The organism is Desulfovibrio mangrovi (assembly GCF_026230175.1).
Lineage (GTDB): Bacteria > Desulfobacterota > Desulfovibrionia > Desulfovibrionales > Desulfovibrionaceae > Halodesulfovibrio > Halodesulfovibrio mangrovi.
Window position 1 is genome coordinate 3104541 of the sequence record NZ_CP104208.1, and the last position, 57029, is coordinate 3161569.

At 59.2% G+C, this 57029-nt stretch carries 48 protein-coding genes and 2 riboswitches (2 of these 50 cut by a window edge); of the genes, 6 read left to right on the top strand and 42 right to left on the bottom strand.

The features are described 5' to 3' along the window. From N1030_RS13915 to N1030_RS13995, 17 genes are all read right to left on the bottom strand, one after another. Positions 1-780, bottom strand: partial view of a nuclear transport factor 2 family protein gene (locus tag N1030_RS13915; protein WP_265826079.1) — the 5' portion only. It extends 81 nt beyond the left edge of the window; the window shows 780 of its 861 coding nt (coding positions 1-780); the start codon lies at positions 778-780; its stop codon lies beyond the left edge, outside the window. Between the two features lie 16 nt (positions 781-796). Next, positions 797-1198: a pyridoxamine 5'-phosphate oxidase family protein gene (locus tag N1030_RS13920; RefSeq protein WP_265826080.1), complete on the bottom strand. Its 402-nt coding sequence runs from the start codon at positions 1196-1198 to the stop codon at positions 797-799. Between the two features lie 48 nt (positions 1199-1246). Continuing rightward, entirely contained in the window at positions 1247-1672 is a 426-nt protein-coding gene (locus N1030_RS13925; protein ID WP_265826081.1) for a MarR family winged helix-turn-helix transcriptional regulator, read from the bottom strand. 244 nt (positions 1673-1916) lie between these two features. Further along, positions 1917-3296, bottom strand: a complete 1380-nt coding sequence (locus N1030_RS13930; RefSeq protein WP_265826082.1) for an alanine/glycine:cation symporter family protein — start codon at positions 3294-3296, stop codon at positions 1917-1919. 118 nt (positions 3297-3414) lie between these two features. After that, positions 3415-3500, bottom strand: a riboswitch (glycine riboswitch). Between the two features lie 3 nt (positions 3501-3503). Next, positions 3504-3593: riboswitch (glycine riboswitch) on the bottom strand. 330 nt (positions 3594-3923) lie between these two features. Continuing rightward, positions 3924-5339, bottom strand: a complete 1416-nt coding sequence (gene wbaP / locus N1030_RS13935) for an undecaprenyl-phosphate galactose phosphotransferase WbaP (RefSeq protein ID WP_265826083.1) — start codon at positions 5337-5339, stop codon at positions 3924-3926. Positions 5340-5437: 98 nt separating this feature from the next. Then, positions 5438-6694, bottom strand: a complete 1257-nt coding sequence (locus tag N1030_RS13940) for an O-antigen ligase family protein (RefSeq protein WP_265826084.1) — start codon at positions 6692-6694, stop codon at positions 5438-5440. A gap of 70 nt (positions 6695-6764) precedes the next feature. Then, positions 6765-7862: a glycosyltransferase gene (locus tag N1030_RS13945; protein WP_265826085.1), complete on the bottom strand. Its 1098-nt coding sequence runs from the start codon at positions 7860-7862 to the stop codon at positions 6765-6767. Between the two features lie 406 nt (positions 7863-8268). Then, a complete protein-coding gene (locus N1030_RS13950) occupies positions 8269-8859 on the bottom strand; it encodes a DNA-3-methyladenine glycosylase I (RefSeq protein WP_265826086.1) in 591 nt (196 codons plus the stop codon). A gap of 154 nt (positions 8860-9013) precedes the next feature. Next, a complete protein-coding gene (locus N1030_RS13955; RefSeq protein WP_265826087.1) occupies positions 9014-11113 on the bottom strand; it encodes a methyl-accepting chemotaxis protein in 2100 nt (699 codons plus the stop codon). A gap of 194 nt (positions 11114-11307) precedes the next feature. Next, positions 11308-12135: a nitroreductase family protein gene (locus N1030_RS13960; RefSeq protein ID WP_265826088.1), complete on the bottom strand. Its 828-nt coding sequence runs from the start codon at positions 12133-12135 to the stop codon at positions 11308-11310. 287 nt (positions 12136-12422) lie between these two features. Continuing rightward, complete coding sequence (locus N1030_RS13965; protein ID WP_265826089.1) at positions 12423-12788, bottom strand: hypothetical protein; 366 nt, start codon at positions 12786-12788, stop codon at positions 12423-12425. A 242-nt stretch (positions 12789-13030) separates the two neighbouring features. Next, complete coding sequence (locus N1030_RS13970; protein WP_265826090.1) at positions 13031-14359, bottom strand: cyclic 2,3-diphosphoglycerate synthase; 1329 nt, start codon at positions 14357-14359, stop codon at positions 13031-13033. Positions 14360-14394: 35 nt separating this feature from the next. Then, positions 14395-18486, bottom strand: coding sequence for an AAA family ATPase (locus tag N1030_RS13975; RefSeq protein ID WP_265826091.1), 4092 nt, complete (start codon positions 18484-18486; stop codon positions 14395-14397). Further along, on the bottom strand, positions 18483-19829 hold the full coding sequence (locus tag N1030_RS13980; RefSeq protein WP_265826092.1) for a metallophosphoesterase family protein: 1347 nt from the start codon (positions 19827-19829) through the stop codon (positions 18483-18485). Before N1030_RS13980 ends, N1030_RS13975 begins: the two co-directional genes overlap by 4 nt. Before the next feature lie 208 nt (positions 19830-20037). Continuing rightward, entirely contained in the window at positions 20038-20574 is a 537-nt protein-coding gene (locus tag N1030_RS13985) for a DUF3568 family protein (RefSeq protein ID WP_265826093.1), read from the bottom strand. 168 nt (positions 20575-20742) lie between these two features. Then, positions 20743-21792 (bottom strand): RluA family pseudouridine synthase, encoded by a 1050-nt coding sequence (locus N1030_RS13990; protein WP_265826094.1) that lies wholly within the window; start codon positions 21790-21792, stop codon positions 20743-20745. An 84-nt stretch (positions 21793-21876) separates the two neighbouring features. After that, positions 21877-23547, bottom strand: coding sequence for an FG-GAP-like repeat-containing protein (locus N1030_RS13995; protein WP_265826095.1), 1671 nt, complete (start codon positions 23545-23547; stop codon positions 21877-21879). Between the two features lie 262 nt (positions 23548-23809). Between N1030_RS13995 and N1030_RS14000 the strand changes: the two genes are divergently transcribed. Continuing rightward, positions 23810-25042, top strand: a complete 1233-nt coding sequence (locus N1030_RS14000) for an RsmB/NOP family class I SAM-dependent RNA methyltransferase (protein WP_265829071.1) — start codon at positions 23810-23812, stop codon at positions 25040-25042. Between the two features lie 88 nt (positions 25043-25130). Here the strand turns inward: N1030_RS14000 and N1030_RS14005 are convergent, their stop codons facing one another. The 5 genes from N1030_RS14005 to topA all read right to left on the bottom strand — a co-directional run bounded on the left by N1030_RS14005 (position 25131) and on the right by topA (position 31693). Beyond that, positions 25131-26882 (bottom strand): tetratricopeptide repeat protein, encoded by a 1752-nt coding sequence (locus N1030_RS14005; protein ID WP_265826096.1) that lies wholly within the window; start codon positions 26880-26882, stop codon positions 25131-25133. Further along, the gene (locus N1030_RS14010) at positions 26879-27169 is read right to left on the bottom strand and encodes a hypothetical protein (RefSeq protein ID WP_265826097.1); all 291 of its coding nucleotides are present in this window, start codon (positions 27167-27169) and stop codon (positions 26879-26881) included. Before N1030_RS14010 ends, N1030_RS14005 begins: the two co-directional genes overlap by 4 nt. Positions 27170-27396: 227 nt before the next feature. Next, positions 27397-27696, bottom strand: a complete 300-nt coding sequence (locus tag N1030_RS14015; RefSeq protein ID WP_265826098.1) for a metal-sensitive transcriptional regulator — start codon at positions 27694-27696, stop codon at positions 27397-27399. 199 nt (positions 27697-27895) lie between these two features. Beyond that, positions 27896-29188, bottom strand: a complete 1293-nt coding sequence (locus N1030_RS14020) for a type 2 periplasmic-binding domain-containing protein (protein WP_265826100.1) — start codon at positions 29186-29188, stop codon at positions 27896-27898. A 237-nt stretch (positions 29189-29425) separates the two neighbouring features. Beyond that, on the bottom strand, positions 29426-31693 hold the full coding sequence (gene topA / locus N1030_RS14025; RefSeq protein WP_265826101.1) for a type I DNA topoisomerase: 2268 nt from the start codon (positions 31691-31693) through the stop codon (positions 29426-29428). Positions 31694-31957: 264 nt separating this feature from the next. Between topA and N1030_RS14030 the strand changes: the two genes are divergently transcribed. Next, positions 31958-32740, top strand: coding sequence for a M48 family metallopeptidase (locus tag N1030_RS14030; RefSeq protein ID WP_265826102.1), 783 nt, complete (start codon positions 31958-31960; stop codon positions 32738-32740). Positions 32741-33425: 685 nt separating this feature from the next. Here N1030_RS14030 and N1030_RS14035 read toward each other — a convergent pair. Both N1030_RS14035 and N1030_RS14040 read right to left on the bottom strand, forming a co-directional pair. Beyond that, a complete protein-coding gene (locus N1030_RS14035; RefSeq protein ID WP_265826103.1) occupies positions 33426-33650 on the bottom strand; it encodes a hypothetical protein in 225 nt (74 codons plus the stop codon). A gap of 99 nt (positions 33651-33749) precedes the next feature. Next, positions 33750-34013: an RNA recognition motif domain-containing protein gene (locus N1030_RS14040; RefSeq protein WP_265826104.1), complete on the bottom strand. Its 264-nt coding sequence runs from the start codon at positions 34011-34013 to the stop codon at positions 33750-33752. Positions 34014-34836: 823 nt separating this feature from the next. Here N1030_RS14040 and N1030_RS14045 point away from each other — a divergent pair. Together N1030_RS14045 and N1030_RS14050 are read left to right on the top strand one after the other, a co-directional pair. Continuing rightward, a complete protein-coding gene (locus N1030_RS14045) occupies positions 34837-35526 on the top strand; it encodes a substrate-binding periplasmic protein (RefSeq protein WP_265826106.1) in 690 nt (229 codons plus the stop codon). 323 nt (positions 35527-35849) lie between these two features. Next, a complete protein-coding gene (locus N1030_RS14050) occupies positions 35850-36530 on the top strand; it encodes a substrate-binding periplasmic protein (protein ID WP_265826107.1) in 681 nt (226 codons plus the stop codon). A gap of 86 nt (positions 36531-36616) precedes the next feature. On the opposite strand, the gene N1030_RS14055 is transcribed toward N1030_RS14050, so the two are convergent. The 3 genes from N1030_RS14055 to lgt form a co-directional block, all read right to left on the bottom strand. Beyond that, a complete protein-coding gene (locus N1030_RS14055; RefSeq protein WP_265829072.1) occupies positions 36617-39643 on the bottom strand; it encodes a proline dehydrogenase family protein in 3027 nt (1008 codons plus the stop codon). A 530-nt stretch (positions 39644-40173) separates the two neighbouring features. Then, positions 40174-40392: a translation initiation factor IF-1 gene (infA, locus tag N1030_RS14060; protein ID WP_174406646.1), complete on the bottom strand. Its 219-nt coding sequence runs from the start codon at positions 40390-40392 to the stop codon at positions 40174-40176. A 183-nt stretch (positions 40393-40575) separates the two neighbouring features. Next, positions 40576-41364: a prolipoprotein diacylglyceryl transferase gene (gene lgt, locus N1030_RS14065; protein ID WP_265826108.1), complete on the bottom strand. Its 789-nt coding sequence runs from the start codon at positions 41362-41364 to the stop codon at positions 40576-40578. 191 nt (positions 41365-41555) lie between these two features. Between lgt and N1030_RS14070 the strand changes: the two genes are divergently transcribed. Then, the gene (locus N1030_RS14070; protein ID WP_265826109.1) at positions 41556-41969 is read left to right on the top strand and encodes a universal stress protein; all 414 of its coding nucleotides are present in this window, start codon (positions 41556-41558) and stop codon (positions 41967-41969) included. A 45-nt stretch (positions 41970-42014) separates the two neighbouring features. Here the strand turns inward: N1030_RS14070 and bioD are convergent, their stop codons facing one another. Genes bioD through bioB form a run of 9 tightly spaced genes read right to left on the bottom strand, consistent with a single transcriptional unit; the run spans position 42015 to position 49826 of the window. Continuing rightward, positions 42015-42728 carry a dethiobiotin synthase gene (gene bioD, locus N1030_RS14075; protein WP_265826110.1) on the bottom strand — a complete coding sequence of 238 codons (714 nt, stop codon included), beginning with the start codon at positions 42726-42728 and terminating at the stop codon, positions 42015-42017. Continuing rightward, entirely contained in the window at positions 42725-43963 is a 1239-nt protein-coding gene (locus N1030_RS14080) for an aminotransferase class I/II-fold pyridoxal phosphate-dependent enzyme (protein WP_265826112.1), read from the bottom strand. Before N1030_RS14080 ends, bioD begins: the two co-directional genes overlap by 4 nt. After that, positions 43960-44502: a hypothetical protein gene (locus N1030_RS14085; protein WP_265826113.1), complete on the bottom strand. Its 543-nt coding sequence runs from the start codon at positions 44500-44502 to the stop codon at positions 43960-43962. Before N1030_RS14085 ends, N1030_RS14080 begins: the two co-directional genes overlap by 4 nt. Continuing rightward, entirely contained in the window at positions 44499-45800 is a 1302-nt protein-coding gene (locus N1030_RS14090) for a beta-ketoacyl-[acyl-carrier-protein] synthase family protein (RefSeq protein ID WP_265826114.1), read from the bottom strand. The genes N1030_RS14085 and N1030_RS14090 overlap by 4 nt, the downstream gene beginning before the upstream one ends. 1 nt (position 45801) lies before the next feature. After that, entirely contained in the window at positions 45802-46230 is a 429-nt protein-coding gene (locus N1030_RS14095; RefSeq protein ID WP_265826115.1) for an acyl carrier protein, read from the bottom strand. A gap of 18 nt (positions 46231-46248) precedes the next feature. Continuing rightward, on the bottom strand, positions 46249-47046 hold the full coding sequence (locus N1030_RS14100) for an SDR family NAD(P)-dependent oxidoreductase (RefSeq protein WP_265826116.1): 798 nt from the start codon (positions 47044-47046) through the stop codon (positions 46249-46251). Further along, a complete protein-coding gene (locus N1030_RS14105) occupies positions 47039-47413 on the bottom strand; it encodes an ApeI family dehydratase (protein WP_265826117.1) in 375 nt (124 codons plus the stop codon). Before N1030_RS14105 ends, N1030_RS14100 begins: the two co-directional genes overlap by 8 nt. Next, a complete protein-coding gene (gene bioA, locus N1030_RS14110; protein ID WP_265826118.1) occupies positions 47410-48783 on the bottom strand; it encodes an adenosylmethionine--8-amino-7-oxononanoate transaminase in 1374 nt (457 codons plus the stop codon). Before bioA ends, N1030_RS14105 begins: the two co-directional genes overlap by 4 nt. Beyond that, complete coding sequence (gene bioB / locus N1030_RS14115; protein ID WP_265826119.1) at positions 48780-49826, bottom strand: biotin synthase BioB; 1047 nt, start codon at positions 49824-49826, stop codon at positions 48780-48782. Before bioB ends, bioA begins: the two co-directional genes overlap by 4 nt. Positions 49827-49938: 112 nt before the next feature. Between bioB and N1030_RS14120 the strand changes: the two genes are divergently transcribed. Next, entirely contained in the window at positions 49939-50991 is a 1053-nt protein-coding gene (locus N1030_RS14120; protein ID WP_265826121.1) for a biotin--[acetyl-CoA-carboxylase] ligase, read from the top strand. A 170-nt stretch (positions 50992-51161) separates the two neighbouring features. Here N1030_RS14120 and nhaA read toward each other — a convergent pair whose 3' ends face one another. The 6 genes from nhaA to rfbF all read right to left on the bottom strand — a co-directional run. Next, positions 51162-52505 carry a Na+/H+ antiporter NhaA gene (gene nhaA, locus N1030_RS14125; RefSeq protein WP_265826122.1) on the bottom strand — a complete coding sequence of 448 codons (1344 nt, stop codon included), beginning with the start codon at positions 52503-52505 and terminating at the stop codon, positions 51162-51164. 338 nt (positions 52506-52843) lie between these two features. Beyond that, positions 52844-53476, bottom strand: a complete 633-nt coding sequence (locus N1030_RS14130; protein WP_265826123.1) for an acetyltransferase — start codon at positions 53474-53476, stop codon at positions 52844-52846. Positions 53477-53494: 18 nt separating this feature from the next. After that, positions 53495-54358 (bottom strand): SDR family oxidoreductase, encoded by an 864-nt coding sequence (locus tag N1030_RS14135; protein WP_265826125.1) that lies wholly within the window; start codon positions 54356-54358, stop codon positions 53495-53497. A 30-nt stretch (positions 54359-54388) separates the two neighbouring features. Next, the gene (locus N1030_RS14140; protein WP_265826127.1) at positions 54389-54871 is read right to left on the bottom strand and encodes a dTDP-4-dehydrorhamnose 3,5-epimerase family protein; all 483 of its coding nucleotides are present in this window, start codon (positions 54869-54871) and stop codon (positions 54389-54391) included. Then, complete coding sequence (gene rfbG, locus N1030_RS14145) at positions 54859-55962, bottom strand: CDP-glucose 4,6-dehydratase (protein WP_265826128.1); 1104 nt, start codon at positions 55960-55962, stop codon at positions 54859-54861. The genes N1030_RS14140 and rfbG overlap by 13 nt, the downstream gene beginning before the upstream one ends. A 346-nt stretch (positions 55963-56308) precedes the next feature. Next, positions 56309-57029: the 3' portion of a glucose-1-phosphate cytidylyltransferase gene (gene rfbF, locus N1030_RS14150; RefSeq protein WP_265826130.1), read on the bottom strand. 47 nt of this gene lie beyond the right edge of the window; the window shows 721 of its 768 coding nt (coding positions 48-768); the start codon falls outside the window, past its right edge; its stop codon occupies positions 56309-56311.

A 57029-nucleotide genomic window follows, 5' to 3' on the forward strand; every position in this document is an offset into this window, starting at 1 on the left:
GTTTTCGACCCTGAACAGGTCGTAGAAGGCTGAGTGGTTGCCGAGGAATTGCCCTTCGGACACGCTCAGCACGAAATTACCTTCACCCAGCACCATGTGATTGGCGGTGTACATCATGGGGGTGCCGGCATCGGCCATGGACTTCAGGGCAACCATCAGTGCGTCAAGACCGTCGGCCACGGCAGGGTTGTGCTGCGCGTAGTTGTCCGGCTGGATGTATTCAGTGATCTTGTCGGGGTTTCCGCCCATGAGCACGTCGTTTACAAAGCCCTTGACCAGCGACTTGTTGGCCTCTGTCTTTTCCCTTTGCGTGACAACTGCGGGGCCGCTCGTCTGCGTTCTGCCGGACGCGGTCTTGAGGGCTACTTCCTGCAGGTTGTCCCAGTGTTCCACTATTCTGCCCTGTTCGAACCGGAAAATGTCGAAGCCGATCTTCGGTCCGAAGAAGTCATATTCCGTATGCGCCACAACGTAGTCGCCGTCCCTGAAAATGCGCACCGTGCCTACCCGTGCGGAGCCTTCAGGCAGGGCCTTGAGCAGTGCGCCAAAACCGGCAATGCCGTCTGCAACCCCAAGATTGTGCTGAATGTACTTTTCGGGATTGATGGTCGAAGCGGGCTCAGCGGCACCAGTTTCAATAGACTTCAGCAGTTCGGCAACATGCTGGTTGGGGTCGGCGGTCTTCTGACCCGCTATGGCAGGGGAGGCCATGGCAAGCATGGGAACGATAAGGGCCGCAAGTGCGGTATGGAGGGCGGTGTGCAGAAAGCGTTTGGTCATGAGTGTGCTCCTTGAATTAAAAGCTGAATGTCTTTGGCGGATTGCCGCTGAAGTCGAACATGATGGCCGTGCCGTGGTCCACGCTGAACACGATAAATTCAGGGTTATCCGCAGACCCGTATATGGAGCGGACAAGTCCGTTTTCCTCAATAATCCTGCGCTTGATCGCCATGTCGTCATCAAGGTTGGCTTCACCCTTGACCCGCAGTGTTGCCATGTTTTTGGCCGTGCAGGTGAATTCAAGACGCGGGTCACGCTGCAGTTGCGCATACACAGCCTTGTGTCTCGAGCTGCAGAGCCAGAGCCTGCCTTCCTGTTCAAACTGGAACTGGAAGGGACGTACCCGGGCCTGCCCCTGCTCGGTTGTCGCCAGATAGATGGTTGAATTTTCATTCAGAAATTCGATCAGCTCCTGCATGGTATCTCCTTGTTTTAAGTTCGATGTCGAACTATTTGTGTAAAAAAATTAGCTCAGGTTTCTGGCGAGGCGTTCAAGCCCGGCCACCAAAACCTCACGCTCTGCGACTTCCATATCTCCCCACACGGCAGACAGCAGCTTGTCGGAAACAGCCAGAAAATCAGAACGGAAAGCTTCGCCCTTGGCGGTCAGCGAAATCAGGGAAACACGAGAGTCGGCAAGCGACGGGGTGCGCTTCACATACCCTTCCTCTTCCAACTTCTTGATCAGCGTTGTGACGGTATTCTTCTTCCTGCCGATGGACTCGGCCAGAACGCCCATGGGAAGCGAGCCCTGCTCGTAGAGCCGGACAAGAATGGCGCCGTGCGAGGGCACAAGCCCGGGATGCCCTCGCTCCTCTAGCGCGGCAGCAATAAGGCCATTGGCTTTTTCCAGCACCTTGCCCAGAAGAGACACAACATGATCAGTCTTCATGGAGAGAGAGATAGTTCGACGAAGAACTATTGTCAAGCGTATGTTTGAATATTGCGTGCTGTGGAAAAATGTAAGTGTCTAACTTGCTGTTAGTAATGGAGTTGTTTGATTGTAGGGAAGCCGCGAAGGCAAGGCTGCGATTTGTATGCGCTTCTCAGTTTTCCGCAGCACCAGTATAAGAAATGAAGGCGGCCGGATCATACGATCCGGCCGCCTTGATGTTCGTTATTTGGGTGCTTCTGGTTTATTCCGTTGCCAGTGCCGGCTCGCCGATCTGGGCACGGGCCGCGAAATAGGCCTTGGTTTCGGCTATGACCACGCCGGAAAGCCCCAGCAGGCCGACAAGGTTGGGGATTGCCATCAGGCCGTTCACGATATCGGCCAGCAGCCAGATGGTTTCCAGCTTGATGAAGGCACCGCCCGCTACCAGCAGGATGTAAACAGTCTTGAACGGCAGAATGCCCTTCACGCCCACGAGGTACTCCGTGCAACGCTCGCCGTAGTAGTTCCAGCCGAGGATGGTGGTAAAGGCGAAGAAGATCAGGCCGATGGTTACGGCATACTGTCCCAGCTGGGTGCCAAGGCCGATGTTGAAGGCTTCGTTGGTCATGGCTGCCCCGGCAAGGTCGGGGTTGTTCCATACGCCGGTCATGACCAGCACAAGCCCCGTCATGGTGCAGATGACGATGGTGTCGAAGAAGGTGCCGGTCATGGCGATGAGGCCCTGACGCACGCAGGAATCAGTGCGCGCGGCCGCTGCGGCAATTGGAGCGCTGCCGAGGCCGGATTCGTTGGAGAACACGCCGCGGGCGACGCCGTTGCGCATGGCCAGCATCATGGTAATGCCAAGCGTGCCGCCGAACGCCGCTTCAGGGGAAAAGGCCGCCTGAATGATCAGGGTGACGGTTTCCGGAATGCGGCTCGCATTCAGTGCCAGCACAAGCAGTGACGCCAGCACATAGAAGACGGCCGCAAACGGGATCACAAGCTTGGCGGTCTCGGAAATGCGCTTGATGCCGCCAAGGGTCACGGCAGCTACCAGCAGGGTCAGGACGGAGGCCGTCGCAAGCTTGGGAATGCCGAAGGAGCCGGCAGTGGCATCCACAATGGCGTTCACCTGCGGGAAGGTGCCGATGCCCAGAAAGGCCACGCCAATGCCGAACACGGCAAACATGCGGGCGAGGAAGCGGTTGTTCAGGCCGCGTTCAAGGTAGTACATGGGCCCGCCGGACATTTGTCCGTTGGCGTCCACTGTGCGGTATTTTACTGCCAGCAGGGCTTCTGCATACTTGGTGGCCATGCCGAAGAAGGCTGCCACCCACATCCAGAAGAGTGCGCCGGGGCCGCCTGCCTTGATGGCGGTGGCAACGCCCACAATGTTCCCTGTGCCGATGGTGGCGGAAAGGGCGGTGCATAATGCGGCAAATGGTGAAACGTCGCCCTGCGCATCCTTGCCGTCATTCCTGTCTGGGCGGAAGACGTATTTCAGCGCAAGGGGCAGTCTCACCACCTGCAGCAGGCCAAGGCGCAGGGTAAGGTATACGCCGGTGCCTACAAGCAATGTCAGCAGCGGCGGTCCCCATACAAAAGAGTCAATGCGGTCGAGTAATTGCAGCAAGTCCATTTCTGATGTTCCTCATAATGAATGGTTAAACAATCAAAAACGGATGATGCGAACAATGGAGGCAGGAAAATTACGAGAGTCGTACCCGGGTAATAGAGGTGCGGCTAAGGAATTTTCACTCTGTCCTTTTGCCTGAGAGGTTCGCCCATGCCTGGCGGCAGGGTTTGCTCCTTCGGCGCTTCCACGGGGGAAGTCTCTCCAGAGGTTCGTCAAACAGCAGTCCTTTTGCCTGAAAGATTTACTTCTTCGGCGGCATCCACACGCATGCGCGGGAATGCTCTCTCCTGCTGTCGTCATCCGAGTTCCAAAAGCGGAAGAGCGGTATACTCCCGTACATGGCGCTTTGCAAGTCCCCTTGTTGCGATACTGTTGGTCTGCATAGAATGTTGCGTCTTTCCTGACCGTTTCGACAAATGTTTTCGATATGTTGACCATGCGGGCAGTTTCTTTGGAGAGCCAGCACGAAAAAAGCGGCCAGAAGTGTATCTCTGACCGCTTGGTGGTATTGATTGGGATGAGAAAGAAATCGGGCCGTAGCGCTCTTGTAGGTAACGGAAGGTGCCGTGCGACAATGATTCGGTTCAGATCATGACAGGTGAGAAGGCAGGAAGAGCTGCCAATGTCTGCCTAGAACGCCCCATGTCCGGTCAGCACCACCGGTATCGTCTTGGCGAGAATGTAGATGTCGAACCAGATGGACCAGTTGCGGACATAGTAGGAGTCCAGATCGATCCGTCTGTCGTATGAGGTGAGGTTGCGGCCGGATATCTGCCACAGGCCGGTGATGCCCGGACGAATGCGGGAATACAGTGTGTAGGAGTCCTTGTAGCGGTCCTTTTCTTCCTCGACTATGGGGCGGGGGCCAACGAGGCTCAGGTCACCTCTCAAAACGTTCCAGAGTTGCGGCAGTTCATCAAGGCTGGTCTTGCGCAGGAATTTGCCTGCCTTGGTCACACGGGGGTCGTTGCGCAGCTTCTGATTCTCTTCCCACTCCTTCCGGCAGTCTTCGTCCTCTTCCAGCAGGCGGGCCAGAACTTCGGCACCGTTGGTGACCATGGTGCGGAATTTCCAAACCTTGATGGGTTTGCCGTCCATGCCAATGCGGGTGTGCCCGAAGAACACGGGGCCCTTGCTGTCAGTCTTGATCCAGACGGCCATGATCAGGAAAAACGGGGAGAGGGCAAGCAGGCCGCCCAACGCGGCACAAAAGTCGAGCGCGCGTTTGGCCAGCAGACGATTGTTGTCCAGCAGGTTCTGGCGCATTTCCAGGCCGACCATGCCGCCGATATCCCGTGCCGTTGCCCAGCGCTTGCTCAGGGCATCCGCATTGGGCAGCATGATGATGCGGGCGAACAGGCGGTCCAGATGGGCGACAAGGTTGTTGTGGCCGCATTGGTCAGGATCTTCGGGAACTATGGCATAGCTGCCGGGATAGGACGCGGCAATGCGTTCCACATCCGCAAGCGTACCGAGCACGGGCACGCCTTCAAATTCAGTAAGCTCCGTTGTGGATTCCGTGACGACTCCAACAATTTTAAGACCGATGCGCGGGCGCAGGCGGGCGTTCTGGATCATGATGCTGGATGCCGAACCGGTGCCGAAGAGGATGGCCGGAATTCCCCACCGTCCGCGGCAAACGAGGCGGCCGCGCATCCATGCGCGCGTTGCGGGAATAATCGCCATGGAGAGAAGCCAGGAGAAGAAGAAGACCATACGGGAATAGGCTTCAGCTTCGCGGGAGAAGAACGTGAGGGTGCCCAGAACCAGAAAACAGGCGGTTACCGTAAGGCAGAAACGTTTCAGTTCTTCATGCGGCGGCATCAGGGTGCCGGGATACAGGTCGGCCATGGCGAATACCGCGGGGAAAAGTGCAACGACCGGGAGCAGTGCCGCGTATGTGATCAGAGAGAAGTCTCCACCCAAAATGAACCTGAACAGGGTCACGATGGTTATGACGGCAAAGAGTGTTATAAGGTCGGTAAGGGCCATGCGCAGGCCCATGAGTCTGCGGGTGCGTGTTGCGTCTTCAATTATTCCGTTCATTGCGTGCTCGTGTATTCGTCTGTCGGTTTTGCCGACCGCATGTAGTGGTCTGATGGTTTACGTGGTGTGTTGGTTGTAGCAGGCGGTTGTCAGAGCGCCTAATCCGGATTCCGGGGGGCGGATTGCATCAGGCAGGCCCCAATTGTCGCTCCGAGCATGGCCATGCCCATGGAGAGCCACCATGTGCGGTAGAAATTGTGTCCGAACAGGGCGGAGCCGAGGTAGCAGGAATAGCCGCCCCAGAGAAAGGCGGTCATGCGCCACTGAATTGCGTTCGCGCTTTGAAGCATGCCGCGGATGATACGCATTGCACACCAGCCCCAAAGTCCGAGGAGAAAGCTGCAGGCGATAGTGAAGCCTACAATGCCGCCATCAGCGAGGAACTGTATGAAGACGCCGTGCGGATGCGGAATGCGCTCCGAGTTTCTGACCAGTGTCAGGCCCAGTTCTTGGTAGGCCGGTTTGAAGGTGCTGGCGCCCGCTCCCCAGATGGGGTGATGTTTGAATATCTCCCATGCATGCCCCCAGAGTTCCCAGCGGGCGTCCCGCATGGCGGTTTCGAGCGAAATGCGGCTGGGGCCGAAGAGTATGGCGATGCCGAAAAGCGCCATGGCAACAGGCAGGATATACCACCGCTTGCACTGGTGTACGGCCAGAATCAGCGCGGCGCCTGCGACAATGCCCAGCATGCCGCTGCGGGTTTGTGAACCGATGAGCAGAAATGCAGCCGGTACAAGCAGGCATGCAAGGAGACTTAGTCGTCGGGTCTTTGACCAGCGTTCAGGCAGGGCGAAATAGGCAAGACAGGCGGGCAGCATGGCAATGGCGATATAGTTGCCCACCCTGTAAGAGCCCAAAGATCCTGTGAGTCTGCCAGCCATGATCGGGTCCCCGTTGATGGGGTCAAAGCCGGTGATGTACTGCCAGATGCCGACAATACCTTCGCCGAAGGCTGCGGCAAGGAAGGCTATGCCCGTGAGCTCCATATCCCTGCGCGATCTGATGACCTCCAGACCGGCAAAGAGCAAGGGCCAGCTTTCGTTCAGCGTGGGCCGAAGGTAGGAAAAGCTGTGTGCGGGCCAGCCGGAGAGAGCCGTGTTCAGGAAAATGAAGAGAAAGAAGATGGCAAAAAGCCACTTCCCTTGAAATTTCTTCAGGTTGGAGCCTGCATAGTCGTTGAGGTAGTAGAAGGGAAGAAGGATCAGGCAGATGGTGCCCCCGGCAACCTGAAAGGCCTTGCCGAAGGGAAAGAGCAGCCAGCAGGCAATAAAGACGATGCGCATTGCGGCGAGGATGAATGCGCCTCGCTGCTGCGGTGTGTGGCTGGTGTACAGTGAGGTGAGTTTGTTGAGCATGCCTGTGATGTTGTTGACGTCTTCCCGAAAAACTGGGTGGGTTCGTATGCCTTGTTGCGGGTGGGCTCGGCTAAATATCTTGCTTCAGCTCGGCGCTGATATGGCGTTTCATGTTCTCCAGGAACTCTTTTTTGGAGAACCGTTGAACCTGCCGTGCTATTTCTTCTGCGGTCCACTCAACCCCGGCGGCCTCAAATCGATTGATGGCCGCTTCAAGGCTGTGTGCGGTCTGCTGTTCAAAGAAGATTGCCGTCTTCGCATCTATGGCGGAATCGAGAATGCCCCCTTTGCCGTAGGCTATGACGGGCGCGCCGGAAGCCATGGCCTCCACAGGGAGTATGCCGAAGTCTTCCATGCCGGGGAACAGCAGGGCCTTGCAGCGGGCAAGGTTGTCCCGGAGCACCTGAAAGGGCTGCCTTCCGAGTACCTGTACCGTCGGGCCGGCCATTTCGCGGATGCGTTCTTCCATGGGGCCTCCGCCGATCACGACTAGCTTCTTGCCCAGGGCGTTGCAGGCGGCAACGGCCAGTTCCGGCTTTTTGTAGGGAACAAGCTCGCCTGCGAGCAGATAAAAATCGTCGCGTGGCTGCGTCGGGTCGAAGTCGTCCACGTCCACGGGAGGGTGGATGACCGTTGCCTCGCGCCGGTAGCAAAGCTCGATACGGCGTTGGATGCACGTGGAGTTTGCCACGAACGAGTCCACCCTGTTGGCCGTGGAGGCGTCCCACATCCGGAGGTAGTGCAGCAGCGGGGCGGCGAGGATTTTCTTGATGATGGAGGCGTCGGCAAAATACTCGGGCTGCATGTCCCATACGTAGCGCATGGGGGAGTGGCAGTAGCAGATATGCCTCGCAGTGGGAGCAACCAGAACGCCCTTGGCCGGTCCGGATTCGCTTGAAAGAATGAGGTCGTATTCCCTGAGGTCAAGCTGTTCCAGAGCCAGCGGCATGAGCGGCAGGTACCACTGATATTTGGTTTTTGCGAACGGCAGCTTGTCTATGAAGGTTGTGTAGACGTTGTGTCGTCTGATGACAGGCGAGTCCAACGTTTGCGGGTCGTGGACATGGGTGAAGATGTCCGCTTGCGGAAAGAGTTCGCACAATGCTTCCAGAACACGTTCGCCGCCTCTGCGGTTGCAGAGCCAATAGTGGATGATCGCTGTCTTCATAAACCGGGTATGCCGCCGTTTCGAAAAATGCTTGTCGAGTGTGGCAGGGTCTTCTCCGTGCGTTGCAGCAGGGCATTGCCGGAGTACCTCGTGGTGGGGCCGGATTCCACAATGTGATGTCGTGCTATGCAGGCGCGGACTGCAGGTGCGCTTCAAACCTGATCGCAATCGGATCGTTCACAGCCGCAAGAGCCCAAATCAGGCATGCCGAGCACTTTTTCTGGAACCGCCGGAACCGCCAGAACCGCCAGCCATTCATGCCTGCACGTCTTGTCGGGAAAACAGAAAAAACTGCTGCCCGCACACGGTTATCAAAGGGGAATAATCGTGACGACACATAGCAGGGAACAGATAAACTGTAAACCGGACCGGATGGAGCCAAGATCCCGTGCAACGCAGGACCGGCCTACATGTCCTGTTCACCGAGACTGCGAATACAGGCATACCGGAAGCAGCTCACCAGATGGTCGTTGACCAGTCCGGCAGCCTGCAGATGCGCATACACTGTGGTGGTGCCTACGAACTTGAAGCCGCGTTTCTTCAGGTCTTTGGCGAAAGCATCGGAAAGGGGGGTGGATGCGGGAAGCTGCTCCATGCGTTTCCATTCATTCTGCACGGCACGGCCGTCCACGAAACCCCAAATGTATTCCGTAAAGGAACCGCAGGCGGCTTGCACTTCCTGAAAGCGCAGGGCGTTGTTAATGGTTGCGGTTATCTTGAGCCGGTTGCGGATGATGCGTGCATCCATCATGAGCCGCTCCACATCGTCTTGCGTGAGATTGCCGACCGCAACGGGATCGAAGTCCAGAAAGGCTGCGCGGTACCCTTCGCGACGTTGCAGAATGGTGTTCCAGCTCAGCCCCGCCTGTGCGCTTTCCAGTGTGAGAAAGGCAAAATGGGTGTTGTCGTCACGAACGGGAACGCCCCATTCCTCGTCATGATAGCGGGTCATCAGTTCGTTGCTTTCAGCCCATGGGCAGCGTGGTTGCCTGATCATTGCATTCTCCTGTTTGCCTGTAAGGTGGGAAGGATTATTGCCCATGCAGGCGATTATGTGAAGAAGGCTCCTCCTGACTCTGTTGCAGGAAAAGGAAACGGGGTGCGCCCGAATGATGCACCCCGCTGCCTGTTTCAGCCTGAGGAGGATGAGGCTATTTGCCGCCTTCGCGCTTCAGTTCCTTGATGAGTTTGACGAGCTGCTCGGTCTGGCCGGAGAGCTCGCGCAGGGCATCCGTCGCCTCTTCAACGCTGGAGGCCGTATCCATGGCGATGCTGTTGATCTCTTCAATGGCATGGGTGATCTCTTCCGAAGCCGCCGACTGTTCTTCGGCTGCCGTGGCAATGGACTGGATCTGGCCTGCGGATTCTTCGGTACCCATTACGATCTGCGAAAGTGTGGAGCCGGAGGAGTTGGCCAGCGTGGTTGCATGCTCCAGATCCTTCACGGCCGCCTTCATGGCGGAAACGTTGTTGGCCGCAACGCGCTGGATGGACTGGATGGACGAGCCCACTTCCTGCGTGGCGTGCATGGTCTTTTCCGCCAGTTTGCGCACTTCGTCCGCAACAACGGCAAAGCCGCGGCCTGCTTCACCGGCACGGGCGGCCTCGATGGCGGCGTTCAGGGCCAGCAGGTTGGTCTGATCGGCGATGTCGGAGATAACCGTCATGATGTTGCCGATTGCCTTGGCCTGTTCGTCCAGCTGCGCCATGTCGGCGTTCAGGGCTTCGGCCTGCTGCTGCGTGGAGTTCATGGCCTTGATGGACTGGTCCACGATCTTGGCGCCTTCCTGTGCCCTGTCGCGCACCGTGGAGCCCTTGTCCGCGGCGTTGCTTGCGTTCTGTGCCACTTCAAGAACGGTGGCGTTCATTTCTTCCATGGCCGTGGCCGTGGTCTGCAGGCGGTCACGCTGGGTTTCGGTGCCCCTGCGGATGCCGCCGGTCTTGTCGGAGATTTCCATGGTGGCGTGGGAAATGGCGGCCACTACCGCTTCCAGCTGGGTTGCCGCGTGCAGCATGCCTTCGGCACGGGCCTTCTGAGCCTTTTCAAGTGCTTCGTGTGCCTGCTGCGTGGCTGCTTCTGCCGCGCGGGCCTTGTCTTCCGCATCCTCGGTCTTGCGGGTGATTTCGCTCATGTTTTCCGAGAGGCGTTTTGCCATGCTGTTCAATGAAGCGAAAATCTTGCCCATTTCGTCCATGGTGCGTGTTTCGAGCTGTCTGTTGTACCTTCCTTCGGAAATGTCATTGAGGAAGCCCACAACTGTTGTCAGCGGGCGTACCGTGGTGAACTCGATGAAGAACCAGATGAACAGGCCGATGACCAGCAGACAGATGATGAAAACAAACGTCAGGTCACCGATAACGTTATAGACGTTGGCCATGACCTCGGACTTTTCCACGAGGCCGAAGAATTTCCAGCCGAGAGCGGGCGAGGTGAAAACGCTGCCCACATAGTCCACGCCGTTCAGGGAAACAGAGACTTCGCCGCTTTGAACGCTGAACATGTAGGCGTAGGCAGGCTCCTTGAGTTCAGAGACGTTCTTGAAGTTGGTTTCCTTGTCCAGTGGGTTGGCGATGACGACGCCGTCATCCTGTACCATCATGACGAAACCGGTCTTGCCCAGCTTGATGGCCTGCACCATGTCGGTCAGTACGCCAAGGCCGATGTCCATGGCTACGACTGCGTGCGGCTGGCCCTTGAGCAGAACGGCTCTGGCAACACTGATGGTGGCCTCGCCGTTGGTGGACATGTACGCCTTGGAAACGATGGGCTTGTTGGGAGAAGATGCGGCTTCCTTGTACCACGGGCGCTTGGTGGGATTGTAGCCGGCGGGCATGTCGACCGGATAGGATTCGATAAAGCCGCCGAACTTGGTGCCGAGATAGACCTCCATATAGCTGTCATGGCTGTCCTTGACGATCTTGAGGAACTCGCGCAGCTGCTTGCCAAGTTCGTCGTCGTCACGGATCTCCGCCTTGATGTCTTCTTTGGTGTCCTTGTAGGTGGTCAGAGTGTCATCAATCTGCAGGATGAGAGGATGCATGGCCATCATGTTGGCATTCAATTTCGACTGATCAAGGAACAGGGTGACGGCGTTGTCCACTTGTTCCAGTTCCTTGGCTGCGAAGTCAACGAAACTCTCTCGCGACTGTTTGTTGATGTCATATGCCGTGATGGCGAACATGAGCCCCACAGACAGCACGATGACAAGCAGCAACCCTACTACAACCTTGGCTTTGATCGAATTACGCATTAGGCCCTCCTCAGGCTACGGATGCAATTTGGGATTCGCCCCCACTCTATTGCTAGCACAGTATGCCGAATGATTAAAGAGTGTTTTAATCTTATCGCACATTATTGCCTCAACATTATAATGCATTGCTGAAAAAAATGAAGGACGGCACTTTCGTGCCGTCCTTTTGCGTTGTTTGACCTTTCCAAGCCCGTTTAAGGGTACGAGACAATACTGGTTGCCTGCTCATCCCGTTGCACTGTGCGGTAATACCTGATGTCCGGAGTGCCGAACATCATGACATAGCCGTCCGTGTGGTTTTCCGGCACCCCAAGTTTGGCCTTCATGTGCGGGAGCACTTTTGTGAACACCCATTTGCCGAAGCCGCACCAGACCGTGCCGAGTCCCAGCGCGGCGGCCATGAGCTCGAAATAGCTCAGGGCAATGTGCGGGTCGGCTTCCGGAGAGGGGGAGTTTTTGGGGGCGGTCACCCACAGCATGTGGGGAGCGCCGCGGAAGACCAGGTCCACGCCCCGGCCCCACAGCTTGGCGGCAGTGCCGAAGAACTCCATGCCTTCCGGCAGGCCTTCGCCCGCCATGCGTTCACGTATGCCATCATATACATCGGTACGGATGGCCTGCATCACGTCCTTGTCGTCGACCAGCAGGAAATGCAGGTTGAGGCTGTTTTTGCCGGTGGGCGCCGTTCTGGCGACGGTCAGCAGCCGGTCGAGCACGGCCTTGTCCACGTTTTCCTGTTTGTAATGGCGCACGGAGCGCCTGCCGCGGAGCAAGGTTTCCATCTGATCCGCTGTGGGCATGTTGCCCTTGAGGGGCAGGCTGTCCTCAGGGTTTTTTCCGAGAATGGACAGGGCTGCAGTGGGGCATACCGCCAGACAGTGCTGACACCGGATGCACATGGACTCCTTGTCCGGCGCGACGGAGGGTATCTCGTCCCGCATGGCGATAACGCCCATGGGGCAGTCCCTGACACATTCCCCGCAACGTACGCATGCTTCTTCGTTAACAGTGAATTGGATCATGATTCCTCGCTTATTCTATGGCGGGCATTGCCCTCTGGTTTTGGTATTAAATGGCAAGGTGTGCCGTATGAGCGGCGTGAATATAGCACGTACTGTCATTTTAGAAAGAAGGCACAAAAAAGTGCCTTGGTGGTGTGCAGGTATCCTTATGCAGCCGCAGGGCAGAACGTGGCGGAAATCATGCTTCCTGAAATTGCGCATTGGAGGAAATGGCGACCGGAAATGAAAAGAGCAGGCCCGCCCCGTTCTTGGGGCGGGCCTCATTGTGTATGTCGTGATGCAGGGGGCTAACGTTGCTTCTGGTGGAAGTAGTCGCTTCCGGGATTTCGCTCCAGATGGCGGAACCGTTTTACAGCATACTGGGCAAAGTACCCGACAATGCTGGGCAGGTCGGATTGCGTCCATGTCTGATAAAAGGAATCTCTCCCCATGAGAGAGTCCGCCAGCATGAAACCGTGTTCGGATTCCGGTTCCAGCGTGATTTCTTCGTACTCTACCGGAATATCACTTTCCAGTGCCCTGGAGAACAGGTCCTGCATGGAATGTACAAAGAATTTCTTGATGTCTTCTGTGGACTCTGCATGGTCCATGCGCTGCCGGAACGCGGGAGTGATCTCCTGCTGGATCTTGGTGAACGACATCTGTCTCGTCATATCGCCTCCTGTGTGACAGTGGAGTTACCTGATGTAAAGGTAAGGCATCCTGCACAGTGTACAATGATATTGCGGCGGATATGTCCGCTCCACGTCGCGGGGGAGCCGTATACGGAAAAGCCCCTGCCGCGCGTAAGGCGGAGGGGCTTTGGGAGACAAGACGCTAGCGAATGACAGGAATGCGGCCTGCTCATGACCAACGGGCAGACAGGGGCAGTCTGCCTGCGCAAATGGGCCGGGCGTCACTCCTGCTCAGGTGGAAGGGGCAGGCGTTCGAACAGGGCCTGCTCCAGCGAGCGGTTGCCATGGTCTTCATGGGTATACCGGACGCGTACGTGCGGCTTGTTGATGGAGATGAGCCGCTCAAGGCGTATGGGGGTGCCCAGCAGCACACTGTCGCAGTCTGTGCCGTTGATGCTCTTTTCAAGGTCGGCAAGCTGCTTGCCTGAATAGCCTATGGCGGGCAGGGCGTTGCCTATGTGTGGGTGTGCGGCAAGGCTTTCTGCTATGCTGCCAACCGCTGCGGGGCGCGGGTCGGCAATGCCGGATGCGCCGTAGAGTTCGGCGGCAACCTGCGCGGCTCCGTAGCCCATTTCCCCGTGCGTGAGTGTGGGGCCGTCTTCCACCAGCAGAACGCGTTTGCCCGCCACCAGTTCAGGGGCTTCAACGGTCACGGTGGATTTTGCCAGCAGAATTTCCGCAAGCGGGGCGTACTGGCGCACGGACTCGGTGACCTGCGCTATGGCGGGCAGGGGGGCGGAGTTCACCTTGTTGATGATGGCGATATCCGCAAGCCGCAGGTTGGTTTCACCCGGATGATAGGCGTGTTCGTGCCCCGGACGCAGCGGATCCAGTACGGTCACGTGCACGGTGGGCTTGATGAAGGGGGTGTCGTTGTTGCCGCCGTCCCAGACGATGACGTCGGCTTCCGCCTCGGCGGCGGCAAGAATGCGGGCGTAGTCGACACCGGCAAAAACGGTGAAGCCCTGTTCCACGTGGTGTTCGTATTCCTCGCGTTCCTCAATGGTGCATTGGGCCTCGTCCATGTCTTCAAGAGAGGCAAAACGTTGCACGGCCTGCCGTTCCAGATCGCCGTAGGGCATGGGGTGCCGTATGATGGCGGCCCTGAGTCCCCGGTTGCGCAGCAGTGCGCAGATGTGACGGGTGACGGGCGACTTGCCGCAGCCCGTGCGGACGGCGCAGACCGCAATCACCGGCTTGGAGGAAAACAGCATGGTCTGTTCCGGTGCCAGCATCATGAAGTTGGCCCCATGGGCATTCACCAGCGAGGCTCGGTGCATGACGGTTTCATGCGAAATGTCGCTGTAGGAGAATACTGCCGTGTCCACCCTGAACTTGCGCAGCAGTCCGGGAAGCCTGTCTTCGGCGATAACCGGTATGCCCTCGGGGTAGCCTTCGCCCGCAAGGGAGGCGGGGTAGCAGCGGCCGTCTATGTCGGGAATCTGCGTGGCTGTGAAGGCTGCGACCTTGTATGCCGGATTGTTCCTGAACAGCACGTTGAAGTTGTGGAAGTCTCTTCCTGCCGCGCCCATGATGATGATTGTTCGCATTGCAGCACTCCTGAACGGGAAAACCGTGTGCGAGGTTATGCCGGAGAGGACGTCGTGACGACCCTCCTGCCGGAATAGGCTGTATCATTGGTTATGGTGCCGTCCGCCACGGTGTAGAGAGCGGCGGAGGGTGCCTTGGACAGCAGTGTTTCCGCAGTCTGAGGATGACAGGTGAAGAACAGTATCTGATTGTGTTCCGCCAGATGCGACAGGGCTTCGGCCGTGCGCGCGGCTCTGCCGGGATCGAAGTTCACGAGGATGTCGTCCATGATCACGGGCAACGCTTCCCCTCCGGCTGAGTGGCTGAGGATGAACCCGAGTCGCAGGGCAAGAAAGAGCTGTTCCCGCGTGCCCCGGCTGAGCTGTTCCGGCAGGCGGCTTTCGCCGCCTTCGCGGATGGCGCGGATGGAATCGTCATCAAGGCTGGTATGCAGGCCGCTGTATGTCCCGCCCGTTATGGTGCGGAAGAAGCTGCTGGCATGCTGGATAACTGCGGGTTGGCGCTGCTGTTCAAATGTCCGCTTTGCGGTGAGCACGAGCTGGCGCGCCATGGCGTGGCGTGCCCACTGACGGCTCAGGATGCGCAGGTCTTCCCTGATGGCGGCTTCGCGGTTGCGCAGGTCCGAAACCTGTTCTGCCGAGGCAAGGCCTTTGAGAGCGGTGTTGCTGTCGCTGATTTGCTGGCGCAGTTCATCCTCCCGCTTCCGGTCCTCGGCAACGGTTGTGAGCAGCGTCTGCAGACGGGCGGCGAGTTGGGCTTTGGCATCGTCCGAAAGCGGTTCTGCAAGGAAGAGTTCCAGTTGGCGGCTGGGAACGGTTTGGTCTCCGGCTTCCTCCGGGTCTCTTGCGCCGCTGGCGAGAGCCGCTTCAAGCGAGACCTGCAGGGGCGTCAACTCATTCAACACGCCCACGCGTGCGGCATGGGCCATGCCGCGCTGGCGGAACAGTTCCTCGGCTGTGGGGAGGACGGAGACGGCTTCATCGGCCTGCTCAACAGCCTGATTCGGTTCCAGTGCACCGCCATGTTCCAGCAGGGCGCGGTACTCTGCGTTGAGGGAACGTATGCGTTCCTGACAGGCGTGCAGGCGGTCTTGCAGTTCGGGCAGTTCGCGTTCCAGTGCGGCATGTTCGGCTGCGGCCTCGCGGGACGCTGCAAGGGCCTGCGAAAGAAGATCCGTGGCGGCAAGCCGGTCCACGATGCCTTCGGACGTCAGCGGGGGCTGCAGTTGCAGTGCCTGTTGCGCCGCGGCAAGCAGGGTGTCCTGCATGTCGGCGTAGGCGTTCATGGCGGTCTGCAGGGCTGTGCGGGTATGCTGTAGCTGATCCTGCGAGTCGAGCAGGGCGACGCCGTCGTTTACAAGGCGCAGGGCGCCAAGGGCCGTTGCGGGGCTGAGCGTGCGGGCAAGACCGCGGGAATCCAGCCATGTCTGCCATGCTTCGGTCTGTGTGGCGAGTGTGGCGGTGACGGCAGCTTCTTGGGCGGCGGCGTTCTGCACTCTCTCTTCACAACATGCGACCTGTGCATGGCGCTCCGCAAGCACCTGTGCCGCACGGGCACGCTCCGTGGCGGATTCGCGCAGTTGCCGTGCGTTTTCAATGGCCGTGTCGGCCTGAGCGAGGAGTTCCTCTTCGTTCAGGGGAGTGTCAGCTTCAGGCGTGCCGGCAGGCAGCCTGCGGGCAAGGGCCAGATAGCTTTCAACGGTCTGGCGCATGGCCGAGGTTTCGTGTGCTGCGCCGTCAAGCGCCTGCATGCGGGCATGTATGCCTTCTGCTCTGTCGAAGACGGAAAGGGCCACTTCCGGCGTGGTGGTGGCGGGGAGCTGCAACTCGCGGGTGCGTACGTTCCATGCCTGTCTGGCAAGATCGCGCTCGTTGCGGGCCTTGTCGATAGTGCGGGCGGCATCCGCTGCCTGACGGAGCAGGCGTTCCCGCTCCTGTCGCAACTCCTCCATGGAGCGGAGCAGGCGGGCGCGGTTCTCAGCCGCATCGCGCATGGCGTCAGCGGCAAGTTCTGCGCGCTCAAGTTCTTCGTTAGAAATGGAGACTGCGCCGGAACTGATACCGGCGCCGGGGCACAGAGCCTGTATCTTTTCGGCAAGTTCCTGCAGTTCTGTCTCGACTATAGCCAGTTGCACTTCTGTTTCCGCCCCGCGGGCAGAGGAGCGTGAGCGCAGACTGAGCAGAGCTGCGCCAAGCAGTGAAGAGGCAACCAAGGCAGCGCCAAGGTAGGAAAGGGGGAAGGCGACATCGGCGAGCAGCGCAGGAATAGGCAGCTTGTCCAGCGCCACGAGCCCCAGATAACAACCTGCGAGGAACAGGGTGGACAGGACGGCATAACCAACAAACGCGGCTCCGCCTGCGTTGGCATGTCCGGCGCGGGCCGCGTGCAGGTCGTTCAGCCTGCGTTCCGCTTCGTCATGGTGTCGCAGCACGCCGCGCAAGGTGCGCAGGGCCGAGCGGCGGGCGCCCGCCTCCTCCCGGGTCGGCGCGCTGCTGTGCTGCAGTTCGGCCTGCCGCTCCCTGAGGCGTCCGTCCAGAGGTTCCAGTTGCGCCGTCACTGCCTGATGCAGGACCGTGGCATCGTGCAGGCTGCGTTCCGTATCGGCAAGGGCACGCCCCGCCGCGGCAACGCTTTCCCGCGCCGTGAAAGATGTGTCGAGGTGGCTGATGCGTTCGCGGGTCCAGTCCGGAACCAGTTTGGCAATGTCGTTGTCCAGCTCCTGCGAGGCAAGGGTGTATGCCTGCCGTTTGCGGGGCAGTTCTTCCAGCAGCCTTCGCACGTGCTCCCTGCGGGAGGCCAGTTCCTCGATCAAGGCCGGATCGCCCTGCATGTCCTGTGAGGCAAAGCGTTCCATGATGGCCTGAGCATCTTTGCGCCCCGCGAGGGCTTCCTGCAGTTCCCGTTTCCGGATCTCATGCTGTTCGCGGGCGTGCAGGAGTTCGGCCTCGGCCTGCTGCATGGCGCGGGCGAACTGTTCAATACGTTCCTGTGTGAACAGGGAGCGGTCAAAGTTGCGCAGCCTGCCGGTATCCCATTCGTTACCCAGCGCTTCCAGAATGCGGTTCAGGTCGCTTTGCGTGTGGTCAAGCGCAGTCTCTGCGGTTCGCAACTGATCGATACGTGACCGGTACTGGGCCTTTTCTTCCGCAAGACCGGTAATGCCGTGCTGCAGCTTCAGAATGGCCAGATGGGCGGGCAGATTCAGGTGCCGCTGGCGTTCCTGCAGCCGCTGAAGCTTGGCGGAAATACCCTGCAGGTCCTCGTGGCGTTCTGCCAATGCATCACGCAGGCGGTCCAGGCGGGCAATGCCCTCGGTCGGAAAGTTGTCGATAGCTGGCGAGATGGAGGCGAGGCGCATCCGCAATTGCTGCAGGCGTTCGGCCTGCTCCCAGAGGGACAAGCGGCGTTCAAGTGCCGCGCGCTCGGCAAGGCGCTCCGTCTGCTGGCTCTGCAATGCCTCCAGTTCGGCTGTCATGGCTTCGCGTTGCGCAGTGGTCTGCTCGTATGCCAGCACGGCATTGTCGCTTTCCTTGAGCTGGCGCAGGACATCATCCAGTTCCGCAAGCTTGCGGTTCAACAGGGGCTTTTGCCCGCTGGATTTGTAGAGGGCGTCCATGGCGGCATCAAGGGATTTGAGCACCTGTCCTACAGGTTTCGTGGCCGCACCGAAGCTCGCGCCATAGAGGGCGTGGCGCACTTTTTCGCCGTTCAGGGAGGCCAGCTCCTGCAGTTCAGAAAGGGAAAAACCGTAGACGGCTTCGTAAACTTCCTTGGTGACGCCGCCAAGCAGGGTTTCCAGTATGGCTGCCTCAAGCGGAGTGCCGGATTCGGTCTGCAGGGAAACGGGACCGCCCCGTACGCCGGGTCTGCGTTCCATGCGCAGCAGGCCGTGCGCACCGGTGTGCAGCAGCAGGCTGCCGCCCGGTGTGCCCCCTCGCAGCGCAGGAGTGAATTCCTTGTGGCTGGGGGTGGGAAACCCGAACAGGATGTGGCGGAAGAAACGCAGGCAGGTTGTCTTGCCTGCCTCATTGTTGCCGAGGAAGATGGAGATACCGTCCGGCAGGCCGTTAACGCTCTGTTCCGCGAAAATGCCGAAGCCGTCCATGGTGAAATTGCGGATGATCATTGGTCGGCCTCCAGCAGGTCCATGCACAGCAGCTCTGCCTCATCGAGCAGGCGGGCAAGCTCGTCTGCGTCCGGCGGATCAATGGCCTTGCGCAGCCTCGGCTTGTCGAACATGGCGGAGAGGGCTTCGGTAAAATGGGTCGCAAGGGCGGAGTCACCTCCCTGTCCGCGCAGGGACTGGGCTGTGCGCAGGGCTTCGCCCAGCAGGTCGGGGCGACGCCGCTGGGCATCCATGTCCACGTCAGGCCGACAGGCGAGTTCGATATCCTTGACCCAGATGAAGGGCGTCTGCACGGCGAGCGTGTCGCGGAGCCGTTCCAGCAGATCGGCAAGCGTTCCCTGTGCGCGCAGCAGGTGGTCGAGTGGGCCGCGTCCGGTGAGGGTGATGCGCAGAATGAGGCCTTCGGGAGCATCGGGCGTGATGCCCCAGACGCTTCCGCCAGCCTCGCAGGCTTCCAGTTCTTCCGCCAGACTTTGGTCTGCGGCCGAGAACAGGGCGTCATCCAGCTGTTCCGCCGTTTCGTGGCCGGAGATATCCACCTCCACCTTTTTCCAGAGTACAGGAGACAGGGGGAACAGGCGCACGTTCAGACTGTGGTCCCGGTCTGAAAGCGATGCCTCCGCGATCATGCAGCCGTGCAGGCCCTGCTCGTTGATATGCAGTCCCTGCGGGCTGCCGGGGTATACTGCATGCGGGTTTTGGCTGACGACCTGCGGTTCGTGGATGTGTCCGAGAGCCCAGTAATCCAGACCGGTTGCAGAAAGATCGCTGAGGGTCGCGGGTGCGTAAATATCTGATGCCGCCACTGTGTCGAGGGTGCAGTGCAGCACACCTATCTGTACGGCGTCGTGCAGGGAGCGTTTGAACTTGCGGGCGAGGGATTTGCGTTCGCGCGGCGAGGCATGGCTGATGCCATGCACCACTGCCAGCAGTTCCCCGTTGCGGGTGAGTTCAACGAGGTCCGGAGCCTCGGTGCCGAATACGGAGACGTTGTCCGGCAGGGTGATGGAGGCGGCGCGGGTGGGGTAGGGATCATGGTTGCCGTGGGCGATGAACACCCGCACTCCGGCATCCTGCAGACGCAGGCAGCCGTCTCTGAGCGCCAGCTGTGCCTTGAGGCTACCGTCTTCATGGTTGTAGATGTCGCCTGCCAGTATGATGGCGTCAGGCTTGAGTCTGCAGCCGAGTGTCACAAGTCTTTGAAAGGCGGTAAACGTGGCTCGCTGCAGAGCAGTGCGCACCGAAGCGGGGGCATCGGAAGCGATACCCTTGAAGGCGGCGTCGAGATGCAGGTCAGCCGCATGAATGAAGCGCAGCGGGCGGTCTGAAGGCGTTGAGGTCATGTATGGGCCGAAGGGCTACAGGGTTCGGAAGAAAACAGGGAGAGCATGCGCCGGAGCCAACGGTGATTCACCACGCGTGGAACTGCCTCATTCTATCATAAAGCGCGCGCGACATGAATGGGCAATTGGGCTCTTCCGCCCGAAAAGAGATGGGAAAATGGCATCGGGGCCGGACATGGTCTGCGGCAGCGGGTTGCCGCAGTTGCGATCAGTTCTTGGAGAAGATCAGCGAGTTGTCCTTTGCATCGTCAGCGCGATCGGTGCAGGGCTCTGCCTGTTTTGCACTGCTGACAGCCGTGCAGGGGAGAGGCGGGGGAATGACCAGACCGGCCTGAAGGTTGCGGTCTATGATGTCGTGGATGGCGTCTGCAACAGCGGTTGCCGTAGCCTGATCCTGCTGGAAGATGTTCTTGCCGGCGTCTATGCGTACCTTGGTGACGCTGTCCGTGACGTGGGACACTTCGATGCTAACGGGATATTCCGCGGTTTTGCCCTGAATGGTATCGCCTTTTTCGTCCTGTTCAACCTTTTCTATGTGTATGGCCAGTTCCTGCATTGCCGCATGGGTCGCCTTGTATACGCACCAGTACGGCTGTGGATAGGAGCGTTCCACCACGTCCTCCATGGACTGTTTGGCAGTGGCGACACCGGCGGCAGCGAGCCCGACGGCGGTGACAACGCAGCCGGACTGCAGAGGCAGCAGGCATAGTATCAGAAGAAGCAGGCAATGACGGAAACTGGGCATGGGACGATCTAAATCCTTGCAAAAAAAGGCAACAGTACAGGGCTTACTATAGTGGAAGGTAGCAACACTTGCCAAGCAGGTCAACAATACTGTGAAGATCGTTCGCCATGGGGCGAGGGCGGGGGGTGAAGGGCGGGAGGGCTGCCGCGTTTGGCAGGGAGGCGGGGATCAGAGATCGGATGGCGCGAGGGGGGCAGGCGGAACGTCGAACGGCGACTTCCAGTCCGGCAGGCAGGTAAAGGTCAGCGTCTCGTTCCCCGAAGCAGGCGAGTCCGCGGGGGCAGGCAGCACAATGCGCCATGCGTGCAGCAGCATGCCTTGGGCACAGGCCGGACCGCCGTACTTGCGGTCGCCCAGAATGGGAAAGCCCCGGCCTGCAAGCTGGACGCGAATCTGATGGGTTCTGCCCGTGTGCAGGCGGACAGCAAGCAGGGTGGCGTTGCCTCTGCGCAGGACGGGTGTGACCGTGCAGGAAGCCTGTGCGGAAGGGCCATCGTCTCCCCCCGTAGTATTCCCTTGATCCGGGGACAGGCGGAGCACCCGTTCGCCCTTGGCGGTGTCGCGTTTGCCGAGGGTGTCCTTCAGTGTGACAGGGGTTTTTTCAGGCCAATCTCCCTGTACCCATGCAAGATAGAACTTCCCGATGGCGTGTTCGTTGCGGAACAGGGCATGCAACGATTGCAGGCGTGCATAGCTGGTGGCAACCAGCAGCAGGCCCGAGGTGTCCTTGTCCAGGCGGTGGGCCGGTGTCGGCATGAAGGGCGCGTCGGCAAAGCAGCGGGCAAGGCGCGAGGTGACGGCATCGGCATGTCCGGTGCCCGGCTGCACGGGAAGACCGGCAGGCTTGTGGAGTACCAGCAGACCTTCCGCCTGCGCGGCGACAGACAGTCCTGCCTGCTCCAGCCGCGCTGCATGGTCCGGAGACGGCGTTCCGGGCGCGGATGTCGGGCCTGGTCTCATGTCTGAATGCGGGTCTGCGTTTGTAACGGGGGCAGCTTCGGGCTCTTCGGAATGGAAGGGGGGAACGCGCACCACATCCCCCTCGGCGATTCTGTCGAAAGGCTTTGCGCGCCCTTTGTTTACACGTACCTGCCCTGTGCGGATCCAACGCATGACGGCAGCCTTGGGAACGTCTTTGCCCAGCCTGCGCTGCAGAAACTGCAGAAGCTTCTGGCCGGATTCTTCAGGGGTTACCGTAATGTGCTGCACTCCGCTCATGCGTTTCTCCGTATCGGGCGTAGCGGGTAAAAAAAGCCCGGTGAAACATGTCCACCGGGCTTGAAAGGACACTATGCGTGACGACTATTCCTGCTTGAAGTCCTTGTGGGTTTCGGCGGAGGGGTCGTTCTGGCTCATGTCGAGCGGGTAGGCGAGCAGCATGGTCTTGCGATCTCCCATACCGGTATTGCCGGGGTGGGTGTTGATGCAGACCACAAGGTCGCGGATGCCGTCGTTGTTCACGTCCTTGACGTCAAAGGCGACAACGCTGCCCTTGATGCGGCGGGTCTTCCATTGCAGGCCGAGGCCGACGCCGTCCCAGTACAGGGAGTGGATTTCGCCCTGCGGGAAGAAGCGGTAGCGGTCAAAGAACTGGGCAGCTACAGATACGGGCTTGTTGACCAGCAGTTCCCAGCGGCCGTCGTTGTCGAAGTCGGCGGGAATCATGGGCAGGGGAATGAAGTACTTGGACGGAATGAGCAGGGTATCCTTGCCCATGTTTCGCATGGACTGGTTCTGTTCCAGACCGATGGACGCGCCGGAGTAGCCGTCATCGGTTTCCGCAAGACGGGCGAACTTTTCGGAGTAGACGCGCAGGTGTTCGCTGTCGGCCTCAAGCAGGATGAACTTGGGGTCTTCGGTATTGCTTGCGGGCAACCAGACAAAGTTGAACAGGTTGGCGCCGTCCGGCAGGTCGATCTTGCGACCCTTGTCCCAGCCGCCGCCGGTTTTCACCATTTCATAGATCGGTTCGCGCCACATGTTGTTGCCGTTGGAAAGGCGCTGGCCGAGCAGCACGGGCATGAAGTCCGGCGGGAACTTGGCGATGGAGAGCAGGTATCTGATCTTATCGCTTTGAACGGAGAATTTGCCGTTCTGGTAGTTCAGAATCATGGACTGCGGAGCCTGTTGGGTGTCCACGGCGCTGATGACGATTTCCATGATGCCGTCGCGGTTCAGGTCGGCAGCGCGCATGGAGATAAGCGTCAGGCGTGCGGCCGATTCAAACGTGGCGAGGGGGGTCAGGCGCGCGCCGTCAAAGCTGTAGGCACCCACTTCGCGTTCGGTAAGCAACAGCACTTCGTTCTTGCCGTCGCCATCCAGATCCTCGATCACCATGGCGTGCGCGGCAATTTTCAGGGCATTGGAGCGCAGGCGGCTGCCTTCCTCGGTTTCACCGGCGTAGCGGAACTGCGGGTTCAGGTATACCTGCTGGTTGGCGGTAAGCTGGTTCTGCTGGATGGCGGGGTTCATCTGGTTCACCATCTTGGGCTGAGCCGCATCGGCAACCGGAGCTTCTTCGCGCTTGAACACTTCGCTGTTGATGGCTTCGGCAAGGTTCTTCAGCGTGGGGATCATCTGATCCACCTTGCTGGTGGCGGAACGGGGCCAGTTGGAGCCGTCTTTGCCCACAACCTGTACGTCGATGGAGCTTTCATCGCCGATGATGGTGGTGGAGCCGTATACAAGGTAATCAACGCCGATCTTCTGCAGCGCGGCTTGTGCCTGAGACTGGGAAGAGGGCGTGGCAACGCCGGCGTAGGCGGACTTGTCCACGGCCACGAAATTATCCTTCCAGTACAGACGGGAAGTCAGCATCTGGGGAATGGCCTGTTCAAGATGCTTGTAGGCAACGGGGCCGTTCACCTGAAAGGGGAGAACCGCAAAGGTTTTCGCGGTCTCCGCAAAGGCGGAAAGAGCACCTGCTACGAGCAGCAGGCAGGTCAGGAATGCCGTACGCACGGAAAGACGCATACTGTCTCCTTGAAAAAAATTCATAAAACGGCTTTGATAGCCGGGGTGATCGCTTACAGTCGCTCATCCATAATACCTCTTGCCCGTTCAGGCAACCATGAGGTAGAGCCGCGAGGCCGTTGGGAACATTTTTTTACAAGTTTTTATGACCGGAGTCCGCTTCGTGACCAGAAAGAATGCCGCATCACCCGTCCGGAGCCGTAAGCGGACCGACAATGCCGAGCAGGCTGCCCCGCAGTCTTCCGCCCGATCCTTCAGGCTTGTGTGCAAGCCGGAACACCGTCCGCTCGTTGAGGAACTGCTCAGGGCGCAGGGCTATGACTTTGAACCCGAACCTTTTTCGGAATGGTGCCGTAGGCTCACGATAGAGCCGCGCCCGCTCGGTTCCAGTCTTGCCGCCTTTTTCGGGCTTATCTACATTCAGGACCGCTCTTCCATGTTGCCGCCGTTGGCGCTTAACCCTGCCGCAGGCAGCTCCGTGCTGGACATGTGCGCCAGCCCCGGCAGCAAGACCGGCTTTCTGGGCCAGCTTGTGGGGCCGGATGGCTTTGTCATGGGCAACGAGCCCAACCATTCCCGTCTTGCCACCCTGCGCCAGAACCTGTTCACCCTGAACCTGCTGCACTCCGCCACCTGTTCTTACGGCGGCGAAGCCCTGCCTCTGCCTTCCTGCATGTGGCAGCAGATTCAGCTGGACCCCCCGTGCAGCGGCTGGGGCACCGTGGAACGTCACCCCGACGTGCTCAAGCTGTGGCAGGGCGACAAGGTGAAACCCCTTGTGGGCATTCAGCGCAAGTTGCTGGAAGAGGCGGAACGCCTGTTGGTCCCCGGTGGCCGTGTGGTCTTTTCCACCTGCACCACCAACGTGCAGGAAAACGAGGAGCAGGTGCTGTGGGCAAAGGAAACCTTGGGCCTGGAAGTGGACCCCATTACCCCCTTTGCGGGCTTCACCTTTGAGGAGCCCTATCTTGCGGGCTGCGAAGGCACCCTGCGTGTGGACCCCGAAGCATCCGGCGCACAAGGCTTCTACATCGCGGCCTTCCGCAAGCCTCTGGATGCCCCCGTGCCCGATGATAACCCGCACTGCGATGTCGGCCTTGCCGCCGACATTCTGCCCCGCCATCATCTGACCATGACCGGCGTGGACCCCGACCTGCTGCCAGAAGGCGAGATTGCCGTGGTGAACGAGCAGGCCATCTTCCTGCAACAGTTCGCGCTGGACCATTTCCCCAAGCAGTTCCGCTGGCGCGGTTTCCCCCTCGGCAAGGTGGCTGCGGGTGAAGTGCGCCCCTCTCCCCGCCTGCGCACCCTCATGCCGGAATATGATCAGACCAACGGCATAAACATGGACGAACCCGCCCCCATTCTGGCCCTGCTCACCGGCCAGAGCCTGAACGTGGAGACCACCGAAAAGGAACTGGGCCTCTACTTCCGCGGCCTGCCGCTGGGCAGATTGCGAGTGAAGGGGAAGAGGGCATTGTGGTCGGAGAAGTAGGGTTGTTGGTTTTGGGTTGAATTGAGAAAGATAAGAAGAAAAGCCTCGCCAGTCGGCGAGGCTTTTTTAGTGTACGTGGCTTGAAAAGCTATTGGTCGAGGCGGGCAAGGTTGTTCTGCACTATCTCTACATTTGTTGCAAATCGGGCAGGGCTCTTCCTTTTGAACTCTTGGAAAATTTTCAGAGCTTCTTCATAGCAGGAACGTGCATCTGTTTTGCGGCCCTCAACTTGGTTCAGGTACCCAATGTTGTTAAGTGTCGTGGCCACATCAGGCAGAAAGACCTCCGGATTTCTGCTAGCGAGAGTGCGTCTGATTTGCAGCGCTTCCTCGTATGCGTCTCTTGCCTCCTGAATGCGTTTTTCGTTCCAGTGCAGTACGCCCAGATTGTTGAGTGTCAGGGCTACGTCAGGCAGGAATGTCTCCGGATTTTTGCTAGCGAGAGTGCGTCTGATTTGTAGTGCTTCCTCGTATGCGTCTCTTGCCTCCTGCATGCGTTTTTCGTTCCAGTGCAGTACGCCAAGATTGTTGAGCGTCAGGGCCACGTCAGGCAGGAATGCCTCGGGATTTTTGCTAGCGAGAGTGCGTCTGATTTGTAGTGCTTCCTCGTATGCGTCTCTTGCCTCCTGCATACGGTTTTCGTTGCGGTGCAGTATGCCAAGATTGTTGAGTGTCAGGGCCACGTCAGGCAGGAATGCCTCGGGATTTTTGCTAGCGAGAGTGCGTCTGATTTGCAGTGCTTCCTCGTATGCGTCTCTTGCCTCCTGCATGCGGTTTTCGTTGCGATGCAGTACGCCCAGATTGTTGAGTGTCATGGCTACGTCAGGCAGGAATGTCTCCGGATTTTTGCTAGCTAGCGAGCGATGTGCTTGCAGCGCTTCCTCGTATACTTCTCTTGCCTCCTGCATGCGGTTTTCGTCAGAGTGCAAGTTGCCAAGATTATTGAGCGTCCTAGCTACGTCAGGCAAGAAGGCCTCCGGATTATTGCTAGCGAGGGTATGGTATTTTTGCAGAGCTTCGTTATATGCGTCTCTTGCTTCCTGCATGCGGTTTTCTCTGTGGTGCAGTTCTCCCAGGTTGTTGATCGTAGCAGCCACATCAGGCAGGAAGGCCTCCGGATTATTGCTAGCGAGAGTGCGGTAGTTTTGCAGAGCTTCGTTGTAATGCAAGGTCGCAGGGGCGAATTGGTTGTGTTTCTGAAGGAAGTAAGCGTAGTTGAAATGCCGATTAGCGGCTTTCTCCGGTAGAACGGAGCTTCGCAACGCATTCTCAAAGGCTTCCATTGCTAGCTGAATGCGTTGAGTTCCCAAGTCGAAATCAATGGCGGTGAGCGCAGCCTTCAGCATGAATTCTTCGGCATTGTTCTCAATCTGCTCTGTTAGCTGCTGCCTTTGTTTGTCCAGTGCCCCTATGCGTTCCAGCATGGCAGCCTGTTCTGCCTTCATGCCTGCATCGTCCAGCGCCTTTCTGGCCGCATCGAAGTCGCCATTCTCGAAGTAGGCTTTTGCCTTACGGTAGCGCTCCGTATCTATGTTGATACGCTCAATCTCTTTGGCGAGATTGCAGACGCCGCGCTCAAACTCTTTAATCTCTTGTTCTGCTTCCTGTAATTGTTTTAGAGAGGTGGATACATCATCCAGAAAGCTAGGATCCTCAGGGTACTGCTTAGCACGGGCTACGGCCTTGTCATAAGGGATGTGAGCTTCCTCAACCCGCCTGCGCAACTCTGCATGCTCAGCTGATTTATCAATGATGTTGGTGATGTATATGTTGTTGGCGAGGTTTATGTCACCACTTCCCGAATGGTTGACGCTCGGGTTGTCTATAGGCAGAGAACTCATTTCTTCACCGTAATCGTATTGGCAACGTTTATGTTGCCAGAGCCGTTATGGGTGATGTTCCCCGTGGTTATGTTGACGGTTGGGGTTCCCGCCTGCAGCGCTTCCAACTGCTGTCTGATTGTGTCGTTGCTTTCCAGAACGGCGAGCAGGGAGTCTTCAAAGCGGGTTTTCTCGTCATCTCGCACAAAGGCGATCAGGCGCTCCGCTGTTTTGCCAAGGCAGGCTTTCACGGCATCGTAGGCAATGCCTCCTGCAAGGGCGCTCCAGACAAACGGTACTATATCCATACGGCTCTCCCTCCTGTTGGCCGGTATGCGGCATCGCAGAAAATAAGCGGGTATCGGCTGCTATTCGTGAGTAGGCACTTTATTCATCAAGAGGGTATTCGTGTGGGTCTGTATCTGTCAACGAATTCAAGGTGAACTATCTACAATCCCAAACAAAAACGGCCCGCAGTATTTGCTGCGGGCCGTTTGTCATCTTACCAATCGCCGTAGTCCGGCATCCACTCCAACTAATCATCCACATACTGCGCCAGCACGTCGATGACCTTCTCGATGGGGTCTTTGCGACCTTCGGATGCATCGCGCAGGGCGTCTATATGGCAGCGCAGAATGTAGCGGCGCAGAATCAGCTTGCTGGCGGACTGCAGCGCAGAACGGGCGGCACGGACCTGCACGAGGATGTCCTCGCACTCCTTGCCATCTTCGATCATGCGCTGAATGCCGCGAATCTGACCTTCTATGCGTTTAAGCCGCTTCTGGACGTTCTGTTTAACGGCTTCCTGTTCTTTGTTCATTTCGGCTTCGTTCATGGGCTCTCCTTGCAATGCCTGCCGTCCGATTTATCCACACGGGAAGACAGACGCGACACATTGCAACTTTTTACGGAAAGCTGCAACTCATACCCCGGAAACAGGAATTCCCTGTTGGCGGGATGATGGCCGGATGATGCTCCGCCCTTGCGGAGCCTGCCGCTTATGCCGGAATACGCCGATTACAGAGCCGGAACCGTTATTTTGTTTTCTGGTTCGTACGCTTCATGTGGTGCTGCATCATGCTCCTGCGGGGACCCTTCGTCTTTGCGCCGTTCAGGTAGGGCATGACCTGCTCGTATATGCGGTCGCGGTTGTCCGGCACGTACAGGTTGGGGTAGTTGGTGCCCCCCGTCGAGGTCATGGCTGCGAACACGCGCTGGTAATACACGTCGTTCTTCAAGTCCGGCAGCGAGAATATGTTCAGGCGTGCAGGGGCCAGATAGCGCGGTACCTTCTGGCCGGGCTGGCCGCCGGAGAAGATGATGGCCTGATACGTGGCATCCTCCATCATGTAGCTGTAGAATTTCTCGGCAGCCGTGGCGGTGGCGGGGTCCAGATCCTTACGGGCGATGTAGGCGTCGCCCAGAATCACATTGCGGGTGGTGTCGCCAATGGGCAGGGGCGATATGTGCCATTCCTCCGGCTTGGCCCCGTACTGCATCATGTACCACATGCTTTCGGAAAAGCCCTGCAGGGCTGCGTAATCGCCCTTTACCGTGCGCTCGAAAATGGGCGTGAAGTCGTTGTAATAGGTGCCGTCCACGCAGGGGTTCTTGCCGTCTTCAATGCACAGGTTGGAGGCAGCGGCCACGTTGCGGGCGGAGGACGGGACAACAGAGCCGGTAATGGCGGGCAGCAGGTCGTTGTAGCGGGGACGGTCTTCGCCCCACGCCTGCGTGTAGTACAGCACCAGATAGGAGGTGCCCGCATAGTTGCCCGCAAGCCACGGGCCCTTGGGCTTGATGGTGCGGATGCGGTTGTTCAGGTCCTTCACGCCCTGCGACTGGGTGAGAAACTGGTCGCGGGAGATGAGAAAGTTGCCGCACAGCCAGTGGGGCACACCGTAGCGCACGCCATTGACCGTGGTGCCCTTCACGATGAGCGGATGCCAGTCTTCACTGGTGAAGGTCTGGGGACGGATAATGCCCTCCAGCGCGAGGTCGCCCATCATGATGGTGTCCGTTTCCACGATGTGCGCGCCGCCCTGCTCGGTGGAATTGGTCAGCACCTCCCGCAGGAAGGGCAGCTCATACACGTTGTGCACCGATGCGGGCACGAGCACGAGGTCTATGTCCGGATTCTTCTTCTCAAAGCCCTTTTCCACGATGGCGAGCATGCTGTCGAAGCTGCCGGGAATGTCGGGATAGGGCACCACCTTCAGCACCGTGCGCTGGGGGCTGCCTGCCATGGCGCAGGCGGCCATAAGAACAAGGCACAGGACCGATGCGATGCCGGCCGTAATGCGGGTAACTGTCTGTCTGAACTGCATGTGTCTCTCCTTGCGAGGCTGAACTAAGATGTTATCACATAGTCTATATTACAGTTTTTTGGCAAGGCCGGGGTGAGCTGAATGCAGGTGAGTTCCGTTGTGCGATGACCGGAAGAGGTGGGGAACCGGATTTGACGGGCCGGAAGGAATAGGCGGAATGGGGCTGGAATACAAAACCGCCGCGGTGCATTGCGCCGCGGCGGTTAATTGTCAGGATGGTGCCGGATCCGGCGGGGGCTATTCTTCGCCGCTCTCGTCGCCGGAATCGCCGCCTTCGAGCGAGCGGGTGTAACGGCAGCTCTTTTCAGGGCAGGCAATGTGCTTGCCGCGCGCCTTGGTGGTCTTGATGGTCAGCACCTTGGAATCGCACTGCGGGCAGGGTTCGGCCACGGGCCAGTCCCAGAGGGCGTAGTCGCACTTGGGGTACTGGTTGCAGGAGTAGAACACCTTGCCGCGCTTGGAGCTTTTTTCCACCAGCATGCCGGTTTCGCAGCGGGGGCATTTCACGCCCGTGGAGAACGGCTCGGTGTGCTTGCAGTCCGGATAGCCGGAGCAGGCAATGAACCGGCTGCCGGTGCGGGCCTTCTTCACAACCAGGTCTTTGCCGCACTCGGGGCAGGTGCCCGCCTTTTCGGGCTCTTCCTGCGGGCGTTCCACAATCTGGATGTTGCCGTCTTCATCGCGGGTGAAGTTCGTGGTGTTCTTGCACTCGGGGTAGCCGGAACAGGCAAGGAAGGTACCCGCCTTGCCGAACTTGATGATCATGGGCTTACCGCACTCGGAGCAGTTCACTTCGGTGGTCAGACCCTGTTTCACGGCTTCCATCTCAGAAGACGCCTTTTCAAGCGTGGGGTCGAAGTCCTGCACGAAGTCCTTGAGCAGGTCCACCCAGTTCTGTTCGCCTTCCGCCACCTTGTCGAGGGCGTCTTCCATCTGCGCGGTGAAGCCCACGTCCATGAGGGTGACAAAGTGCCTGCTGAGCTTTTCGCAGACCACGCGGCCAAGGTCGGTGGGCACGAAGTGCTTGTCCACCAGCGAGGTGTAGTCGCGGTCGATGAGCGTGGAGATGATGGACGCGTAGGTGGAAGGACGGCCGATGCCTTTTTCTTCCAGCTCACGCACTAGCGAGGCTTCCGTGTAGCGCGGAGGCGGCTGGGTGAACTTCTGTTCCTTCTCGAAATTGGTCAGGGTGACGACTTGCCCTTCTTCCAGCTTGGGCAGCTCTTCGCTTTCCGTACCCTTCTGCGGGGAAACCGCAAGGAAGCCGGGGAAGAGCATGCGCTCGCCCTTGGCGCGCCAGTGGGTGTTGGCGGCAGTCACGGTCACGGTGGTGTCGTGGAATTCGGCAGAGGCCATCTGCGAGGCCACAAAGCGTTGCCAGATGAGCCGGTACAGGCTGTGCTGCTCGCGGGGGAGCAGGTTCTGCACCATATCCGGCGTCAGGGTCACATCGACGGGGCGGATGGCTTCATGCGCGTCCTGTGCGGCGGACTTGGTTTTGTAGAAGCGGGGCTTTTCCGGCAGGTATTCCTTGCCGTACATGTCGCCGATGAGGGAAAGCGCGGCCTGCTGCGCCTCGTCCGCAATGCGTACGGAGTCGGTACGCATATAGGTGATGAGCGCCACGGTGCCCTGCTCGCCCAGTTCCACGCCTTCATAGAGGCGTTGGGCAATGGACATGGTGCGCTTGGCGGAATAGCCCAGCCGCTGGCTGGCGAGCTGCTGCAGGGTGGAGGTGATGAAGGGCGGCAGCGGCTGGCGCTGGCGCTTTTTCTCTTCCACCTTTTCCACGGTGAACTGCGCTTCCTTGACGGCGGTCTCAATGGCGGCGGCGGTGTCGCCGTCACCCACCACGGGCTTCTTGCCGTCCACCTTGTGCAGCTCTGCACGGAAGGGGGGCGGGGTGGCGCCGGACAGCTCCACGCGCAGGGTCCAGTACTCTTCGGGAGTGAAGGCGTGGCGCTCGGCCTCGCGGTCCACGATAAGGCGCAGGGCCACGGACTGCACGCGTCCGGCGGAGATGCCGCGCTTTACCTTCTTCCAGAGCAGGGGGGAAAGCTTGTAGCCCACAAGGCGGTCCAGAATGCGTCGGGCCTGCTGGGCGTCGAAGAGATTCTCGTTCAGCGGGCGCGGGTGTTCCAGCGCTTCGCGCACGGCGCGGGCGGTAATTTCGTTGAACTGGATGCGGCTGATGTTCTGGTTTTCCTTCTTGATCAGCTCGGCCACGTGCCATGCAATGGCCTCTCCCTCGCGGTCGGGGTCGGGTGCGAGATAGACATTGTCCGCACCGGCTGCGGCATCGCGCAGGGCGTTCACGACCTTCTGCTTGCCCTGTATGACCTGATACTTGGGCTTGAAGTCCTTTGCTTCATCCACGCCAAGGTCCTTGGTGGGCAGATCGCGTACGTGGCCCACGCTTGCGTGCACCATATAGTTGCGCCCGAGGAATTTCTTGATGGTTTTCACCTTGGCCGGTGATTCCACGATAATCAGGTCTTTGCCCATGAAAAATCCTATCGTCCGTTGATGTTTCCCGGAGGCTCGCATACAGTCGCGCCGGAATGATTGGGTATCGTTCCGGGAGGCGAGTGTTGCTTTCCGGGCCGGAGTGGTCATTATAATATGAAGCCTTGCGGAAGCAGGCTCCGCGTGCCGTTCCGTTTCAGGTAGGGGAAAATACGACAAATGCCAATGGCGTCAAGTGAGGTTTTCCCTGGTCCCGAACGGTTTTCCTCTACGCGGTCGTTAGCTATAACAGGAAAATATGCAATGAGAAAAGTAGTAATTCTCTGTGGTTGCCTTGCCTGTGCGTTGTTTCTTTCCGCATGCGCCAAAGCACCCTATACGGGCCGAAACCAGCTGATGATTATTTCACAGCAGGAAGAACTGGCCTTGGGAAAGAAAACCGCCAATGACGTGCTGAAAACCGAAAAGCGCGACACGACAAGCGAGAACTCCAAGGCCGTGACCCGCGTGGGCAAGAACATTGCTGCGAGTGCAGGGCGTGATGATTTTCAGTGGGAGTTCAACACCATCCTCAAGGATGATATGCCCAATGCCTTCTGTCTGCCCGGAGGCAAGGTCTTCGTGTATACCGGCATTTTCAAGTACATTAAGAATGATGCCGAGCTCGCCGCTGTTATGGGGCACGAGATCGGGCATGCCATCGCCCGCCACGGGGCGGAGCGAGTCTCCACGGCGCTGGCGGCCCAGACGGGCGCTGCCGTGGGCATGATTGCGCTTTCCGGCCAGGACCTGTCGCCCGCCACCAGAGCCGCCATGGGCGCAGCCTTCGGCGTGGGCGTGAATGTGGGCGTCATTCTGCCCTTCTCGCGCGTTCAGGAATATGAGGCTGACCGGGTGGGCCTTATACTCATGGCCAAGGCCGGATATGACCCCCACGCCGCGCTGGAATTCTGGAGGGCCTTTGCCCAGCAGCCGGGGAACAAGCCGCCGGAGTTTCTTTCTACCCACCCCGCTTCGGAAAATCGCATAGAGGCCATCAAGGAGCTTATTCCGGAGGCCATGCAGTATTACAAGAAGCCTCAGTAGTATTGCCTGCCATTAACGGCACGGAATTGATACGAGCTGTTCAGGGCCGCCCTTCGGGGCGGCCTTTTCTTGTTCTGCAAACAAAAGAGGCAACGTGCCGGTTATGCGCGCTGCCCCCAGAAACGACTAAGCGGTCCAAGGAGCCACCCTTGAACCGCTGAAATTTTTAGTCGCAAAAGAAAGAAGGTAATTTGTTTATAGCAGGAGGTGTGCCAAAAATTCTTTGTCGACTGTTGTTTGTGCTATATTGAATGATAACAGTGCGTTGTGCGTTGCTGCGGGAGGAGTGGACGTCCTGTGTAAAGTACAAAATCTTTGCCCACAGGGCGGGAAAAGCGCAGGTAGCAAGACGTGAGTTTAGATTTTTGTATTTCTCGGTGGAAGAATAATATATTGAAATAGCAGTGTTTATTTGTCTTGGTTTCCTGTGTTCGAGGATGCAGAGGCTGGCCTGACTGCACATGGCGCGACAAACGGACTTTGATTAAAAAATTTATACTGGGGATGGAACTCATCCTGATGAGGCGGTTTAAACGGCAAAGTGCCGGACTGCATATGCAGTCCGGCACTTTGCCGTTGGCGGGATTGTCGGAGTGTGGAAGAAGCGCTCGGGTGAGCGTTGCCCGTGCTCTACTGAGCGCAGAGGGTGAGAAGAGCCTTCCTGTTCATCCCCGCCATGGAGAGTTTAGTCATTTCTGCTATCGGTCGTATCGTCTGATTCGCGGGAGTCCGCATGGAGGGCGTCTCCCGGCATGTCATTCATTTCCTGTGCGTTGTTCTCTGTATCCATTTCATTTGACGATTCGCCGCTATGCTTTTTCATGAGCTTTTTCTGGAGCTTTTCTTCTTTCTTTTTACTTTTTGCCAGATCCTTCTGACGTTTTTCAAACTTGTAGTTGCGAGGCGGCACTGAAGGGCTCCTATTCGGTGTGGGTTCGGGGAAAAGAAAAGCGCCCGCCTCGCAAAAGAGACGGGCGCCCGTAACCGATGCGGATTCCGCGAGGGAAAACTACCAGCGGCTGCGCTGTTCGCGGGGCTTGGCTTCGTTAACCTTAAGGTTACGTCCGCCGAACTCGCGGCCATCAAGATTGTGGATGGCTTCAGCTGCGCCGGCGTCATCCATTTCTACGAAGCCGAAGCCACGTGCGCGGCCGGTTTCGCGGTCTTCTACCAGATTTACGGAAGTGACGTTGCCGTAAGCTTCAAAAGCTGCACGAACGTCGTTTTCGGTAGCGGACCAGGGGAGATTGCCGACATAAAGTTTCTTAGACATGAGAGTTCCTTGAGAGAAAAAAAATATATTTGGTATGGTGCCCGTGCGCCAAAAAAAAGGGCAGCTCTATCAGTGCGTAGGCTGCTCCTTGATATTCCTGTTGATTCAAACCAGCGCTGGTCAACATTCGGACCGCGCCTCCACGGGTGCCGCTGGTATGTGAGCCGTGAAGCTCTCCTGTCGGCTGAGATAAGTCAAGGGATATTTTTCAGAAGATGTGTTTCGAGTCTCTGATGTTGAGGTGTTGCTGCAGTATTGCGATTGGTTACGTCGTAAAAAAATAATTAGGACATATTTTGAGACGTAAAGGGCAGATGCTATCTGTCTGCTGTGTACGTTTTATGGAAGAATGATTTTCCCCCATAAACGACTAAGCGGTCCAAGGAGCCACCCTTGAACCGCTGAAATTTTTAGTCGCAAAAGTAAGAAGGTAATCTGTTTATAGCAGGAGGCGTGCCAAAATTGGTGTGAAAATGTGCTATTTCATTTTTATTAATTAATACATTTAGTTGCAGTGATGTCTTTGGGTTTGCCAACTTTCGTCGCAGTAAGAGAATTTTTACCAGGAGAACGCCTGATACCCTGTTCTGGGGGGGCGTGGTTCAGAATTTTGTACCTTTTGTGTGTCATGCAACTAGATAATATTATTGTGTATTAATTGTTTTGATGCGGTGCGGTGCAGGCTTCAGGAAAGGAGTTTTCCGGTTTGAAGGGGGCTGGGGCGCATTAATTCAAAAATTTATACTCCACACCTTGGGGCCTGATGATAGGCTGAAAAGCAGGAGTTATTGTCAGAGGCATTATTCCACCGGCGGGTATCAATATGCGAATTGTCGTCATGTTATTGGGCCTTGTTCTCTTTTGCTCTCCTGTCAAAGCGGAGACCTATCGAATCGCCACGTTGGATGGAATTACCTACGCGGACATTTCCGCTATGGTGATCAAGGCGTACGCGCGGCTGGGGCATAACGCGACGGTTATCAATTATCCGGGAGAGCGCGCCCTCTTTCAGTCCAGCCAAGGCATTGCAGATGCCGAACTTGTACGCACGGCCATCGTGGGGAGGCTATATCCCACACTGGTCAGGATTCCCGTACCGATTGACACTGCCAGAATTACGGCGTTCATGCGTAAGGGGTTGCCTCCTGTCCGCAATTGGGAAGACCTTTTGCAATACCGGATAGGTGTGGAGATAGGGTTCAAGAGCGCAGAGTTTTACACCCGCGATATGAACGTAACCGCGTTCAGTGACCGCGAGCGCATGTTCAGGGTGTTGGATGCCGGAAGGCTGGACGTGGTGGTGGTTCTAAGGAGGATTGGCGACCAAGTGATCAACCGACTTAATTTACAGAATGTTTACGCCTCAGATCCTCCGTTGTCTGTGGAACCGCTTTATCATTATGTTCACAAGAAGCATGAAACATTGGTGCCGGAACTGGCCAGAGTGTTTACGGAATTGCTGGCGAACGGCACTTTTGAGAAAAGTAAGCAGGCTCAACAGCTTACGCCGTGAAAAGAGCGTTTGGAGGGGGGCGGCTTGAATGCGCCTGGTGACCAGCTTCAGGGTAAGCCCTGTTTGTGGAGCTTGGGCAGAATATGCCCCGTACGCAGGTAGAATGTGGATCGGGCAGGCGCAGAAAGCGGCGGGTGAGAAAAGTGAAAGTAAAAGAATTGTAGTGGCCAGATGCGTCATTTGCCGGAGCTTTGCATCTGGGGGATGTCTTGTGTTATGGTGTCGGTTCCATAGTATCAAATGGGTTCAGGCGCGGTTTCTTTCGTTGGGGCCTGAATGCCGAACATGTAGTGGCGTCGATCCGGGGGATCGGAGGGTTCAGAATGCGGTTGTTCATGACTCTGCTGGTTCTGTTGGTCTGTTTTCCTGCCATGGCCGGGCAGGTCTATCGTATTTCTGCCTTTGACATGGAGACGGCGCAATCGCTTGTCCCTATCGTCGTTGAGGCTTACCGGCGTATAGGGATAACCGTGGAGATTGTGCCTTTGCCCGGAGAAAGGTCGCTGGTCATGGCCAACCGGGGCGAAGTGGACGGAGAACTGGCGCGCATTCCGTTGATCGGCGAGTTGTATCCGAATCTTATTCAGGTTCCCGTCTCCATCGGATCATATGATGGTGTCGCTTTTTCCAAGAGCAGTGTCCCCCCTGTGCAGGATTGGGATGATCTGCGCAAGTACAGGGTTGGTGTGGAAATCGGCGTGAAGTTTGCCGAGACCGGAACCAGAGGCATGGACGTGGTCAGTTTTGATGACCGCCGCAAGATGTTCGAGATGCTGGGCGTGGGCAAGATAGACGTAGCCGTGCACCTGCGCGAGACGGGGCAGGCGGAACTGCGTGCCTTGGGCATTACGGATGTCTATGCCCACGAAAAGCCGTTAACCTTGCTGGTCATGTATCACTATGTCCACCGCAAACACGCGATGCTCGTGCCCCAGCTTGCCAAGGCGCTGGAGGAGATGGAGAAGGACGGCACCATGGCGAGGCTGCGTGGCAAAGAGAATTGACCGGTATGATACGTAATGCAATACAAAGGCCGGACAGCTTTTCGCTGTCCGGCCTTTTTCATATCCGTGCCTCGTGAGGGTGAGGCTTAGGCGATCCAGTCGTCGTCTTCCTCGATGGGAGCGAAGCCGCGGCGCATGGTGTTTTCCGTTACGCAGCGGGGATCCATGAACTGCAGCAGGTAGTCGGGGCCGCCGGTCTTGGAGCCCACGCCGGACATCTTGAAGCCGCCGAAGGGCTGGCGTTCCACAAGCGCGCCGGTGTTGTTGCGGTTCAGGTACAGGTTACCCACGCGGAAGTCCTTGCGGGCCTTTTCCAGATGCTCGGGGCTTCTGGAGAATACGCCGCCGGTCAGGGCAAAGCGGGTTCCGTTTGCGATATCAAGCGCCTCGTCGAAGGTCTTGGCCTTCATTACCGCAAGCACGGGGCCGAAGATTTCTTCCTGCGCGATGCGGTGGTGCGGCTTGATGTCGCCCACGATGGTCATGGGCACATACGCGCCTTCGGAAGGAATGTCGGTGCGCTTGACCAGAATCGTGCCTTCCTGCTCGGCGATCTTGATGTATTCGTTCACGTTGCGCTGCAGGCTAACGTCTGCCAGCGGGCCCATGTAGTTGGCCGGATTTTCGGAAGGACCGATCTTCACGTCGCCGGCAGCCTGTACAAGGCGGTTCACGAAGCGGTCGTAGATGGGTTCCACCACGATGACGCGGGAGCAGGCGGAGCACTTCTGGCCCTGGAAGCCGAAGGCGGAGTAGAGCACGTGCAACACTGCTTCATCAAGGTCGGCATCGTCGTCGATGATGATGGCGTTCTTGCCGCCCATTTCTGCGATAACGCGCTTGCACTGCATCTGGCCGGGCTTGACCACGCTGGCCTTGTTCTGGATGTGCAGACCCACTTCCATGGAGCCGGTGAAGCAGATCATGCTTACCTTGGGATGCTCGATGAGGTAGTCGCCCATCACGGAGCTGCGGCCGGGGCAGAAGTTGAATACGCCTGCGGGCAGACCGGCTTCGCGGAACACCTCGGTCAGGTTGTAGCCCACGCGGGCGCTGATGGAGGATGGCTTGAACACCACGGGGTTACCCGTGACGATGGCGGCAGAGGCCATGCCGATGGAAATGGCGAAGGGGAAGTTCCACGGCGAGATGACCGCGGCGATGCCCTTGGGCTGGTAGAACAGCTGGTTGTGTTCGCCGGGTGCGCGGCCCATGCGGCGCGGGCGGCCGAGGCGCAGCATCTCGCGGGCATAGTATTCGAGGAAGTCGATGCCTTCGCCCACGTCGTGGAATGCCTGATCCCACTGCTTGCCCACTTCCAGAATCTGCCATGCGGAAAGCTCGTAGGCCTTCTTGCGGGCCACTTCAGCAGCCTTCATCAGGTAGTTGGCGCGGTCTTCGGGAGACACGTCGCGCCACGTGTAGAAAGCGCGTTCGGCAGCGTCCAGCGCGGCATCGATTTCAGCCACGCCTGCCTGACACATGTCCGCCAGTTTTTCGGAGTAGTTGGCCGGGTTGGTGGTGGGGATGACGTCGTCGGTCATCACGTCCTTGCCGTCGATATACAGCGGAATCTTGCCGCCCATGCGGGAGCGGATGTCCTTGATGGCTGCGGGGAAGGCGGAGCGTGCCTCCGGCACGGTGAAGTCGATCATGGAATCGTTCACGAAGAGCGGAATGCCCTGTATGCCTTCGTGGAATCCGGCAGGCTTGGGCGCGGGCTTGGCGGCCAGTTCGCGGTCCAGCGTCTTCTGCGGGTTTTCAAGCAGGCGTTCCATTTCCGCGCCGTCTGCAAAACTCTGGCGCAGGAAGGATTCGTTGGCGGTGTTTTCCAGCAGGCGGCGTACAAGGTAGGCCATGCCGGGAATGAGATCGCCGTAGGGGCAGTACAGACGCACGCGACCGGCAACGTTCAGCAGGCCTTTGCGTACGGGTTCTGCCATGCCGTAGAGCACCTGGAACTCGTAGCGGCTTTCAGGCACGTTCAGTTCACGGGCTGTTTCCATGACCGAGGAAATGGAGCGGATGTTGTGCGAAGCGCAGGCGAAGTAGCAGATGTCGCTGTTTTCCAGAATCACGCGGGCCTGACGTTCAAAGGCGATGTCGGACTCGGGCTTGTGGGTCCACACTGGAACTTCCCAGCCGTTCTGCTTGGCCACAACGGTTTCCATATCCCAGTAGGCGCCCTTTACCAGACGGATGGCGATGGGCAGGCGTTCGGTGCGGGCCCACTTGATGAGTTCGGCGAGGTCATGGTCGGTGCAGCGCAGGTAAGCCTGCAACACGATGGAAAGATGCGGGTAGTCGCGGAACTCGGGCATGGTGCGCAGGCGGCGGTAGAGTTCCAGCGTGATTTCGCGGTACTTGAGGGATTCCATGTCGATGCACAGGAAGCCCTTCATCTCCATCACCTTGCGGTAGATGGGGATAAGGCGGTTAATGATGCCCTGCACGGAGCCTTCAACATCCACGGACTTGGCCTGTGAGTAGAGGGCGGAGGGCTTGATGGAAACGTTCACCTTGGGGGTGTAGCCCCAGTCAAGGGAGGCGTCGCCGCCCTTGCCGGGAAGGGCCTTCCACTTGTCCTGTTCCTTGGCAATGGCGTCCAGCACCTCAAGGTAGCCGTCACGGTAGGCATCGGCTTCTTCTTCGCTCACGGTTGCTTCGCCGAGCAGGTCAACGGTGAAGGCGAATCCGTCCTTGCGCAGCTTGGCAAGGCCTTTGACCGCTTCCTTGGTTTCCTGTCCCACGATGAACTGGCGGCCCATGCCTTCAATGTTGGTGCGGATGGTTTTTTCCATCAGGCCGGAGGTGAGCTTGCCCAGCAGGCCGTCTGCCTTGCCTGCGCCCCACTTGAGCACGGCGGGAACGTCCTGGTCTTCACCGGAGAAATATTCGCGGATATGGCGGGAAAGGGATTCGGAGGTGTTCAGATAGGGGAACACGTCCACGAAACGGAAGAGCTGAACCTTGAAGTCTTCATTCTTCATGGCCCAGTCCATAACTTTGCCGGTCCACCAGCCTTTGTTGAATATGGACGGCGCCTCGCCGCTGATGCTCTTGAAGAATTCCTTACCGCGCCCGACTATGCGCGTATCAAGACCTGTATCCATCACGTCTCCTCCTTCGTTATCTCCTGCCGGCGTTGCGCTTGAGGCACGCCAGCCGAGCTGACTGTTCGCGTAGGGAAACCGTTTCCTGCCACAATGCCAGAGATTGCGTCCGGAAGCCATGGCGCAGGAAAGCCCTGAAGGGGAAGCGTGATGTCTATGCGGCAACACGCTTGGGACAGGTGTTTTCGTGCGGCAGACAACAATTCGGGCCAGCAGGCATGAAAATGCCGACTGTCGACATTTTGTGTATCGAATAAAATGGCGACTGTCGACATTTTCTGTGTGAAATAATAAAAGTAAGTTATTGCGTGGCTTTGCAGTTGCGATTAAAGCGTCGCTTCAGGCTGTTGCGGTAAGTCGCGGAGGGGGGGGCGGAGAGGGCGGGTAGCGCGGAGGGGGGAAGGCCGATTACAGGAAACACGAAAAGCCGTCGATCTGAGACCTGCATTCATCGGAATACCCCGATGTTCTCTGAGGCGTCAGGCAAGACGGCTTTGCGTCAGCCCATGGGCTGTACGGCCAAAAGCCAATTATTTCATGCGATAGGTGATGCGTCCGCGCGTAAGATCGTACGGGGAGAGTTCCACCTTCACAGAATCACCAGGAAGAATGCGGATGTAAAACTTACGCATCTTTCCGGAAATGTGGGCAAGTACATCCAACCCGTTTTCGAGGGTCACCCGAAACATCGCGTTGGGCAGGGCTTCCTGCACTACACCTGCCACCTCAATGGCGTCTTCCTTGGCCATGCTACCTCCATGCAGCAAACAAAATGGGAGACGAAGGTATAACGGTCATTGGGCCAGTATCGGCCAAGATCTTTACGATCAACCGGTACACCGCTGGTTGTCTAACGCAAACGCCTTTCCACAAAAAAAATCACCTGTCAATACAGCGTAGCGGCAAACAGCACAGTTGCGCATGATAATTCGCTACAAGTATTCATTTCTCCGTTTGCCCTGAATACAGAGGAACAGGCCGTAGGCGATCATGGGCAGGCAGAGCAGCATGCCCATGGTGAGCCAGCTGAAGGCGATGAAGCCGAGTTGGGCGTCCGGTTCTCTGAAGAATTCCACGATGAAGCGGAAAGAGCCGTACAGGATGAGGAACAGGCCGGAAACGCAGCGGCGGGGCGGGCGTCTGCCGGAGAAGACCCACAGCAGCACGAACATGATCACGCCTTCAAGGGCGGCTTCGTACAGCTGCGAGGGGTGGCGCGGAAAAGGACCGCCGCCGGGGAAGATCATGCCTACTTCCGCCGTGGTGTGGCGTCCCCATAGCTCGCCGTTGATGAAGTTTCCGATACGACCGAAGAACAGTCCGGGCGGAACCAGCGGGGCGGCAAAATCGCCGATGTCGAAGATGCTGATCCTGTTCTTTCTCGCAAAGAGCCAGAAGCAGATGATAACGCCCAGCAGACCGCCATGGAAGGACATGCCGCCGTTCCATACGTGCAGCATCTGAATGGGGTTCTGAAGATAATATGTCAGGTCGTAGAAGAGGATGTAGCCGATTCTGCCCCCCAGCACCACGCCCAAGATGCAGGAGGTGAGCATGTCGTCCACCATGCCTGCGTTCCACCCGGAACCGGGTTGTGCTGCTCGGTATCTGCCGAGCAGCCATGCGGCAAGAAAGCCGAAAAGGTACATCAGGCCGTACCAGTGCACGGACAATGGGCCTATGGAAAAGGCTACCGGATCAAGCATGGGGTAGGTGAGCATTAAACGCCTCTCAGGTATTGAACTCTTGCCATAGGTACCCCGTTGTTGCGCCTTCCGTCAACGAACCTGCGGAAGGGATGAAAATAAATGGCCAATACATTGCCGTAATTCTGTAGAAGAGCTACAATGGTAGTATGAAAGATATATGATCTCTTGCGGGCATGCATTGCAACACAAGTAAGGGGGTCCATATGGATATCGCCAAAATTCTTCTTCCGGTTGACGGCTCCGAGCATTCCGTGCGCGCCGCGCGCGAGGCGGCCGAATGGGCCAAGCATTTCAAGGCGGACATTATTCTGCTGCATTGCAGCGTGGTGTTCCCCAACCTGAAACTCAAGGGCGACTATGCCCGCGAAGCGGCCGAAAGCGCCAACAAGGCGCTGGGAGCCGCAAGAGACGTTCTGCAGGATCACGGCATTCGCTACATGGAGCGTGTGATTGACGGCTCGCCCACTGACGTGATCAGCGACCTTGCAGAGCGCGAGAAGGTGGACATGATCGTCATGGCCCCCCGCGGCGTGAACCCCTTGCAGGGGTTGCTCCTCGGCAGCGTGACCGAGCGGGTGCTTAAAACCGCACCGTGCCGCGTGTTGATCGTTCGCTAACTCACCACAGCTACAGAAAAGCCGCCGAAAGGCGGCTTTTTTGCGTCAGGGATGCCGGATGCCTCCGGTCAGGAGTGCCCTGCCCAAGGCCTGCACCGCCTCTTCCCCGTCGTGCATAAAATCGGTCAGCGGCGGAACCACGCAGAGAACCGGAACGCCTGAAATTCGTTCAACAGCCTCAATGTTCTCCACCACCATGGCCTCGGGGGTCACGGCCTGCGGCGATTGCACCATGACCACGCCCGCAACGTCCAAGTTGCGGCGGGAAAGGGACTCCAGCGTGAGCAGGGTGTGGTTGATGGTGCCAAGTCCTGCCCGGGCCGCCACGATGGTGCGGGCATCTGTTGCGGCCATCAGGTCCGTCATGAACATGTGTTCCGTTATCGGAACCAGCGCACCTCCGGCCCCTTCGAAAACCACGTGTTCATGGGCGTTGCTGATGTCGTGCAGCATGGCGCAGAGCGCTTCTGTATCCACTGTGGTGCCAGCATCCCGTGCCGCAAAGAGCGGCGCCTTGGGTGCCTGATACAGTAATCCCACGGAACGTGCCGGATCGCAGTCCGCAAGCTGCGCACAGTGGCCGTATACGAACAGGGCGTCGCTGTCTGCATCATGCACGGTGCGGCAGCCTGTCTGCACGGGCTTGAAGTAGAACGGGGTATGCCCTGACGCGAACAGGGCGCGCATGAGCAGTAGAGACACAACGGTCTTGCCCACGCCGGTGTCGGTGCCGGTGACGAAGAAATGGTTGCGGTTCATGAAAGGGCAATCTCCCTTGCGGTTATCCGTAACGCCTGTGCCAGGCGCGTTATGTCGTCATCGCCGTGGGCCGCTGTGAGGCTGATGCGCAGTATGGCCCTGCCTGCGGGCACAGTGGGGTGGCGGGCTGCGAACACCAGCAGGCCCTGCTCCCGCAGAGCCGCAGCCATGCGGGTGGCTCGGTTTTCATCGCCCACTTCCAGAGCAAGAATGTGGGCATCGCCGCGAAGGGGAAACGGGCCGTCTGCAAGCTGATCGCGAAACAGAAGGCCGAGGCGGGCAAGGCTGGCCCGTTCCGCATCCATGCCGGCAACCCTGTCGAGGGCTGCAAGGGCGCATGCGGCAAAGGCGGGCGGCATGGCTGTGGAATAGATGACCGGCGCTGCAATGTTGGAAAGGTATTCCTTGAACCCCGCAGGCATCAGCACGAATGCACCGAACAGCCCGAGAGCCTTGCCCAGTGTGCCCACCACGATGTCTGCCCCTTGCCTCCGGCTTGTGTCTTTCTGCACCGCATGGCTTGCCAAGCCCAGCCCGCACGGTCCCAGTGCGCCCATGGCGTGGGCTTCATCCACGATGGTGAAGGCCTTGTGGGCCTTCGCTGCGGCGTGCAGGGCGGGCATGCAAAGGGTGTCGCCGTCCATGCTGAACAGGGACTCCGTCAGTATGGCAATGGCGGGCTCGCCGAGGTGTGCGCCCGGACGATCCAGATGCCGTCTCAGTTTCTGTTCCAATCGGGAAATATCGCCATGGGCGTAGCCGGACAGGGCCGGTCCGTCTTCCCGCGCGCCGAGAGCGGCAAGCGCATGCGCCATGCTGGCGTGGATGCGCCTGTCGAAGCAGATGGCGTCGGCATCCGCCAGCAGTCCCGTGATGACGGCAAGGTTCGCCTGATAGCCGCTGGGAAAGAACAGGCACTCCTCGTAGCCGAAACGGGCGGCAAAGGCCGATTCCAGTTGCTCCGTTTCCGCAAGGTGCCCCGTCACCAGCCGCGACGACGAAGCCGAAGGCGCATGGGCGGCAAAGCAGGACTGTACGGTCCGCTGCCACTCAGGACAGGTGCCGAGTCCCAGATAGTCGTTGGAGCCGAAATTGACGCAACGTCTGCCGTCCGTCACAAGATGCGCACCGTGGCGGGCGTCGATACGTGGCGGATTGCGATGCAGGCCTGCCGTGCGCATGGACTCGAGCCGCAGGGCCAGCCTGTTTGCAAGCGAAGAGCGGTTGCCGGTCATGGGCGTACCTCACGGCAGGCAGGTGAAAGCAAAGAGCCGGATATCAGGTCGTTGAAAAGGGCCTCATAACGGGGGCGCAGCACCTGTTCGGGAAAGCGTTCGGAATACGGCACGCTGGAAAGCAGCATTTCGCCGCTTGCAAGATGGATTGCGGGTGTGCCTGAGGCCGTCAGGAGACGGCAGGCGACAAGGTAGGCGGCTCCAGATTCCGTTTCGCCCGTGCGTGTGGCCGTGCAGGCAACGGTGCCTGTGAGCAGGCCGCATCCGTCTTCGGGCGCAGGTGCAGGGCATTCGGCAAACTGCACTTCGCGCATGCCCAGCAAAAAGACGTGGCGTTCAAAGCGAAGCGCGGCCCGCAGGTGCAGGGCGGCGCACTGGGCCATGCATTCCGTTGCCAGATAGGCGGGGGCGTCACGCAGGGCCGTGTGCGTGGTCATGCTGTTGCCGGTGCGGGCGGTAATGCGGTCCAGCATCACGAAGCGCGAGATGCCGCCCGTGATGATTGTCGTGGCACCGTGGCTGCCTGTCTGGGTTTTCATCGTCCTTCTCCTGCCAGCCTGATCAGCAGGGCGGCGTTCTGTCCGCCGAAACCGAAGTTCTGGAGAAGCAGGGTTTCGGGGTACCTTTTTTCTCGGCAGGCAGTTTGCCGAGACGCATGGCCCGCGAAACGCAACGGAGAATCGGTGGTTGCAAGGTTGCGAACCGGCGGCACCATGCCATGCGGCAGCGTGGCAAGGCAGAAGGCCAGCTCCAACGCCCCGCAGGCCGCAGCGCCGTGTCCGAGCCATGACTTGGGAGCCAGAATGAGCGGGCCCTGTGCGGTGTCCCGTTCTGCAGTTCCATGCGCATTCTGTCCGAATATCCGCTCCAGCAGACGGGCTTCCGCCGCATCATTGAGCGGCGTGGAGGTGCCGTGGGCAGATACCGCATCCACGTCTTCCGGATTCAGCGCGGCTTCGCGCAGGGCCGTGCGTACTGCCAGTTCCGCAAAGCGTCCGTCAGGTTCCGGTGCGGTCATGGCGTGGCCGTCCAGTGAATTCCCGTAACCCAGCACCTCGCCAAGGATACGTGCGCCGCGTCGTTCGGCATGCTCGCGTTCTTCCAGCGCGAACATGGCTCCGCCTTCCGCAGGCACAAAGCCGCAGCGGGCCGCGTCAAAAGGACGGCTGGCCGCATTCGCAGACAGGTCGGGGTTGTCGCAGAGCGCAGAAGCCTTGCGATACCCCAGCAGTCCGCCGGAACTGAGGCGCGAGTCGCCGCCGCCTGCCAGAGCCACGTCCTGATAACCGTTGCGGATGGCGCGAAAGGCTGTGCCCAGCGCCATGAGCGAGGCGGCGCAGGCTGTGCCCAGCGTGGTATTTTCGCCATGCAGACCCAGCCGCTGGGCAATGGCCGAGGCGGCGGTGTTGGGCAGGTAGCGCAGCAGCCACAGGGCGGAGAGGCCTTCATGGTCAAGGCCGTTGGTCTGCCCTTTGTCGGGCATTCCGACAGCGCGGGGAAAGTCGGCGGCAATGTCCAGATTGGGACCGGTGCCGAGATACAGTCCGGCACTTACCGGAAGCTTGTTTGCGGAATCCGGCCCAAAGGCGTCATCCAGCGCGTGCACGGCGGCGGCAAGGGCGAACTGGGCCCCGCGTGAGAGGTATTTGGCGTGTTTCCAACGGCCCGCATGGTCGGCGCAATGGAAGTCCGGCACGGGAGATTCCGTCACGTCGGGCATGATGGCCGAGCGCCGGAACGCCGTACGGCCTGCCTCCACATTCTGCCGGATGGCATCGGCCGAATCACCCAACGGGGTGACACAGCCCATGCCGGTTATGACGACGCGGCGGGCCATGTCAGGCGGCTGCAGGCTTCTGCGCGTTCAGGGTGTGGCGCACGTAGTCGGCAATGTCGCTGATGCGGAGCACGGGGCGGGCGTTGGTGCTGGCGGCAAGGTCGTCCAGCATGGCGGCAAGCCGTTCTTCGGCAAGGTGCGGGTAGACCGTGCGAAGATGAGCGATGCGCTGTGCTTGTGTTGCCGTGCTGCCATTCTGTACCGCGTCTGCGTGAGCCAGATGCACGCGCAGATCCTTCAGAAAGGCCGTGCTGTCCTGCATGCGGATGCCGAAATGCCTGCCCATGCCGATGCCGTATTCCAGCAGATCGATGGATTCGGTGTCGAGATCGCGGAACACATAGGTGTCTGCAGAAAGGTCCTGCTCGTCCAGTTCCAGTACTTCGGCGATGACGGCGCAGACGCCGTACAATATGGGGTCGTGTGTCATGATATGTCCTTTGGGGCCCTATTTGCAGGCCGTCATGCCGCCGTCCATGGTGATGACGGTGGCGTTGATGCCTGTTGCCGCTTCGCTCAGCAGCCAGTGCAGGGTGGCGGCCACTTCTTCCGGCGCAAGAGCGCGTCCGAGAGGGACGGCGCGCAATGCCTCGGGATGCTCGGTCAGATAGCGTGCGCCGCGTCCCGCATCCACATAGCCGGCACGCAGCGTGGTCGTGGTGATGCCGCGCGGGGCCAGCTCCACGCCTATGCTGCGGAACAGGGCTTCCGCCGCGCTCTTGGCCGCCGCGTAGAATCCTTGTCCCGCATTAGGCATGGCTGCGGCGGTGGACGAAAGATAGACAAGGCGGCCTGTCACGCGACGTCCGAGATTGCCTGCGGCATTGTCCTGCCGTCCGGCGGAACGGCGTCCCTTCGCGCCTGTAAGCATGGCGCGGGTCAGGCCGTGCATGATGCGATGACGGGCGCTGACGGCGGCGGCAAAATAGGCAGCCGCGTCATCCGGTTCCACGGCGGCGATCAGGCCTTCCAGATGAGGATGCATGCAGTCCGCCACGCGGTTTGGGGTGCCGTTGGCAAGGATCTGCGTCATCGCACTGTCCACGGATTCCTGAATTTCCAGTTGCAGGGGGATGACACGCAGGCGGCAGCCCTGTTCCTCTGGCAGTGCGAGAGCGGCCCGCAATTCTGCCACGCGGCGTTTCGAACTGACCGTGATGGTGACATGGCGACCTTCGTTCAGCAGCAGGCGGGCAAGGTGCTGCCCGATGGTACAGCCGCCCAGAATCAGGGCATGATCAGGCATGGGTAGTCGCCTTCTGTTGTTTTTCCGCTCCTCGCAACGTGCATATGGCTGCCAGTTCGCCAGTCGCCAGCGGCTTGCCCCCAGCATGGTATTCTGCGTGCGGCAGCAGCGCGCAACGCAGACCGCTTTCCGTCACCGTGACGGAAAAGGCATAGGAGCCGGGAACGGCGAAGTGCCGGAAGCGGAAGGAACGGACGGCCGTGACCTGCCAGCCCCTGCGTTCAGCCTCCTGCCGGAAGGCATGGATGATCAGGGTGCCGGGCACAACGGGGGCGTGCGGAAAGTGGTCCGCATAGATGGGATCGTCCGCCGGAAAGGTGAAGTTGCCGTTCCAAGAGGTGAGGGAGGATGGCTGTTGCGTTCTCAAGACTGCTGCTCCGTCACCTCGGCGATGGCCTGCCCGACGGCGTTGCAGAGCAGGGTGATTTCTTCGTGCGTGACGGACAGCGGCGGCATGAGCACGATCACGTCCCCCAGATTGCGGATGATCACACCGTGTTTGCGTGCGGCCATGCATACGCGGTGCCCCACTCGATCGGCTATGCCGAAGGCGGCCTTGTCAGTGCGGTCCGCGACCAGTTCGATGCCGATCATGATGCCGCGCTGGCGGATGTCGCCTACATGCGGGTGTCCGGCAAGGGGGGCGAGGCAGTCGGTCAGATGGGCGGCGATGCTGCGTACGTGTTCCAGCAGATTGTCTTCCGTGAAGAGGTCGAGACTGCGGATGGCCACGGAGCAGGCCAGCGGGTTGCCCGTGAAGGTGTGTCCGTGGAAGAAGGTGCGGAAATCCTCGTGCCTGCCGAAGAAGCCTTCATAGAGGCGCTCCGTGGTCAGCGTGGCGGCAAGGGGCAGGTAGCCTGCGCTGATGCCCTTGGCGAGACAGAGGAGGTCGGGCGAAACGTCTTCCTGCTCGCATGCGAACATGGTGCCTGTCTTGCCGAAACCCACGGCGACTTCGTCTGCGATGAGCAGCACGCCGTGGCGGTCGCAAAGCTCGCGCACGTGCTGCAGATATCCTGACGGGTGTGTGATCTGGCCCGCCGCACCCTGCACCAGCGGTTCGATGACAAAGGCGGCCAGCTCGTGGCCGTGGTGTTCCATCACGCCGGTCACGTGGTCGAAGCACTGGTTGTCGCAATGGCCCTGTTCCTGCCCGAAGGGGCAGCGGTAGCAATAGGGGGATTCCACCTTCACGCTCTCAAAGAGCATGGCGCGGTAGGTGGCGTGAAAGAGATCCATGCCGCCCACGGAAACGCTGCCGATGGTGTCGCCGTGATAAGCGTTGCGCATTGAGGCGAATTTGCTGCGCTCTGCCGCGCCGTTCTGCAGGCAGAACTGGAAGGCCAGCTTGAGCGCTATTTCCACGGCGGTGGAGCCGGAATCGGAATAGAACACCCTGGTCAGCCCCTGCGGGGCGATGTTGATGAGCCGTGCGGCCAGTTCGATGGACGGCACGCTGCCCAGTCCCAGCAGTGTGGAATGGGCGATCTTGCCGAGTTGTTCGGCGAGGGCGGCATCCAGTTCCGGTCTGCGATGCCCATGCACGTTGGTCCAGAGGGAGGATACGCCGTCCAGATAGCGGTTGCCGTCCGTATCCATGAGCCAGTTGCCTTCGCCGCGTTCAATGATCAGCGGGTCGGTCTGCGTCCAGTCGGCCTGCTGGGTGAAGGGATGCCAGAGGTGGTGCTTGTCCTGTTCGCGGAGCGCGGCGGTGCGCGGTGATTCCTGCATGGTCATTGTGCTTCTTCCTGAGAGGATGAGGGGGCGAGGCCCAGATCGCGCAGCATGGTCATGTCGTCCGTCATGTTGCGGCCCGAGGTGGTGAGATAGTTGCCGATCATCATGCCGTTGGCACCGGCCATGAATATCCACGACTGATACTGGCCCAGCGTGTGTTCGCGTCCGCCGGCGACAAGGATGTCCTTGCGCGGCATGATGAGGCGGAACAGCGCCAGCGAACGCAGGGCGGCCATGGGGTGCAGCGGTGCGCGGTCCGCAAGGCGGGTGCCTGCGATGGGGTTGAGAAAGTTCACGGGTACGGAATGCACGTCCAGCTCCCGCAGGGTCATGGCCAGCTCCACGCGCTGCGCAGGGCTTTCGCCAAGGCCAAGGATGCCGCCGGAACAGACGCGGAATCCGGCAGCCAGCGCGTGGCGTACCGTGGCGATGTCGTCTGCGTAGGGGTGCGTCGTGCAGATGTGCGGGAAAAAGCTTTCCGCTGTTTCCAGATTATGATGGTAGCTGGAAAACCCCGCCTGCCGGAGTTGCAGGGCGCGTTCCGGGGTGAGCTGCCCCAGCGAGGCGCAGAGCTTGAGGGATGTGCGGGCGGTGATCTGCAGCGCGGCTTCGCACAGGCGGTCCAGCTCCTGTCCGTTCACGGTGTTGCCGCTGGTGACAATGCCGTAGCGGTCTGCGCCAGCCTCCGCCAGTTCCAGCGCGCGATCAAGCAGCGTGTCGGTTTCCAGCAGGGGGTAGACCGCCACGCCCGTATCATGATGGCGGGACTGGGCGCAGAAGGCGCAGTTCTCGGAACAGCGTCCGGACTTGCCGTTTACGATGCCGCATGTAAAAGTGTCTTCCGTCTTGAACGCCGTGGTCACGCGGCGCGCAGCGGCAAGAATGTCCATGGTGAAGGCGGCAGGCAACTCTGAGAGCGCCAACGCCTGGTCTGCGAAGATGCCGTTGCCGGAGAGCGCCTGCTGTGCGCAGGCGTCGATAAGGGCTGCGGGCTTGGTGATACCGGTGGTATCGCTTGCCGCATGGGCTGCAATATGCGTCATGATCTGGTCGGTCCCTCGTTGTGGAATGCGATAGGGCTAGCCAACGGAAGGCGCATTGTCAACCAGTCTTGTTTTTTGGGTTTACAATTAGATCTGCAATTGGTGTTCAACTATGCCGAATAACGGGCAGAACGATTTACAGGATATTCGCGGCATCATCCGCGAAGTGCTGCGCGCTGCCGCAGGCGGGTGGGTTTCCGGCGAGGAGCTGAGCCGCAGGCTGGGTATTTCGCGCGCTGCCGTGTCCAAGCATATGCGCGTGTTGCGTGAAGAAGGGCACGGTATCGAATCCGTAACTCGCAAAGGCTACCGCCTGCTCTGCGAACCGGATTCGCTGCAGCCGGAGGTGGTGCGTGCGGGCCTGCAGACTTCGGTCTTCGGGCGCGGAGAATTTCTGTATCTGCCCAGCACGGCCTCCACGAACATGGAAGCCATGGCCCTTGCCCTGCGCGGCGCGCCGGAAGGCACGGTGGTGGTGGCGGATGAGCAGACTCAGGGGCGCGGCAGAAAGGGCCGCGAATGGCGTTCGCCTGCGGGTGGCGGTCTGTACGTCTCGCTGGTGCTGCGGCCCGACATTGCGCCGGAAGCTGCACCCGTGGTCACGCTGCTGACCAACGTGGTCATTGCCGAGACCGTTGCCGAACTGACCGGCGTAACGCCCGTGTGCAAGTGGCCCAATGATGTGCTCGTCCACGGGCGCAAGGTGGCGGGTAATCTTACGGAAGTCTTCATGGTGGCAGACAGTGTGGCGCACATTGTGACCGGCGCGGGCATCAACGTACGTCCGTTGCCGGAATCCGTGCGCAGTGGCCTGCGTACCCCGCCTATCTCTCTAGCCGAGGCGCTGGGCTCGGTTCCTGCTGCTGAAGCGCCCGCCGTTGCTGTTACCGGCGGAGACTGCTCCATATCCCGTCTTGCCGTGCTGCGCGTCTTTCTGGCGCAGTATGAACGCTGGTACCGCCGCATGCAGGCGGAGGGGATTACGCCTGTCATTGCCCGTTGGAAAGAACTGACCGACGTGGTGGGCCGCACCCTGCGAGTCGAGGCCCGTCACGGGCTTGTGGAAGGCGTTGTCACCGATGTGACCGACGACGGCATGCTCGTGCTGCGCACTGCGGACGGGCGCGAAGAGTTGTTGTTCTCCGGCGATATCGTGGACGGGTAGGCGGGATTTCCGCCCCTCCCTATCCCAGCTTTCTTCATCTTCAGCGTTCGGGCGTTCGTGAATAGCCGGAGGTCCGGAGGCAACGGGTATACGAAGGATTCTTCATGCAACAGAAGGCCGGAAGCATATTGCTTCCGGCCTTTTTGTTATGGTCATTGGATATGACGTTGCTATCCCAAGCCGTTGGCGGGGGGCAGACGGCGAAGCGCTATGTAGCCCCAGATGCCTGCCACCGTGGAGGCGAACAGGATGGCGACCTTGGAGAGCTCCACCAGTTGTTGCTGGTCGGGATAGGCAAGGGTGGCGATGAAGATGGACATGGTGAAGCCTACACCGGCAAGGCAGCTTGCGCCGTAGATATGCGCCAGTGTTGTCTTGTCGGGGTATTGGGCGATGCCCAGCTTGTGCAGCAGCCAGCAGGCGCCGGTAACGCCGATCTGCTTGCCCAGCACCAGACCGAGGAACACGCCGATGGAAACGGGCGTGAAGAGGTTCTGCATCAGTTCTGCCTGGAAGGTCACGCCTGCGTTGGCGAGCGCGAATACAGGCATGATGAAGAAGGCTACCCACGGGTGCAGGGCGTGTTCAATGTTCTGCAGGGGCGTGGTTGCCTCGCTGTAGGCATGCGAGATGGAGTGCATGGCAAGCTGCTGTTCCTGACATGTGAGTATAGTCCTGTCTGAACGCACGGCGTTTTCAAAAAGACCAACTGCGTGGCGCAGTTCCTTTACGAACAGGGCACCGTCCATGCGGGTGCTGGCGGGGATGGTCATGGCTGCAAGCACGCCCGCGATGGTGGCGTGAATGCCGGACTTGAGGAAGGCGAACCAGACAATGACGCCGATCACCAGATAGGGAATGGAGTGGCGAATGCCCCAGCGCATGTTCATCACTGCCATGACGGCAAGGCCCGCAATCCCGATGCCGAGAGCCATGAGATTCAGGGACGAGGTGTAGAAAATGGCGATGACGAGAATGGCGCCCATGTCGTCCACAATGGCAAGGGCGGTAAGGAATACCTTCAGACCGATGGGAACCCTGTTGCCCAGCAGTGAAAGTATGCCGAGCGCAAAGGCGATGTCCGTGGCCATGGGAATACCCCAGCCAGCGATGGAGGGGGAGCCCAGGTTGAAGGCGGTGAAGACGAGCGCGGGCACCACCATGCCGCCAATGGCAGCGGCAATGGGAATGAGCGCCTGCCTGGGCGTCGAGAGGTCGCCCACCAGAATTTCGCGCTTAATCTCAAGGCCAACCACGAAAAAGAATATGGCCATGAGTCCGTCATTGATCCAGAGCAGTGCGGGCTTGGACAACATCCATTCGCCAGCCCCGACGGTGAGCTTGGTCTGCCAGACGGCGTGATAGGTTTCGGCCCAGGGGGAGTTGGCCCACAGCATGGCAATGACGGTACAGAGCATAAGGGCAATGCCGCCGGATGCCTCCATCTTGAAGAACGCGTTGAACGAGTCCAGCAAGTAGTGGATGGGCAGCTTGTTGTCCGGAGTCCTGCTCATTCGTATTGTCTCCTAGGGTCAGCGAGGGTCGTGAATATGATTGCAACCAACCGGCAAAGCGGATCAATCCGCATCAGGGGGGGCCGGAGAGGCTGCGTCGGCACAGGCCGAGGGTCAAGGGTTTGGGCGGACCATAGCACAACTTGCGCCTCGGACCAAAGGAAATCGGGAGCCGCCGCTCTTATTAAATAGGATAGGAAGAAAGGGGCTGGGCAAAATTTTTACATCTGTACAATTTTGATGCAGGCGCGCAACGCAAAAAGCCCCTGACGGATGTCAGGGGCTTTTTGCATTTGTTTGATATATTGAACTATTGTATTGCGGCCTGTTCTTTTCGCCTACCGGACACGGGCCGGAACGCCCGTTGCGGTGGCCCCTGTTGGAATATCGCGGATAACGGCAGCGCCTGCGCCGATGACGCAATGTTCACCGATGCGTATGCCCTGAATGACGGAGGCTCCGGTGCCGATGAGCGAGCCATCGCCCACGGTTACGGTGCCGGAGAGCGTGGTGCCGGGGGCAAGGTGGCAGTGAGCGCCAATGAGGCAGTCGTGATCCACCGAGGCGCGGGTGTTGACGATGGTGTTGGCGCCGATGCGGGAGCCCGTGATGATCATGGCTCCGGCCATGACCTGCACGCCTTCTTCAAGCAGTACGTCTTCGGCCACGAAGGCCGCAGGATGCACCAGTGTGGCGAAGCGGTAGCCAAGCTTCCTGAACCGCTCGAAAACGTTCTGGCGCGGCGTCATGTCTTTCACGCCGCCCACGCTGTTGACGAGCAGGGTGGTCCGGGCGGGAAAACGGGCTGCAAGCTCGGATTCGGCAATGATGGGTACCCCGCCGAGCGTCTGTCCCACCCGTTCGGGATTGGCGTCCGAACAGGCGGCGACCGGCAGGCCGAGGCAGCGCAGGGTGTCCAGCAGTACCCGCGCGTGACCGCCGGAGCCTATGATGAGATAGTCCATGGTCATGGGGAGTCTGTCCTTGGCTTAACGCGGCAGGCGGGCCATGTAGCGTTCAAGGCTTTCATGCCAGTGGGGCATCGGGGCAATGCCCGCATACTCCAGCGCATAGCTGACGATCCACTCGCAGTCCGGCACGCTGGCAGAGCGGGGAAAGCCGGATGAGTCCGTGCGCTTCACGGTCGCGTCAAGACCGGCCAGTGTGCAGATGGCGGAAACATAATCGGCGCGGGCACAGGGCTCGTCAGTCGTGTTGGCGCAGTGGAACAGGCCGTAGACATGTTCATCCAGCAGGCTGCGCATGACGTGTGCGACATCGTCGGCATTGGTCGGGCAGCCGAACTTGTCTCCTGCGGAGGGCAGGGTACCGGCTTCGCGGGCCTCTGAAAGGCGGGCGGTTACAAAATCCCTTCTGCCGTCCAGTCCGCCGCCATAGAGCCAGCCAAGCCGCATGATGATGTACTTCTCGCACCACTCGCGCGCAAAGCATTCTCCGGCGTACTTGGAGGCCGCATACCTGGTCTTGTTCACCACGGGGGTGAACTCGTCGTAGGGGCGCACCTCGTCACCGAAAAGGCCGCTGGTGGAAATCTGCACCAGTTGCGTGCCCAGCCTGTCGCAGGCGCGGGCAAGGTTGCGCACGCCCCATGCGTTGACGCGGAAGGCCTCCTTGGGCTCCGCCTCGCAGGCCTCCACAAGCATGGCCGCCGTGTTCACCACCGCTGTGGGCCGCAGGGCGCGAATGCACTCGAACACCTCATGTTCGTTCGTGATATCAAGCTCGCTGTGGCCAAGAGGATGAACATCCCAGCCTGCTTCGGCAAAGTTTATGGCCAGTCTGCCCGCAAGCATGCCGTTGCCGCCTGTGATGAGCAGTGATTTTTCGTGCATGGGTGCTCCTAGTCCGTTCCGATATTCGGTTCAGGTACGTTCCGCTTCGGCCCAGCGGTAGGGAATCTCGTCGCTGTCAGGTGCGATGCGTTCCGATTCATCCGGGCGGTGCGTCATGTCTGCGCAGTTGCAGATGATGCCGACGGCATCGTCCGCTGCTGTAAAGCCGTACCACAGCATGGGCGGAATGCGAAGCAGGGCGTAGTGATCCGGCCTGCCGAGCAGATATTCGGCCACGGTACCCCGTGTTGGCGAGCCTTCGCGGTCGTCATAGATGACCACGCGGATGCGGCCCACGGGCACGGCAAAGTTCTGGGTCATCTCCTTGTGCCGCTTCCATGCCTTCACGGCACCGGGCAGACACTCGGAGAAATAGACTTCGCCGAAGCGCGAGAAGTGCGGCGCATCCGCCCGCAGCATGTGCAGCACGGAACCGCCTTCTGTGGGAATTTCCCGCAGGGGCCAATACTCCATCCCCTGAATGAAGGCAGGGGCCTTGCTTACTTCGTCCATGCAATGCCCTGTGCGCGTGCCTTTTCGGTGTATTCCGCGATTTGGTCCATGGTGAAGGCGAACATGTCCTTCCCTTCCTTGTAGAAGGCGCGGTACCACTCGGCGGTAAAGCGGATGGTCTCTTCAAAGGGCATGGCCGCATGCCACTGCAGGTGCGCCAGCGCCTTGTCGCAGCACAGCTTGAGCAGGGTGCATTCCTTCATGCCTGCGCAGCCGTCGCGGTCCATTTCGCTGGTAAAGCCCTGCCAGTGTGTTGCAAGGGCATCCACCACCTCGGCCACGGGGTTGTTCACGTCTGCTGCCGGACCGAAGTTGAAAGCCTGCTTGTCCAGCGGGAAGGGACCTTCCTTGCCTTCAAGCAGCTTCGCACCCAGCCACAGATAGCCGGAAAGGGGTTCCAGCACATGCTGCCACGGGCGTGTGGCCCACGGACTGCGGATGGAAACGGGTTCGCCCTTGGCCCATGCGCGGGCGCAGTCCGGCACGATGCGGTCCGTTGCCCAGTCGCCGCCGCCGATGACGTTGCCTGCGCGGGTGGTCGCGGCACGCGGGCCGTTCTTGAAAAATGAATGGATGTAGGAATGCGCGATGATCTCCGCACAGCCCTTGGATGCGGAATACGGGTCCTCGCCGCCCAGATGGTCGGTCTCGCGGTAGCCCCATACCCACTCGTCGTTGCGGTAGGCCTTGTCCGAGGTGATGAGCACCACGGCCTGTACCGAAGGCGTTACGCGCACGGCTTCCATCACGTTCAGGGTGCCCATGGCGTTGGCCTCGATGGTGTAGGCCGGCTCGCGGTAGGACTCGCGCACCAGCGCCTGCGCCGCAAGATGGAAGATGGCGTCCGGCGCGAAGTCCTGCACCGCCTTTGTCAGGGCGGCACGGTCGCGGATGTCGCCGCAGATGTGGGTAATGCGCTTCTCAAGCCCCAGCACCTCGAAATTGGCGGGGGAGGAAGGAACATCCACCGAATAGCCCGCTACCTCGGCACCAAGGGACAAGAGCCACGCCGTAAGCCATGAACCCTTGAAGCCAGTGTGGCCGGTGACGAAGACTTTTTTACCGGCATAGATATCGCCGAAAACCGTCATGGGAACTCCTGAGGAGAAATGAGGTTATTTGATGTTTGTTTCGAACGTTTTTGCCTCAGGCGGGCAGGGGGATAATCCCCCTGCACCCTTGGAGGTTGGTATCAAAGTCGTTCGGGAGTTTCAGATTTGCGGGGTATCCCATTTCTTTTCAGGAAGAACATGGGAAACGTTCAATCTGTTTTCAAGCAGGCCTTCGGTAAGCCGCAACGTGGAGGTATGGGTAAAACCACCTCGCTGTTACGGGGTGCAGGGGGATTATCCCCCTGTCGGGTGGAGGGCAGCGCCCTCCTGGCCGGAGGCCAAAAACAACGCAAACCTTTTAAAAAAATTCTTACTGCAAAAATGCCTACTTGGTCCACGGCGCGTTGCCGTTGTTCCAGAGTGCGTTCAGGTTCTGGTAGTCGCGCAGGGTATCCATGCACTGCCAGAAGCCCTGATGCGGGTACATGGAAAGCTGGCCTTCCGCGGCGAGGCGCATCAGCGGTTCCTTTTCCAGATCGCATTCGGGGTCTTCGTCCAGATAGTCGAGGAACTCGCGTTTGAACACGAAGAAGCCGCAGTTGATGTACTCGTCCAGCACGGGCTTTTCCTGCCACGAGGTGATGTTGCCTTCATCGTCGGTCTTTACGGTACCGAAACGGGAGGGCATGCGTACGCCGGTGAAGGTGCCGATCTTGCCGGATTTCTTGTGGAACTCCACAAGGGCGTCGATGTCGATGTCCGACACGCCGTCACCGTAGGTGACCATGAAGCGGTCGGTGTCGATGTATTTGGCCACCTGCTTGATGCGCGCACCCTTGAGGGTGTCTTCGCCGGTGTCGCACAGGGTCACCTTCCAGTCGGTGCGGTGAGTGTTGTGCGTCTTCACCTCGCCGGTTGCCAGATCCACCGTGAAGTCGGAATTGCGGATCTTGTACTCCCAGAAGTACTGCTTGATATATTCGCCCTTGTAGCCCAGCGGCAGAACGAAATCCTTGTGCCCGAAACGGGCATAGCGGTTCATGATGTGCCACATGACGGGGCGGCCGCCGATTTCCACCATGGGCTTCGGCTTGTATTCGGTTTCT

What these genes read in the sequence shown, in the direction of transcription:
- N1030_RS13975 (WP_265826091.1), bottom strand. Translation starts at nt 18,486, where the DNA reads ATGATCATCCGCAATTTCACCATGGACGGCTTCGGCATTTTCGCGGAA.
- N1030_RS13925 (WP_265826081.1), bottom strand. Translation starts at nt 1,672, where the DNA reads ATGAAGACTGATCATGTTGTGTCTCTTCTGGGCAAGGTGCTGGAAAAA.
- N1030_RS14030 (WP_265826102.1), top strand. Translation starts at nt 31,958, where the DNA reads ATGAGAAAAGTAGTAATTCTCTGTGGTTGCCTTGCCTGTGCGTTGTTT.
- N1030_RS13960 (WP_265826088.1), bottom strand. Translation starts at nt 12,135, where the DNA reads ATGATCCAATTCACTGTTAACGAAGAAGCATGCGTACGTTGCGGGGAA.
- N1030_RS13970 (WP_265826090.1), bottom strand. Translation starts at nt 14,359, where the DNA reads ATGCGAACAATCATCATCATGGGCGCGGCAGGAAGAGACTTCCACAAC.
- N1030_RS13990 (WP_265826094.1), bottom strand. Translation starts at nt 21,792, where the DNA reads ATGAGCGGAGTGCAGCACATTACGGTAACCCCTGAAGAATCCGGCCAG.
- N1030_RS14130 (WP_265826123.1), bottom strand. Translation starts at nt 53,476, where the DNA reads ATGACCATGGACTATCTCATCATAGGCTCCGGCGGTCACGCGCGGGTA.
- N1030_RS14090 (WP_265826114.1), bottom strand. Translation starts at nt 45,800, where the DNA reads ATGGCCCGCCGCGTCGTCATAACCGGCATGGGCTGTGTCACCCCGTTG.
- N1030_RS13950 (WP_265826086.1), bottom strand. Translation starts at nt 8,859, where the DNA reads ATGATCAGGCAACCACGCTGCCCATGGGCTGAAAGCAACGAACTGATG.
- N1030_RS13965 (WP_265826089.1), bottom strand. Translation starts at nt 12,788, where the DNA reads ATGACGAGACAGATGTCGTTCACCAAGATCCAGCAGGAGATCACTCCC.
- N1030_RS14100 (WP_265826116.1), bottom strand. Translation starts at nt 47,046, where the DNA reads ATGCCTGATCATGCCCTGATTCTGGGCGGCTGTACCATCGGGCAGCAC.
- N1030_RS14010 (WP_265826097.1), bottom strand. Translation starts at nt 27,169, where the DNA reads ATGGATATAGTACCGTTTGTCTGGAGCGCCCTTGCAGGAGGCATTGCC.
- N1030_RS13955 (WP_265826087.1), bottom strand. Translation starts at nt 11,113, where the DNA reads ATGCGTAATTCGATCAAAGCCAAGGTTGTAGTAGGGTTGCTGCTTGTC.
- N1030_RS14005 (WP_265826096.1), bottom strand. Translation starts at nt 26,882, where the DNA reads ATGAGTTCTCTGCCTATAGACAACCCGAGCGTCAACCATTCGGGAAGT.
- N1030_RS14080 (WP_265826112.1), bottom strand. Translation starts at nt 43,963, where the DNA reads ATGACCGGCAACCGCTCTTCGCTTGCAAACAGGCTGGCCCTGCGGCTC.
- N1030_RS13995 (WP_265826095.1), bottom strand. Translation starts at nt 23,547, where the DNA reads ATGCGTCTTTCCGTGCGTACGGCATTCCTGACCTGCCTGCTGCTCGTA.
- bioA (WP_265826118.1), bottom strand. Translation starts at nt 48,783, where the DNA reads ATGACCATGCAGGAATCACCGCGCACCGCCGCGCTCCGCGAACAGGAC.
- rfbG (WP_265826128.1), bottom strand. Translation starts at nt 55,962, where the DNA reads ATGACGGTTTTCGGCGATATCTATGCCGGTAAAAAAGTCTTCGTCACC.
- N1030_RS14070 (WP_265826109.1), top strand. Translation starts at nt 41,556, where the DNA reads ATGGATATCGCCAAAATTCTTCTTCCGGTTGACGGCTCCGAGCATTCC.
- N1030_RS14055 (WP_265829072.1), bottom strand. Translation starts at nt 39,643, where the DNA reads ATGGATACAGGTCTTGATACGCGCATAGTCGGGCGCGGTAAGGAATTC.
- infA (WP_174406646.1), bottom strand. Translation starts at nt 40,392, where the DNA reads ATGGCCAAGGAAGACGCCATTGAGGTGGCAGGTGTAGTGCAGGAAGCC.
- lgt (WP_265826108.1), bottom strand. Translation starts at nt 41,364, where the DNA reads ATGCTCACCTACCCCATGCTTGATCCGGTAGCCTTTTCCATAGGCCCA.
- N1030_RS13920 (WP_265826080.1), bottom strand. Translation starts at nt 1,198, where the DNA reads ATGCAGGAGCTGATCGAATTTCTGAATGAAAATTCAACCATCTATCTG.
- topA (WP_265826101.1), bottom strand. Translation starts at nt 31,693, where the DNA reads ATGGGCAAAGACCTGATTATCGTGGAATCACCGGCCAAGGTGAAAACC.
- N1030_RS14135 (WP_265826125.1), bottom strand. Translation starts at nt 54,358, where the DNA reads ATGCACGAAAAATCACTGCTCATCACAGGCGGCAACGGCATGCTTGCG.
- N1030_RS14015 (WP_265826098.1), bottom strand. Translation starts at nt 27,696, where the DNA reads ATGAACGAAGCCGAAATGAACAAAGAACAGGAAGCCGTTAAACAGAAC.
- N1030_RS13980 (WP_265826092.1), bottom strand. Translation starts at nt 19,829, where the DNA reads ATGACCTCAACGCCTTCAGACCGCCCGCTGCGCTTCATTCATGCGGCT.
- N1030_RS13985 (WP_265826093.1), bottom strand. Translation starts at nt 20,574, where the DNA reads ATGCCCAGTTTCCGTCATTGCCTGCTTCTTCTGATACTATGCCTGCTG.
- wbaP (WP_265826083.1), bottom strand. Translation starts at nt 5,339, where the DNA reads ATGAACGGAATAATTGAAGACGCAACACGCACCCGCAGACTCATGGGC.
- bioD (WP_265826110.1), bottom strand. Translation starts at nt 42,728, where the DNA reads ATGAACCGCAACCATTTCTTCGTCACCGGCACCGACACCGGCGTGGGC.
- N1030_RS14040 (WP_265826104.1), bottom strand. Translation starts at nt 34,013, where the DNA reads ATGTCTAAGAAACTTTATGTCGGCAATCTCCCCTGGTCCGCTACCGAA.
- N1030_RS14120 (WP_265826121.1), top strand. Translation starts at nt 49,939, where the DNA reads ATGCCGAATAACGGGCAGAACGATTTACAGGATATTCGCGGCATCATC.
- bioB (WP_265826119.1), bottom strand. Translation starts at nt 49,826, where the DNA reads ATGACGCATATTGCAGCCCATGCGGCAAGCGATACCACCGGTATCACC.
- N1030_RS14140 (WP_265826127.1), bottom strand. Translation starts at nt 54,871, where the DNA reads ATGGACGAAGTAAGCAAGGCCCCTGCCTTCATTCAGGGGATGGAGTAT.
- N1030_RS13945 (WP_265826085.1), bottom strand. Translation starts at nt 7,862, where the DNA reads ATGAAGACAGCGATCATCCACTATTGGCTCTGCAACCGCAGAGGCGGC.
- N1030_RS13930 (WP_265826082.1), bottom strand. Translation starts at nt 3,296, where the DNA reads ATGGACTTGCTGCAATTACTCGACCGCATTGACTCTTTTGTATGGGGA.
- N1030_RS14085 (WP_265826113.1), bottom strand. Translation starts at nt 44,502, where the DNA reads ATGAAAACCCAGACAGGCAGCCACGGTGCCACGACAATCATCACGGGC.
- N1030_RS14095 (WP_265826115.1), bottom strand. Translation starts at nt 46,230, where the DNA reads ATGACACACGACCCCATATTGTACGGCGTCTGCGCCGTCATCGCCGAA.
- N1030_RS14020 (WP_265826100.1), bottom strand. Translation starts at nt 29,188, where the DNA reads ATGCAGTTCAGACAGACAGTTACCCGCATTACGGCCGGCATCGCATCG.
- N1030_RS13940 (WP_265826084.1), bottom strand. Translation starts at nt 6,694, where the DNA reads ATGCTCAACAAACTCACCTCACTGTACACCAGCCACACACCGCAGCAG.
- nhaA (WP_265826122.1), bottom strand. Translation starts at nt 52,505, where the DNA reads ATGAGCAGGACTCCGGACAACAAGCTGCCCATCCACTACTTGCTGGAC.
- N1030_RS14045 (WP_265826106.1), top strand. Translation starts at nt 34,837, where the DNA reads ATGCGAATTGTCGTCATGTTATTGGGCCTTGTTCTCTTTTGCTCTCCT.
- N1030_RS14050 (WP_265826107.1), top strand. Translation starts at nt 35,850, where the DNA reads ATGCGGTTGTTCATGACTCTGCTGGTTCTGTTGGTCTGTTTTCCTGCC.